A 56,658-nucleotide genomic window follows, 5' to 3' on the forward strand; every position below is an offset into this window, starting at 1 on the left:
GTTCCAGGTGCTCACCGGCCTCTTCGCCGCGGACGAGGGCGAGGTCGAGGTGGCCGGGCATTCAATGGCCCGGTCAGGCACGGCGGCGCTGCGCCACATCGGCGTGGTGTTCCAGCAGATCTCGCTGGACCTGGACCTGAGCGTGCGGCGCAACCTGCTGTTCCAGGCCGACCTGCACGGGCTGCCACGCCGGCTCGCGGCGCAGCGCATCCAGGCCGGCTGCGAGCGGCTGGGAATCGCCGCCGACCTGGACCGCCGCACGCGCGAGCTGTCCGGCGGCAACCGGCGCAAGGTGGAACTGGTGCGCGCTGGCCTGCACCAGCCGTCGGTGCTGCTGATGGACGAGGCCACGGTGGGGCTGGACCCCAAGTCGCGGCAGGACCTGCTGCGCGCCATCCACACGGACGTGCAGGAGCGCGGCGTCTGCGTGCTGTGGGCCACGCATCAGGTAGAAGAAACGAGCCGCGCCGACCGCGTGCTGGTGTTGCACAAGGGAGCACTGCTCGCCGATGGAACACCCGCGCAGGTGACGCAGGCACTGGGCGGGCCGACGCTGGAGGCCGGCTTCATCGCCCGAACGAGTTGAAAGCAAAACGAAATCCGAGACAAAAGAAGGAGACAGCAAAGATGAGCGCAAGAACCCGAATCGCGACACGCACGGCCCGATGGATGCTCGGGATGACGGCGGGCCTGTGCCTGGCCGGCGCCGCGCTGGCGCAGGGCACCGCCTACGTGTCCAGCGAGAAGGACCAGGCGCTCACGCTCATCGACCTCGCCACGCTCAGCGTCAAGGGCACCATCCCCACCTGCAAGCGCGGCCGGCACATCCAGATGACGGCGCAGGGCCAGATCATGCTGGCCTGCACCGATTCGAATGCGGCCGACGTGATCGACCCGGCCACGGGCAAGTCGGTGCGCCGCATTCCGCTGGGCGACGAGCCGGAGGCCTTCGACATCTCGCCGGACGGCAAGACCCTCTACGTGTCCAACGAGGACGAGGGCGCGGTGAGCTTCATCGATGCGGCCAACGGCAAGGTGCTGAACACCATCAAGGTCGGCAAGGAGCCCGAGGGCGTCAAGGTCAGCGCCGACGGCAAGACGCTGTACGTCACCTCCGAGGTGGCCAGCCTCGTGCATGCCATCGACGTGGCCAGCGCCAAGGTGGTGAAGAACATCAAGGTGGGCAAGCGGCCGCGCCGCATGGCCTTCACGCCCGACGGCAAGGAGCTGTGGGTGACCAACGAACTGGATGCCAGCGTGAGCATCGTCGCCACCGACACGGGCACCGTGAAGGACACGATCAAGTTCGAGGTCAAAGGCGCGCGCAGCGAGGACATCACGCCGGTGGGCATCCAGATCTCGCGCGACGGCAAGCGGGCCTTCGTGGCGCTGGGCCGGGCCAACCACGTGGCCTTCGTCGACGTGCCGGCGCGCAAGGTCACCCACCTCGTGCTGGTGGGCAAGCGGGCCTGGAACGTCACGCTGGACAAGGCCGAGGCGCGGCTGTACGTGGTCAACGGGCTGAGCGACGACGTCACGGTGGTCGACGTGGCGGCCGCCAAGCCGATCAAGAGCATTCCGGTGGGGCGCGTGCCTTACGGACTGGTGGTGGTCGAATGAAGTGGCCGGGCGCCTGGGCGGCGGTGCTGCTGGCCGTGAGCGGGCAGGCGGCGATGGCCGCCACCCCGCTCAAGGCCACGCTGCTGTCGCCCGAGCCCGATGCGCGCATGGACCGCTCGCGCCTGGAGCGGCAGTACCTGGGCCATCCCGGCGGCCCGGTGAGCGACGGGTTGAAGGTGGCGCTGGAGGAGGGCGAGTTCGAGCTACAGGCGGTCGACGGCGCGGTGCAACTGGCCACGCAGACCCCCGATTCGGCGGCCGCCGCGCGCAGCGCCGCGCAGGCGGCGGAGAAGGCGGGGGCGGCGGTGCTGATCACCGACCTGCCGGCCGACTGGACGCTGGCCGTGGCCGATGCGGTGAAGCTGCCGGTGATCAACATCGGCGAGGCCGCCGACCGGCTGCGCGAGCAGGACTGCCGCGCGCGCCTGTTCCACATCCTGCCGAGCGAGCGCATGCGAGCCGATGCGCTGGCGCAGACGCTGGTGTCCCGCAAGTGGAGCAAGCTGCTCCTGCTGGTGGGACCGAGCCCGCAGGACCAGCTGCGCGCCGCGACGGCGCAGGCCTCCATCAAGCGCTACGGGCTGCAGGTGGTGGGCACCAAGTCCTTCAAGCTCTCGGGAGATCCACGCGAGCGCGACCTGGCCAACCCGCTGCTGCTGACGGCGGGCAGCAGCTACGACGCCGTCTGGGTGGTGGACAGCGATGGCGAGTTCGCGCGCGGCCTGCCCTACCGAACGGTGCTGCCGCGCCCGGTGGTGGGCGACGCGGGGCTGGTCGCGCTGGCCTGGCATGCGCAGTTCGAGCGCTACGGCGCGCCGCAGGTGTCGCGCCGCTTCGCCAAGGCCACCGGCCGCCCGATGACGGCGAGCGACTGGGCCGCGTGGATGGCGGGCAAGGCGCTGGTGGCCATTGCCACTGCCGTTCCCAAGGGGCCCGCCGCGGCGTGGGCCAAGGCGCTGGCTGCCACGCCGCTGGACGGCTCCAAGGGCACGCAGCTGAGCTTTCGCGCCTGGGACGGCCAGCTGCGCCAGACCCTGTTGCTCACCGATGGACAGGGCGTGATCTCGCAGGCGCCCATCGAAGGCCTGCTGCACCCCAGCAACGTGCTGGACACCCTGGGTGCCGATGCGCCGGAGAAGAAATGCAGGACGACGCCGTGATCGAGCAGCCGCCCGCCCGGGCCGAGCCTGCACGGCACGGCACGGTCATGCACGCGCTGCAGGGCCTGCGGGCCATCGTCGTGCGCGAGCTGTTCAAGTTTTCGCAGCAGACCGGCCGGCTGGTGTCGGCGCTGGTGCGGCCGCTGTTGTGGCTGGCGGTGTTCGCGGCGGGCTTTCGCAACGTGTTCGGCGTGGCCATCGTGGAGCCCTACGACACCTACATTCCCTACGACGTCTACATCGCGCCGGGCCTGGTGGGCATGGTGCTGCTGTTCAACGGCATGCAGTCCTCGCTGGCCATGGTGTATGACCGCGAGATGGGCCTGATGCGCCTCCTGCTCACCGCGCCCTTGCCGCGCTGGTGGCTGCTGTTCTCCAAGCTGTGCGCGACCGCGCTGCTCTCGGTGCTGCAGGCGCTGGCCTTCGTGGCGGTGGCGGCGCTGCTGGGCACCGACCTGCCGGTGCTGTCGCTGGGCGGCCTGCACGCGCTGGTGGCGCTGTGCTGCGGCGCGCTGATGCTGGGCGCGCTGGGCCTGCTGCTGTCGGTCTACATCAAGCAGCTGGAGAACTTCGCGGGCACGATGAACTTCGTCATCTTCCCCATGTACTTCATGTCCACCGCGCTCTATCCGCTGTGGAAGCTGCAGGAGTCGGGCGCCGAGTGGGTCTACCAGCTGGCGCGCTTCAACCCCTTCACCCATGCGGTGGAATGGATCCGCTTCGCGCTGTACGGCAAGGATCCCGGCATGGCGCCGTGGATCGTGCTGGGCTGCCTGGCGGTGTTCTTCCTGCTGGCCTGCTGGGGCTACGACCCGCAGCGCGGCTTCGGCGGCCTCACCAAGCGGGGCGGGCCGCCATGAGCGTCGGTCGCCGCCGCTGGCTGGCCGGTGCGGCAGCGCTGGCACTGGGCGGGGTACAGCTCTCGCCGCTGGGGAACGCGCGGGCCGCCGACGGCTTTCCCGCGCGGCCCATCAACATGTGGGTGCCCTGGACGCCCGGCGGCGCGACCGACCTCTCGCTGCGCCTGCTGGCCGAACTCGCAACGCCTGCGCTGGGCCAGCCGGTGATCGTGCAGAACCGCGCGGGCGCCGGCGGCACGCTGGCCATGCCGGTGCTGACGCAGGCCGAGCCCAACGGCTACACCATCGCCCAGATGCCGCAGCCGGTGTTCCGTGCGCCCTTCGTCACCAAGGTGCTGTGGGACCCGGTGCGCGACGTCACGCCCATCATCCAGATCTCGGGCGTGACCTTCGGGGTGCTGGTGCGCGCCGGAAGCCCCTTGCGCGGGCTGGACCAGCTCTTCGCCTTCGCCCGCGCCCGGCCGGGCGAGCTGACCATCGCCACCAACGGCGTGGGCACCACGCCGCACCTGGTGCTGGAGACGCTGTTCACCGAACGCGGGCTGCGCTACATCCACGTGCCCTACAAGGGGACCTCGGAGCTGACGCTGGCGGTGGAGTCGGGCCAGGTGATGGTGGGCGTCAATTCCACCGGCTTCGCACCCGAGGTGGACGCCGGGCGGCTGCGTTTGCTGGCGACCATGGGCGACAAGCGGACCAGGCGCTGGCCGCAGGTGCCCACGCTGCGCGACCTGGGCTTCGACATCGTGGCGATGTCGCCCTACGGGCTGTCCGGCCCGCGCGGCCTGCCGGACGACATCGTGAAGGTGCTGCACGACGGCTTCAGGAAGGCGTTGTTCGACCCGCGCTTCGCCGAGGACCTGGCCAGGTACGACCAGGAGATCGCCTACCTCGGCCCGCAGGATTACGCACAGGCCTGCCGCGAGGAATACGCCAAGGAACGCGCGGCGGCCGAGCGGATGAAGGCCCGCAGCAGCACAGGCAGTTGAGAACTCCGGAGGTTTTCCGATGGACCGTGACGATGCAGTGATGAGCGACTGGCGCCAGCGGGCCCTGCGGCTGGAAGCCGAGGTCGCCAAGGCCGTGATCGGCCAGGCGCGCACCGTGCGACAGATCAACACGGCCGTCTTCGCGCGCGGCCACGTGCTGCTGCAGGGCGACGTGGGCGTGGGCAAGACCACGCTGCTGCGCGCTTTCGCGCAGGTGCTGGGCGGAGACTTCGCGCGCGTCGAAGGGACCATCGACCTGATGCCCGGCGACCTCATCTACTACACGCACATCAGCGCCGAAGGCCGGCCGGCGGTGGAGCCCGGCCCGCTGGTGCGCTACGGCGAGAACCTGGCGATCTTCTTCTTCAACGAGATCAACCGGGCGCGCCCGCAGGTGCATTCGCTGCTGCTGCGGGTGATGGCCGAGCGCAGCGTGTCGGCCTTCAGCCGCGAGTTCCACTTCCCGCACCTGCTGGTCTTTGCCGACCGCAACCGCGTGGAGCGCGAGGAGACCTTCGAGATCTCCGCCGCCGCCCGCGACCGCTTCATGCTGGAGGTGACCATGGACACGCCGGCGGACGAGGCGCAGCGGCGACAGCTGATGATCGAGCCGCGCTTCCACGACACCGACCGGCTCATCGGCGAGCTGGACAGCGCGCTGGTCGCCTACCAGGAACTGAACCAGGTGGCGGAGCTGATCCAGCGCGGCGTGCAGGCCTCGGACGCCCTGCAGACCTACGCGCTGGACCTGTGGCGCGCCACCGCCGCGCCTGCCGACTACGGCGTGCGCCTGCCGGACCTGGACGCCTCGCAGCTCATGCTGGCCGGCGCCAGCCCGCGCGGCATGAGCCTCTTGATGCGTGCCGCCCGGGTCACGGCCTGGCTGGACGGGCGCGGCCATGTCACGCCGGAGGACGTGCAGGCGGTGTTCGCGCCGGCCATCGCGCACCGGCTGTGCTACCAGCCGGTGTACGAGATGCGCCGCCAGGACATCTCGGGGCGGCTGATGAACGCGATCCTCTCCAGCGTGGCGGCGCCCTGAGCGCAACGGCGTCATGGCACAGTCGCCCGCCGTTCAAGAACTGCACTACCGCATCGGAGCGCCGGCGCTCGGCCACTTCCCTGGCTCGCACCGCAGCACGCGCGGCGACGGCGGCTTCGAGTTCCGCGGCCACGCGCCGCTGCTGGACGCGCCCGACGCGCGCCGGCTCGACCTGCATGCCAGCCTGCGCGATCCCTTCGGCAACTGGATCGTGCGCGTCTACAGCCAGCGCAAGGCGATCCCGGTGGTGATGGTGGCCGACCTGTCGGCCTCGATGGGTTTCAGTGCCACGCGCCGCAAGCTGGACGTGCTGGCCGACTTCGCGGGCAGCCTGTCCTGGTCGGCCTGGCGCAGCGGCGATGCCTTCGGCTTCGTGGGCTGCGACAGCGAGGTGCGCCAAGACCTGCTGCAGCCGCCGACGCGCGCACGCGGCGTCGGCACGGCCTTGGCGGAAAAGCTCCGCACGCTGGCGCTGCAGGGCCGCTCGGCGAAGGGGCTGGGCCGGGCCGCGCTGTACCTGGGGCGGCAGCGCTCGCTGGTGTTCCTGGTGTCCGACTTCCACCTGCCGCTGCCGGAGCTCGAGGCCGTGCTGGCCTCCATGGCCCACCATGAGTTGGTGCCGGTGGTGCTGTGGGACCCGCTGGAATTTGCCTTGAGCAACCGGCGCGGCCTGCTGCGCGCCTACGACCCGGAAGGTGGCGGCCCGAAGCTGCTGTGGTGGCGCCCGGCGCTGCGCGACAAGTGGCTGGCCGCGCAGCAGTCGCGACGCGCCGCGCTGCGGCAGGCCTTCGACAGGCATCGGCTCAAGCCCCTGTTCATCGAAGGCGCCTTCGATGCCGATGCGGTCACGCGTCACTTCCATTCCTAGGCGCACATGAAAGCGAGCGCGCGCGCATGCTGCATGGCCCTCGCGGGATGGGTGGCCGCAGGGGCGGGCGCGGCTCAACTGGAAGCGCAGACGCATGATCCGCGCGCCTTCGGCTGGCAGGTGGGCGACATGGTGTCGCGCACCGTGACCGTCGAGGTGCCCGAAGGCCTGGCGCTGGACGATGCCAGCGTGCCCCAGCCTGGCGCGCGTGGCCGCGCCCTGGAGCTGCGCAGCGTCACGAGGCGCGACGGCAGCGCGGACGGCGGCAGGCGCCATGAGCTCACACTGGCCTACCAGATCTTCCTCTCGCCGCGCGAGCCGCGCACGCTGGAGATGCCCAGCTTCCGCCTGCGCTTCCAGGGCCAGCCGCGTGTGCAGGAACTGCTCATCGAAGCGTGGCCGGTGACCGTGTCGCCGCTGGCGCCGGTGGAGGTGTCGTACCGGCACGGGCTGGGCGAGTTGCAGCCCGACACGGCGCCGCCGATGCTGGACACCGCCCCGGCGCGGCATCGCCTCGTCGCCTATGGCGCCGTCGCGCTGCTGCTGCTGGCCTACCTTGCCCATGTGTACATCGGCCTGCCATGGTGGACGCGCAGGCACCGGCCCTTCACCCTGGCATGGCGCCAGCTGCAGGGGCTGACGCCATCGAGCTCGCCCGAGCAGCGGCGCGATGCGTACAGGCAGGTGCACCGCGCGCTGAACAAGACCATGGGCGAGGTCCTGTTCGAGCAGGACATCGATCGCTTCATGGAGATGCGGCCACGCTTCGCCCACCTGCGCGCCGACTTCGCCATCTTCCTGCAGCAGTCGCGCCACGAGTTCTTCGGCGAGGGACAGGGCAGGGCGGATGCGCAGTGGCTGCTGGACTTCTGCAGGCGCTGCCGCGATGCGGAGAGGGGCTCGGCATGAGCTTTGAAGACCCCTGGCTTCTGTGGCTGCTGCCGCTGGCGCTGCTGCCGCTGCTGCGGGAGCCCGGCGGCGCGCTCGGCAACGCCTGGGTGGCCCTGGCGCCGCGGGACCGGGTGTCGGACCTGCTCGACTGGCTGTTGCGCGTCCTCGGCGTGATCGCGTTCTGCGCACTCGTCGTCGGGCTGGCGGGACCCTACCTGCCGGAGTACGAGGTCGAGCGCATCGGCAAGGGCGCGGAGATCGTGCTGGCGCTGGACCGCAGCCGCAGCATGGACCAGGGCTTCGCTGGCCGGCCGCCGCCCAACATGAAGGGCACCGGCCCCGAGGTGATCGACTACTACATGGGCCGCTGGCCCGGCCGCTTGACGGAGTCCAAGGGCAAGGTCGCGCGGCGCCTGCTGTCCGAGTTCGCGACCAAGCGGCAGGACGACCGCTTCGGCGTGATCGTCTTCAGCGGCCTGCCGATCCGCGTGCTGGAGTTCACCCAGAAGAGCGAGGCGGTGCATGCCGCCATCGTGGCCGGCGACGTGGGCCGGGGCCTGTCGGAAACCAACATCGGCCTCGCGCTGGAAGAGGCGCTGTCCTCCTTCGAGGAGCGGCCCTACAACGGCTCGCGCATCGTCCTGCTGGTGTCCGACGGCGGCGACCGGCTGGACCCGGACGCCCGCACCCGCATCGCCTACCTCGTGCGCAAGCACCGCGTCTCGATCTACTGGATCTACCTGCGCTCGGCCAACAGCCCGGGGCTGGTGCTGGAAAAGGGCGAGGCGGCCTCCAACGTCGACTCGGTGCCCGAGTACGCGCTGCACCGCTTCTTCGAATCGCTGGACACCTCCTACCGCGCCTACGAGGCCAGCGACCCGGAGGCGTTGAAGCAGGCCATCGACGCGGTGGACCGGCTGGAGAAGCTGCCCATCACCTACATGGACACCATGCCCCGGCGCGACCTGTCCGCGCCCATGTTCGGCCTGGCCTTCGGCTGCGTGCTGGTGCTGCTGGCGGCCAGCCTGTTGGAGATCCGGCGATGGGCCTGAGCTCGCGGCGGCTTACGCGTTGGGTCCTGGCCGTGCTGGCACTGCTGGCGCTGGCGGCGGCGGTCGACGGCGCGCGCCTGTGGCGGCAGCAGCGCTGGAACGAAGCCATCACGACCGCTGCCTGGCCGGCCGACGGGCAGGCGGTGCCGGTGCAGGTGAGGTTCGCGCAGGCCCATGCGCTGGCCGAGGCCGGTGGCGCCAGCGACGAGGGCGCGCTGCGCATCTACCGCGGCCTGGAGAACGATTCGCCCCTGGGCCAGGCGGCACGCTACAACAGCGCCAACCTGCTGATGCGCCAGGCGGTGCTGGTGCAGGCCGGCACCGAGCCGGGCAAGGCCATCGCGCTGATCGAGCTGGCCAAGGAGGGCTACCGCAACGTGCTGCGCACCGACCCGCAGCACTGGGACGCCCGCTACAACCTGGAGCGCGCGCAGCGCCTGCTGCCCGACCCCGAGGAACTGGACGCCGAGCCGCCCGATACCCAGCGCAACGCCGAGCGCGCGGCCACCACCATGCGCGGCTATTCGCCCGGCCTGCCATGACGACGTCGAGCGAAGCTGCGGGCGGCTGGTGGCGGCTGGGCCCCGAGCGCTGGCTGCTGGCGCTGGCGGCACTGCTGCTGGTGGTTGCGCTGGTCGACCCGGGTGTGTCGCTGGATCGCGGGCGCTTCGACCACGTGGTGGTGCTGGACGTGACCCAGAGCATGAACGTGACCGACGAGCTGATCGCCGGGCAGCCCGCCTCGCGCCTGGACTTCGCCAAGCAGGCGTTGCGTGGAGCGCTGCTGAAGCTGCCCTGCGGCTCCAAGGTGGGCTGGGCGATCTTCACCGAGTACCGCGCGCTGCTGCTGTTTGCGCCCATCGAGGTCTGCGCCAACCTGGACGAGTTGCGCTCGACGCTGGCGCGCATCGACTCGCGCATGGCCTGGTCGGGCAACAGCGAGATCGCCAAGGGGCTGCACAGCGCCATCGTCATCGCCCGCGAACTGCCCGAGAAGCCTTCGCTGGTCTTCGTCACCGACGGGCAGGAAGCGCCGCCGATCAACCCACGCTACCGCCCCGCCTTCGACGACAAGCCGGGCGAGGTGCCGGGGCTGATCGTGGGCGTGGGTGACATGCTGCCGTCGCCCATTCCCAAGCGCGACCCGCAGGGCCGGCCGCTGGGCTTCTGGCGCGCCGACGAGGTGATGCAGACCGATCCGCGCAGCCAGGGCCGTGCCACCAGCGTGCCGGGCGAGAAGATGGTCGACGGCCCTGCCGACGGCGTGGCGGCGCCCATGCTCGGCGCTACGCCGGGGCGGGAGCACCTGTCGGCCCTGCGGGAAGGCTACCTGCAGATGCTGGCGCAGGAGCAGGGCCTGTCCTTCCTGCGGCTGCAGACGCCGCAGGGGCTGGAGGCGGCGCTGATGGCGCCCGCGCTGGCCAAGCCCTTGCCGGTTCGCACGGGCGGAAGGACCGCGCTGGCGGCCGTGGCGCTGGGCGTGCTGCTGCTGCGCTACCTGTTGCCGTGGTTGCACCGGCGGCCGCGACCGAACTGAAGTCGGCGGCTGCCTGCCGCGACCCGGGGTCAGGGCCGGCTGTCGGGCGGGTCTTCGCGAAGCGGCTTCGCCGAGTGCGCGCGCCTGGACTTGATCAGCGAGTACACGCCGAAGGACGCGGCGATCAAGGCGAAGGCGAGGGCCTCGAAATGTTCCAGGTCGCCCAGCATGCGCTCCAGCGCATGGCCGAAGAAATAGCCGGCGCCTGCCACCAGAGGCGCCCAGATCGCGGCGCCCAGCAGGTTGAAGGCGATGAAGCGGGCGGGCGCGACGCGGCTGGCCCCGATGATGATCGGCCCCAGGATGCGCACCCCGTACATGAAGCGCACGCCCACGATGAGCTTGGCGTCGTGGCGCTGGAGCAGGCCCGCCACCTTGCCGGCGCGCTTGTGCAGGCGCGGATGGCGGGCAATGAGCAGCGGACCCCAGGCGCGGCCGATCCAGTAGAACAGCTGGTCGCCCAGCGCACCCGCGGCAAACGCGATGGCGATGATCGCCGCCAGCGACAGATGGCCCTGCTGGGCGGCGAAGCCCGCCATGACCAGCAGCGTCTCGCCCTCCAGCAGGCAACCGATGAAGACGGCCAGGTAGCCGTAGTCGACGATCAGCTGGGTGATGTGCGGCATGGGCCCCGGGCAGATGGAAAGTGGAGGGTGGCCCTCAATGTCGCGCGATTTCCGGCTTCCATCAAGCGCGGTAGCCCGGGCCTCAGGGCACGTTCGCGCTGGTGATGAAGAAGGGCCGTCCCGGCAGCGTCATGTCGCCGCCGTACTCGAAGGGGTACTGTGCGGGCGGCAGGTTGTTCGGCCCCAGGCCGCAGCCTGCCTTGGGCTGGCAGGCCATGCCCGGCCCCTGGTTGGTCCAGAAGATGACCGGGCCATAGCGGTAGTTGCGTACCGCCTTGCCGCCGAAGTCGGCCAGCGACAGCACCCAGCCTTCGGTGCCGTGGTTCTCGTTGTCCTCGATCATCACCGGGTCGACCAGGCGCGAGTCGGTCAGGACGGCGCGGCGCACGGTGCCGCTGTCGAGGCTGGGCGAGAAGTCCACCCAGCGGACCGCGCGCTCGGCGCGCGACAGCACCATCACCGTCTCGTTGATCCGGGTTCCGGTGTCGTTGGCGCTGCCGCGGAAGTAGGCGATGCTGGTCGGGTTGGCGCCCACCGCGACGCTGCCCACCTGCTTGAGCGAGCCCGTGCCGCTGCCGTTGCCCCAGCCGCCCAGGTCGAAGATGCGCAGCGCGCCTTCTTCCGTGGCGATCCAGCCGCGCAGCCTGCTGCCCCACAGCGTGGCCTTGACGGCCGTCGGCCTGGCGCCCAGGTCGATGGTCTGGACGACCTTCGGCTTGTCGCTGTCGGCCATCTGCGAGAAGGCGTAGGGCCACTGCTTGTCGGCCATGCCGACGGTGGTGGTCTTGTCGAAGTCGGCGCGCGTGCCGAAGTACATGCGGCGGTAGTAGTCGAACAGCGGCTTCAGGTCGATGAAGGCCGCGCGCTTCTCCGACTTGGACACCACGATGGCCATGCCGCCTCTTGCATTCGAGCCGCTGTTGCGGCCGGCGCCGGCGAAGCTCTGCCGGTGGCTCTCGTTCGAGAGCGCCATCTCGTACTCGGTGGTCATGCGGCCCGCGCCGTCCATGGGGCGGCCCGTCCAGGGATTCCAGCCGGTGGTGGCGGCGATCTCGGTGGGTGCGCGCATGCCTTCGGGCAGGTCGACGTAGCCCAGCACCTTCATGAAGCCGATGTTGCCGCGGTTGGCCAGGCCGGGGTTCACGGAGTTGCGTTCGCCCCAGCCCACGTCGCCCAGGTTGGGCTTGTCGACGGTGCAGCCGTTGCAAAGGCCCGCCAGCGCCACGACGGCGACCTGGCCCTTGAGCGCGACGGTGTCCCAGACGGTGACCAGCGCGAACTCGGCGCTGTTGGTCTGCGCGATGCCGGTGGGCACCTTGTTGGGTGCGAGTTGCACGCTGGCCATGTTGGCGGAGGTGTTGCTGCCCACGGCGGTCGACAGCCGGCCGTCCTGGTACGCCACGACCGACTCCAGGCACCAGCCGGGGCGGCCGTAGCAGCGCGCCGCGGCCACCGGGTTGTGCGCTCCGATGCTGTGGCCGTGGTTGTCGTCCAGGCCTTCGAAGTTGTTCAGGTCCGGGTTCCTGCCGGCCCACAGCGGCGCGGGTTGCGGGCGCTGCGTGAAGGTGTTGAAGGACTGCAGCAGGGTCTGGATGTCCGCCACGCCCACGCGCGCGCCCGGCGCGTCGGCCACGTACAGCACGTTCGCGAAGTTGGCGAAGTAGTCGCCGGGGTACGAGACGTCCGGACCGCCGACCTGCCAGTCGCCACCATCGGCGGCGTGCCTGCGAGGCGAGTTGGGACGCGCGTGCCAGGTGGTGCCGGACCGGGGCGCGGTGGACGCGGGGCCGTAGCGGTAGGCGACGCCATCGGCGCTGCTCATCTTGCCGGCCATGGCGACGTAGGCAGCCGGGTCGATGCGGCCGCTGGCGTCGACGATGTCGCCGCCCGACGCGCTGCCATCGGCGGCCAAGGCCACCTTGGAAGGCGAGGGCGCCGGTGGGCGGGCGGGTGAAGCCGCGGATGGCGTCGATGGGGCGGGCGTTGCAGCATGCGCGCCGGACACCCCCGCGCACAGGACACACAAGGCGATGGACAGGCGAAGGCGAGCGAAGTCTTTCATGGTCTTCAGGGTGGCGGCAGTCGGAACACCAGGGTGTCGAAGAAATGGAACTCCGCTTCCAGCGCCCACCGGATGTTGCGGGCCTGGCGGAAGCCGTGCTGCTCGCCGGCGAAGAGCAGGTACTGCGCGGTGATGTTCTTTTCGCGCAGCGCGGCGACCATCTGCTCGGTCTGGCTGGGCGGCACGATCCTGTCCTCCGCGCCCTGGAAGAAAGTGACCGGCGCCGACAGCCGGTCGGCATGCCGCACCGGCGAGCGGGCGGCCCAGTCCTGCGGTGCGATGAGCCAGTCGAGGTAGCGCGACTCGAACTTGTGCGTGTCGCAGGCCAGCGCCTGCACGTCGCTCACGCCGTAGTGGCTGCCGCCCGCCTTGAACGACTGGCGCAGTTTCTCGTCGGTGCTGGTCAGGCAACTCAGCACGGTGAAGCCGCCGGCACTGCCGCCACTGATGACCGTTCGCCCGGGGTCGACCAGTCCACGTTCAGCCAGGTGGCGCACGGCGGCGCCGCAGTCCTCCACATCGACGATGCCCCAGGCCAGGTGCAGGCGCTCGCGGTAGGCGCGGCCGTAGCCGGCGCTGCCCCGGTAGTCGACGTCGACCACCGCGATGCCGCGGCTGGTCCAGAACTGCACGCGCAGGTCCAGGGCGCGCGTGGCCGAGGAGGTGGGGCCGCCGTGGCAGCGCACCAGCAGCGGCGGCAGCTCGCCTTCGGGGGCCTGGAAGTCCGCGTTGGTCGGCGGGTAGTACAGCGCGAAGGCGGTCTGCGCGTTCGAGGTCGGGAACTCGATGGGCTGCGGCGCGCTGAGGTGCCGCGCAATCGCCGGATCGTCGGTGACGCCCGTGGCCTGGCGGACCAAGGTCGCGACCCCCGTGCGCGGGTCCAGCAGCACCACGGCGCTGGATGCCACGGCCGTGCCGCCGATGAAAGCCACCCTGCCGTCCTGCGCGCGCACCGAGGCGAAGTCGGTGTAGGGAAGGTCGTAGGGTTTCAATACGCCGCTGTGCAGGTCGAGCAGGGCCAACTTGCCCAGGCCGTTCTCGATGTACGCGCACACGGCTTCCTGCGCCGACAGGAAGGCGTAGGTCGACATGCCCAGCTTCCATTGCGCCCGGCCGAACTCCGCGGGCCGGGGGCAGACGTTGACGGCCGCGCCGTTCGCGTCGAGCCGATGCAGGTTCCACCAGCCCGAGCGGTCGGAGACGAAATGCAGCACGCCGTCCGGCGACCACTCTGGCTGGAACACCGATTCGCCCGCGCCGCCCGCCACCTGCCGCGCGTCGTGCACTGCGTTGCCGTCGAAGTCGCCGACCCACAACTGCGTCTGCACCCAGGGCATGTGCGGATGCCGCCACGAGAGCCAGGCGAGGTGCCTGCCATCCGGGCTCAGGCGCGGCGATGCGTAGAAGTCATCGCCCTGGACCAACACGGTGCCGGGGCCGGGTGCATCGAGCGACAGCAGGGCGATGGTGTTGACGGCTTCCCGGTCGGAGGCCATGTGGTCTTCGCGCACGCCGATCCAGAGCCTGCGCGCAAGATCGATGCGGCCGTCGGCAAAACGGAAGCCAGGTGGAGTCAGGGGATCGGGCTTGCCATCCGCGACCTGGCAATAGAGGCGCTGGTCCTGGAAGTGGCTGAAGCAGACCGTGTCGCCGGCGACCGCGACCGCCCCGCCGCCGTATTCGTGGACCCGCGTGCGCGCATTCATGTCCGCAGGCAGCACGTCGGCGATGCGGCCGTCGTCCTGCCGGCAAACCAGCACATGCCGCCCGGCCTCCTGCGGCCGGGCCTCGATCCAGTACAGCCGCCCGCCGTCGAGCTGCACGTCGAGCAGGTCGACCATCGAGCCGGCCACCAGCCCGGGGGTGATGGGCGATTCCCAGCTGCCAAAGGGAGCGGTCTTCATCGGCGGTCCTTCATCTGGACCGGATGATGGCACGGCCCCTTTGTCAGCCGCCCTTGAAGGTGTAGCGCAAGCCCACCCACGCGGTGCGCGGGGCGCCGGGCGTGTACAGCGTGGCCTGCGGCACCGGGTAGTCGCCGTTGGCATTGGCCGGCAGCGGCCGCGCGACATAGCTGCCATTGGGGGTGAAGCCATTGGCCCCCAGTTGGCCGGCGGTGGCGTAGTGCCGGTCGAACAGGTTGGTGACCTGCAGGAAGACCTTCCACCCCGGCTGCGGCTTGTAGTCCACGCCCAGGTTGAACACCGCGTAGCCGCCGGTGCGGCCCGAGCCCGTGTAGTAGAGGCCGTCCGGCGCCTGCTGGCCGTTCTCGTTGCCGCGCACGGCGGTTCCGCTGGCAGCGGTCATGTCCAGCCCGACGCGCCAGGACGTGGTGGGCTCCCAATCCACGTACACCTTGAGCAGCTGCCGGGGCAGCAGCGGAATGCGGTCGCCCGGCTGGATCTGGATGCTGCCCTCGGTGCCCGGAAAGCCGTCGGCCGCCGAGCTGTTGCTGCTGTTGCCGGTGCCGCCCACGGTCTCGGCACTGCGGTAGGTCGCGTCGAGGAAGCTCAGGTTGCCGCCCACCGTCCACGCCGCCGCGGGCTTCACATGCAGGCCCATCTCGACGCCCTGGCGCCGCGTCTTGCCGAAGTTCTTGAAGTAGCCGAAGCCGCTGGAGTCGTCGGCCACGAAGAGAAGGTCGTCCTTGTTGTCGGAGCGGAACACGCCGAAGTTCCAGACCACCTGCTTGGCCACCGTGCCGCGCAGCCCGGCCTCGAAGGTGGTGGTGACCACCTGCTTGAGCGGCGGGTCGCCCGCGAAGGCATTGGGCAGCTTGCAGGGGCTGGCCGGGTCGGCACAGCCCAGCTCGATGGCGGTGGGCGCGCGGCTGCCCTGGTTGGCGCCGGCGTAGACAGTGAGCGAATCGCTGGGCGCCCAGGTCAGGCCGACGGCAGGGTTGAAGCGGCTGAAGGTGTAGTCGCCATCCAGCGAGCCGGGGCCGCCGCCGGGCGTGAGGCCATCGGTGTTGCGCACCGAGGTGCGGTTGTAGCGCCCGGCCAGCGTGAGGTGCGTGTTGGCGCCCAGCGCCATGGTGTCGGCCAGGTAGAAGCTGCCGGTGTGCGAACGGCTCGACAGGTCCACGCGCGCATCGAAGGCGTCTTCCGATTCCTGGCTGCCGTCGGCGAAGGCACCGGGGCCGGCCACCGAGGCGATGCTGCGGTCGGGGTTGATGTAGCCGAACTGCGAGCTCTGGTTGAAGCTCACCCGGCTGGCGTCCCAGGCTGCGCCGGCCACCAGCTTGTGGGTGATGCTGCCGGTGGCGGCATCCAGCGAGAACTGGCCGGCCAGGCCGTAGTTCTTCTGCCGCGTCTCGGTCTGGTTGATGAGGCCGTTGCACTTCTCGTTGGGCTCGTCGTTGAGCAGGATGTTGGCGATGCAGCGCCATTTCGGGAAAGGCGTGTTGGCCGCGTTCTCGCCGCTGGTCGGGAAGCCGCTGTAGCCGGCCTGCGCCAGCGCGGCGCGTTCGGCGGCGTTGGGCTGGTAGACGGCCTGGTCCAGCGACTCGTCGTTCAGGTCGCCGTTGTAGGTGCTGGTCCTGATGTCGCGGTAGTAGGCGTTGCCCGAGAAGCTGAGCCTGTCGTTGAGCGCCTGGGTGGTGGCGAGGTTGAGGAACAGGGACTTGTTCTTCGTCTCGTCGGGAATGGTTCGCACGCTGCCCCAGTCGCGCTGCAATGCGCCGGCTTCCTGCGCGCCGTTGCCGGTCAGGTCGTTGTCCGCCAGCGCCAGGGTCAGCGAGACATCGCCGTTCTTGGTGGTACGGCCCACCTTGGCGAAGAGCTGGCGCAGGTCGGAGGGCGAGGACGGGCGCCAGCCGTCCTCGTGGTAGGCATTGGCGCTCAGGTACCAGTGCATGCCGTTGGTGGGGTCGTGGCCGCCGGTCTCGAACTGGGCGCCCACGCGGCCGTACTGGCCCGCCAGCACTTCCACCATCGTGCCCCGGTTGCTGATGCCGTCCTTGGTGTGGATCGACAGCGCCCCGCCCAGCGTGTTCAGCCCGAACAGGGGGTTGCTGCCCGGCACCAGCGTGATCGAGGAGATGGCGTTGCGCGGGAACAGGTCCCAGCTGACCACGTCGCCGAAGGGCTGGTTCAGCCGCACGCCGTCGAGGAACACCGAGAGGCCCTGCGGCGTGCCCAAGAGCGGCGAGGCGGTGAAGCCGCGGTAGTTCACGTCGGGCTGGAAGGGGTTGCCCTGCGTCTCGGTGACCGTCACGCTGCCCAGGGCGCGGGACATGAAGTTGGTGATGTCGGGCGCATGCATGCGCTCCATGTCGGCGGCGGTGCCCGTCTGCACGTTGCCCGGGATCTGGTCGAGCGGCAGGTCCAGGCCGGGCAGCGGCGCCGCCTCGATGACCTCGATGGTGGGGAGTTCGCCGGCGTTGGCGGGCGGGCCGGCCGGCGCCTGTGCCCGCGCCGCCAGGGCGTGGCACAACAGCAGGGTGGCGGTGGCGACCTGCGCCAGTCGCGGCATGACGGCTGGCCGGATGCCCCGGATTGCATGAATGGACTGTTTGAAGCGCGGCACGGCATTCCCCTGGTTGTCGTGGAAGCACGCGCGACTGGCGGCCTCGGCGCAAGTTACACGCGCGGTGCTGTGGTCGAACAGGGAAAACTTCCCGGCGTCGCCACCTGAGCGAGCGTGCGTGCGCCACGACCGCGGTCAACACACCGCCGAAGTCCGCGCGCAGCTCACTGTCATGTCCTTGTGACACTTGCCGCCGCCACGATGCGCGTGCCAGGCGGGCGCGCACTTTGCGGCTATCCCGTTTGATGGATGTTCAACGCCTGCCTGCGGAGGATGATGCGTCCCGATCGTGATGACTCACTCCTGCCGTCGGAATGCGCACCAACAGTTCTTCCTGCCCGCGGCCCGCAGCCTTTGCGGAGATGACCGACGGCATTCGTGAAAGTGCGACGCTGGCACAGAATCTCGTCGGCCGCAGCGCGCTCTTTCGCGAAGCGATGGAACTCGTCCAGCTGTACGCCGCCTGGCAGGCGCCCGTGCTCATCACCGGCGAAACCGGCACCGGCAAGGAGCTGGTCGCGCGCGCCGTGCACTACCAGAGCCGGCGCAGGCACCGGCCCTTCATTCCCGTCAACTGCGCGACGCTGCCCGACAGCCTGGTCGAGAGCGAACTCTTCGGCCACACGCGCGGTGCCTTCACCGATGCCAGCCAGGCGCGCGAGGGACTGGTTCGACTCGCCGAGGGCGGGACGCTGTTCCTGGATGAGATGGAAGCTCTGTCGCCGCGCGGCCAGGGTGCGCTGCTGCGCTTTCTGCAGGACTCGAGGTACCGGGCATTGGGTGGCAACCAACTGCACCATGCGGACGTGCGGGTCGTCGCGGCTTCCAACATCGACCTGCATGAACGGGTGGCGGCGCACGCGTTTCGCGACGACCTGCTGTATCGGCTGGACGCGTTCCGCGTGAACCTGCCGCCACTGCGCGAGCGCCTGGACGATCTGGAACTGCTCGTTGCGCATCTGCTGGCCAAGGCCGCACACCAAACCGATGGCCTTGCGCGATGCATCGACGATGCAGGCGTGGCACTGCTTCGCGCCTACGACTGGCCCGGCAACGTGCGCCAGCTGGAAAACGTGCTGCTCAAGGCGCACGTGGTCTGCCCGGGAGCCGTGGTCGGGGTGGCCGAACTGCAGAGGTGCGCGCCTGAACTGTTCCAGGCCGGCGCGTCGGCACACGCTTCACTCACGCACTCGCATTCGCTGCGCGAAGCCAAGCGCGCGGCCGTGGACCAGGCCGAGCGCCGCTTCGTCGAGGATTGCCTGTCGCGCACGGCCGGCAACATCAGCGCGGCCGCGCGGCTGGCCGGCATGGAGCGGGCATCGCTGAGCCGCCTGGCCAAGAAGTACGGCCTCAACGTGCGTGCACTCAGCAGCGTCTAGCGCGCCTCCTGCTTCCCGGGTCTCCTTCTCTTGAATCTGCCGCGCCACCGGCGCGGCACGATCAGCGCGCTGCGGCGCCGTGTCACCGCATGCACACCCCGTGTCCGCGGCGACACACAGGCGCCGCAACCCCGTCCGCCTTCGCGATCCGCCCAGCGCAACCTGCTGACCGATCGGCTCGACCGTGTTCCCGGCCACACGCCGCACTTTCGCGCGTCTTCATGAAACCCAATCGAATCAAGCACTTGCGCCCATGCAGGTCATGGCACGCGAACTGCAAGACGTAACGCTCGTGACTTCGTGGGTGTCCGCAATGCCCGGCACGTCTACAGATGCGGTGACAGAAGTGGCAGCCGCCTTGCGCCGCTACCTGCGCGCACATCCGCAGGCCTGCGACACCTCGGAAGGCATCGCCGCCTGGTGGCGGCCCTTGCCCCCGGTCGCGGGGAATGCGCCGGATGTGGTTGCCCAGGCGCTGGCTGCGCTGGTGGCCAGCGGCGAGATGGAGTGCGCCCTGGGCCCCGACGGCCAGGCGGTTTACCGCGCTGCGCGGCCCGCAGCGCGCAAGGGAATGCAGGTGGAGCCGCCAGGTTCCTGATCGTCAACCGAAAAGTGGGGGATGTATGCCCAGTGCCCTGAGTTACCCAGGCGTCTACGTGGAAGAAGTGCCCAGCGGCGTTCGCACCCTCACCGGTGTGGCGACCTCGATCACGGCCTTCGTCGGGCGGGCCGCCTCCGGCCCCACCAACAACCCCGTGATGCTGACGAGCTTCGCGGACTACGAGCGGCAGTTCGGTGGCCTGGCAGTGGACTGTCCCATGGCCTATGCCGTGCGTGATTTCTACCTGAACGGGGGCGCCCTGGCACTGGTCGTTCGGCTGGTCGGCACGGCGGCGGACCCCGACGCTGCCGACGCACCGGATCCCGCGTCGGCCGCCACCCTCACGCTGCCCGCCGGGCTGGTGCTCACGGCTGCCAGCCTGGGTGCGTGGGGCGGACGCCTGTCTGCCGCGGTGGACTACGACACCGACAACGGCCTGCCCGCGGCCGACACCACGCGCTTCAACCTGCGGCTGCGCTACCGCGTACGGCCGGGGCGCGACGACTTCGTCTTCGAGACCATCGGCTCGGTGTGCACCACGGCGACGGACCCGCGCTACCTGCCGCTGGTGCTGGAGCGCGAGTCGGCGCTGGTGCGCGCGCTCGGCGCGGTGCCCGCGGCGCGGCCCACCGCCACCGTGACGCCCACCACCATCACCTGGATCGACGCGGTCGGCGGCAACGACGGTCCGGCCCTGCGCGGCGACGACCTGCTTGGCAACGCGGCGGGCCGCACCGGCATCCATGCGCTGGCGCATGCGGACCTGTTCAATCTGCTGGTCATTCCGCCGCTGGCGCGCAACACCGCCAGCCTGCCATCGACCTACACCCCGGTACCGGCCAACGTGTGGCAGGCCGCGTTGGCGATGTGCGTGGAGCGCCGTGCGATGCTGGTGGTCGATCCCGATCCCGCCTGGGCCACTCCCGCGGCCAGTGCAGTCAGCAACGCGCAGACCGGCCGCACCGGCCTGAACCTGAGCGGCCCCGGCGCCCGCAATGCGGCGCTGTACTTCCCCTGCCTTCGCATGGTCGATCCGCTGCGCGACAGCCGCGTCGACACCTTCATGCCCGGCGGCGCGGTGGCCGGCATCATGGCCCGCACCGACGTGGCCCGCGGCGTGTGGAAGGCGCCGGCCGGGCTGGACGCCGCGCTCAACGGCGTGCAGGACCTGCAGATCAACCTCAACGACCTGCAGAACGGCCAGCTCAACCCGCTGGGCATCAACTGCCTGCGCTCCATGGGGGTGAACGGCCGCGTGGTGTGGGGCGCGCGCACGCTGCGCGGTGCCGACGCCAGCGCCGACGAATACAAGTACGTGCCGGTGCGCCGCCTTGCCCTGTTCCTCGAGGAAAGCCTTTACCGCGGCACGCAGTGGGTGGTGTTCGAGCCCAACGACGAGCCGCTGTGGGCGCAGGTCCGCCTGAACCTCGGGGCCTTCATGCAGGGCCTTTTCCGCCAGGGCGCATTCCAGGGCGCCTCGGCGCGCGATGCCTACTTCGTCAAGTGCGACAGCCAGACCACCACGCAGGCCGACATCAACCTGGGCGTGCTGAACGTGGTGGTGGGCTTTGCGCCGCTCAAGCCCGCCGAGTTCGTCGTCATCAAGATCCAGCAGATGGCCGGCCAGATCCCAACCTGATCGAGGAAGAACGACATGGCACAGTTCAGCGTCAACGCCACCCGGTTCGATCCGTACAAGAACTTCAAATTCCGCGTGAAGTGGGACGGCCGCTACGTGGCCGGCATCTCCAAGGTGGGCGCGCTCAAGCGCAGCACCGAGCCTGTGGAGCATCGCGAGGGTGGAGACCCCTCGTCCACCCGCAAGTCGCCGGGGCGCACCAAGTTCGAGGCCATCACGCTGGAGCGCGGCGTGACCCACGACGTGGAGTTCGAGCGCTGGGCCAACAAGGTGTGGAACTTCGGCTCGGGCCTGGGCGCCGAGGTGTCGCTGTCGAGCTTTCGCAAGGACCTGATCATCGAGGTCTACAACGAAGCCGGCCAGCTGGCCATCGCCTACAAGGTGTTTCGCTGCTGGGTGTCCGAATACCAGGCGCTGCCGGACCTGGACGCCAACGCCAACGCCGTTGCCATCCAGACCCTGAAGCTCGAGAACGAGGGCTGGGAGCGCGACTACGACGTGGTCGAACCCGCCGAGCCGACCTTCAACGAGCCGGCCTGACGGGCGCTGCATAGCAAGAGGAGGGGAGAGCGATGCGTGCGCTGGCCGGCTCCGAACTGCTGATGCTGTGGGAGCGTGGCGCCAGCCGCCACGCGCTCGACCGCGGCGCGCTGCTGGCGGCGGCGGCCCGGCCCGACTGGCCGGTCGACGCCATCGCCGACCTGCCGCTCGGAGCGGTCAACAAGAGCCTTCTGGAATTGCGCGCGGCCTGCTTCGGCTCGCGAATCGACGGTCATGCAGACTGCCCGCGATGCGGCCAACGCCTGGCGTTTGCGGTGGATGCGCACGAGTTGCTCGCATCCGCGCCCGATGATGATTCCCCGACCAGGCGCGAGGCCGATGTCGCCGGCCTGCGCGTGCGCGCGCCCAGCCTGCGCGACCTCGCCGCAGTTTCGGCCGAAGCCGATGCGGAACACGCCGCACGCCAGTTGCTTGCGCGCTGCACACTCGCCGGCGATGCAGCCCGACTGGATGACGCTGCGCGCGTGGCCGTCGAGGAAAAGCTGGATGCGCTCGACCCGCACGCCGATCTGGCCCTGGCGCTGCAATGCGTGGCGTGCGGGCACGCCGACCTGGTGCAACTGGACGCGGGCCAACTGCTGTGGGACGAGATCGAGGCACGCGCGCAGGCGCTGCTGCACGAGGTGCATAGATTGGCCAGTGCCTACGGCTGGAACGAGTCGCACATCCTGGCGCTGACGCCGGCCCGGCGCGCCAGCTACCTGGCGATGCTGGGGGCCGCATGACCGGGTTGCTGCACCGCCTGGCCGCGCGCGCCACCGGCACGGGCTGGACGGTGCGATCGGACTTGCGCCTGCCATGGGATGCGGCTGGCCTGGCGTCGACGCACGACGACGCGCCGCCGATCGAATCGGCTTTGCCCGGGGTGCGCGCGCCAGTGCGAGACCGGCAGGATTCGCCCGCTGCCCATTCGCACGAATCACCGCGCGCCGTCTCGCGACGCGCGCAGGAGCCAGTCGTTGCAGACGAGCCCGTGGCGCCGCTATCGACGCTCGAACAGTCCGCACCTGCCAAGGAATTGCCGAAGCCACGGATGCCAGCGGCGCGGCAGCCACCTGCGGCATCCCATGCATCGGCGAAGGACGCAGGCGTACAGGCGAGGGCAACTGCGCAAACTTCCGAGCGGCCGCAGCCGTCGCCCAGGCAGCGCCAGGGCGAGCCGGCGCCGCTCTTGCCAGCCCGGCCAGCCACCGCAAGCCACGCAGCGCTGTCGCCCCGCGCGGGGCAGGGCCTTGCCGCCTTCCAGGTCGCGTCGCACACGCAGGCCGCCGCCGGCCAGGAGACCGAGGTCCACATCCACATCGGCCGGATCGACGTCACGGCCCTGCACGAATCGCCTCGCCCCAAGGCCCGGCCTCGTGAGCGCACGCAGGCAGTGTCGCTGGATGCGTACCTCGCCGCGAGGAGCAAGCAATGAGCACCGCCCTCGCCATCGCGGGCGTCAGCGCCGTGCTGCGCGACCTGCTCAACGACGGCCTGGTCAACCGCAACGTGAGTGGCGTGCTGGGTTCCAGCGTCACCGTCAGCCTGCTGGCGCCCGACCGCGTGGTGCCCACGGGCGGCACCGAGTCCTCGCAGCTCAACCTGTTCCTCTACGGCGTGACGCCCAACGCCGGCTGGCGCAACGAGGCCTTGCCTTCGCGCGACAACGCAGGCCGTGCTCGCCTGAGCAATCCGCCGCTGGCACTGGACCTGCACTACCTGCTCTCGGCCTACAGCGCCGGCGATCTGCATGCCGAGATCCTGCTGGGCTATGCCATGCAGCTGCTGCACGAGATGCCGGTGCTCACGCGCGAGGCCATCCGCACAGCGCTCAACCCGTCGCCCGCCACCGGCGCCACCTTGCCGCCTGCCTTGCGTGCGCTGTCCGACTCCGGGCTGGCCGAGCAGGTGGAACTGATCAAGATCACGCCGCAGCAACTCAACAGCGAGGAGATGTCCAAGCTGTGGACCGCCACGCAAAGCCACCTGCGCCCCAGCATGGCCTACAACGCCTCGGTGGTGCTGATCCAGGCGCTGCGCCCGGCCCGCACGCCTTTGCCGGTGCTCACGCGCGGCCGCATCGACGAAGACACCGGCCGTGAGACCGGCATCGCGGTGCAGCCCGGCCTGCTGCCCGCCGTGCCGATGCTGGTGCGCGCCGTGCCACCCCTGCGCCAGCCGGTGGCGGCCATCGGCGACACCGTGGCCCTGGCGGGCAGCCTGCTCGACGGCACCGGCCGCGAGGCATGGCTGCGCAACGACCGCTTCGACATCACCCAGATGCTGCCGGTGCTGGCCCCAGCGGCCGACCGCCCCGCCGCCAGCGTGGCGGCCTTCTCCCTGGCCGGCCAGCAGGCCACGCTGCCGGCCGGCACCTACCGCGTCAGCGTGCGCCTGACGCGGCCCGACGCACAGGGCGAAGACCGCCTGCACGAGAGCAACGCGCTGCTGCTCACGCTGGCACCGCGCATCACCAACCTGCCGCAGACCGTGGCGCGCGCGGGCAACGGCTCGGCCACGGTCACGCTCCAGTTCACGCCGGAGTTGCGCGAAGGCCAGCGTGCCGTGCTGGTGCTGGGCGCAGCGGAGGTGCTGCCGCAGACGGCCGGGGCCACGCCAGCATCGCTGGTCTTCGTGATTCCCGATGCACCCGTTGGCGTGCACCTGGCGCGCCTGCGCATCGACGACATCGACAGTCCCATCATCGACATGGACTTCGAGGCGCCCGAGCTGCCGCGCTTCCTCGACCGCACGGTGGAGATCACATGAACGCACCGGACCGCCTGCTGGCCTGGAGCGACGCCAACCAGCGCCTGCTGGCAGCGGAGTTCGCCTGGCTCGCCGCCCTGCTGGGGGACGGGACGCGGGACGCGTCGGCGGCGCAAGCCGAGGCCGCCGCACTGCGCGCCGCCATGCCCGCGCCCGCCGCCATCGACACGCTGGCGGCGCTGTTCTCGCTCAGCGCCTTCGAGCGCGACCTGCTGCTGCTGGCGGCCGGCGTGGAGATGGACGCGCGCATCGCCGGCCTGTGCGCGCAGGCCGGTGGCCAGGCGCATCGGCCCTGGGCCAGCTTCGGGTTGGCGCTGTCGGTGCTGCCCGAGCCGCACTGGAGCGCCATCGCGCCGGTCGAGCCGCTGCGCCGCTGGCGCCTGCTGGATGTCGACGACAGCGCCGGCATCGCCAGCGGCAGGCTGCGCGTGGAAGAGCGCGTGCTGCACTTCGTCGCCGGGCTGAACGCCCTGGACCATCGGCTGCAGCCCTTGCTGCGGCTGCAGCCGCCCGCTGGCGCCATGGGTTCGGACCAGCAGGCCGCGGTGGCGCAATTGCTTGGCCGCCTGCGCGGCGCCACCTCTGCGCTGCCCGCCATCGTGCTGGATGGCGACGATCCGGCCGGCCAGCGGGACGTGGCCGCCGCGGTCGCGCACGGGCTGGGCGCCGGCCTGTATCGCCTCGATGCGGCCGACGTGCCCACCGGCGCCGTCGAGCAGGCTCCCTTTGCAGCGCTGTGGCGGCGCGAAGCCGCGCTGCTGGGCTGCGGCCTGCTCATCGATTGCGAGGAGCGCGAGTCACAACGCGTCGTGGCGCGTCTGATGGAGCGCCTGGGCGGCCTGGTCTTCGTGAGCGGACACGAACTGGCGCTGGGTCACACGCCGCAACTGCGGCAGCGCATCGCACGCCCCGAGGCGCCGGAGCGCCTGCAACTCTGGCAAGCCGCGCTCGGCGGCAAGGCAGCGGCGCTGGGCCCGGTGGTCGAGGCCCTTGCCACGCAGTACCGCCTCGGCGCACACCGCATCAATCAGATCGCCGCACAGGCGCAGGGTCACGACGAAGCTGCAGACGCAGCGGCGCTGCACGAGGCCAGCCGCGGCACCGCGCACGGCATGCCCGGCCTGGCCCAGCGCATCGACACGCGCGCGGGCTGGTCCGACCTGGTGCTGCCCGAGGCCCAGCTCGCCGTGCTGCGGCAGATCGCGGCGCACGCGCGCCATCGCCTCAAGGTGCACCACGAATGGGGTTTTGCCGACCAGGGCGCGCGCGGGCTGGGCATTGCGACACTTTTCTGGGGCGACAGCGGCACGGGCAAGACGCTCGCCGCCGAAGTCATCGCCTCGTGGCTGGGGCTGGCGCTGTACCGCATCGACCTCTCGGCCGTGGTCAGCAAGTACATCGGCGAGACCGAGAAGAACCTGCGCAAGGTCTTCGACGCGGCGGAGGAGGCCGGCGCCATCCTGCTCTTCGACGAGGCCGATGCACTCTTCGGCAAGCGCAGCGAGGTCAAGGACAGCCACGACCGCTACGCCAACATCGAGGTCAGCTACCTGCTGCAGCGCATGGAGTCCTACGGCGGCCTGGCGATCCTGACGACCAACCACAAGGCCGCGCTCGATTCCGCCTTCCAGCGCCGGCTGCGCTTCGTCGTGCACTTCCCGTTCCCGGACCAGGTGCAGCGCGAAGCGATCTGGCGCACCGTGTTCCCTGCCGGCGTGCCGCTGGATGCGGGCATCGACCACGCCCGGCTGGCCCGGCTGAACGTAGCCGGCGGCACCATCCGCAACATCGCCCTGGGCGCTGCCTTCCTGGCCGCTGAAGCCGACACGCCCATCGGCATGGCCACGCTGCTGCAGGCCGCGCAGCTGGATGCGGCCAAGCGCGACAAGCCCTGCTCGGATGCGGAAACGCGGGGCTGGGTCTGAGGTCCGCCATGCCACGCCTCGTCCTGCACATCGACCGGCTCGTGCTGCATGGCGTGGAGCGCGCTGATGCGGCCGGCGTGGCCGACGCGCTGCAGGAGCAGCTGGGCGCGCTGCTCGCAGCCGGCGGCAGCCCGCTGGCCGCGCAGGGCAACACGCATGCCCTGCAGGCCGGACGGATCCGGCTTCCGCATGACGCAGGCGCCGCGGCCCTGGGCCACGCCGTGGCCACGCGCATCGCGGGCGATCCGGCTGCCGGTACCGGCACCACGAAAGGGGCGCCGCCATGACACGCGTGCACAGCACCCGTCTCCCGGCCGCCGCTGCGCCCAAGACCGAGACTGCGAAAGCAAGGGCGCCTGCCGCTGCCTGGCTGCAGCCCAAGCTGGCCATCGGCGCACCCGGCGACGCCCATGAGCAGGAAGCCGACGCGGCCGCCGACCGCGTGCTGCAGGGCGGCGGCCGGCCCGCGCTGACGCCGCTGCGCGCGCCCGCGATACAGCGCCAGGACGACGAGGCGAAGAAGAAAGAGCCGGACCCGATTGGCGATGGCCTGGGGGTGGTGGCCGCCAACCTGGGCGAGAGCAACCCGGCCTTCGGCGTCTTCACCGAGAAGCTGGCATCGGACTTCATGGCCCACCCGCCGGCGCTGAGCGTCGGCGTGCCGGTGTTCATGGGCGCCAACTACGCCTTCCTGTGGAGCATGGCCATGGTCAACCCGGCCATGCGTCGCAACTTCGACGACTTCAACCTCGCGATGCTGCCCGGCCTGGTGCCGCAGTTCCCGGTCAAGACCTTCACCTATCGCATCCTGGACGGCCAGCAGACGCGCTTCGAATTCGACTTCGGCCTGGACGCCAGCGCCTTGCTCAAGGCCTTCAACAACGGCGTACTGAACACCCGCCTCTCCAGCCTGAAGTTCGACAGCAGCGGCCGCTTCGGCACCGCCCCGGGCGCCGCACCGCTTTCGCTGTCGGCGATGCAGGTGCGGCTCGGGCTGTTCAGCGACGGCATCAACCTGTCGGGTGGCTTCAGGAACGGCATCTCGCCCTATCCGCTCATCGAACCCGGCGGCAGCGTGATGGCCCAGACGCCAGCCATGCCCGACCTCCAGGCCGGCCGGCAGGACGTGCGCTTCGCGCTCAACCTGGACCTGGTGCGGCTCTACCAGCACTTCAATCCGGGCAAGCCCAACCCGCTGGGTCCGCAGATCGACGTGTCGCGCGAAGCGCGGCAACCCGCGCAGGCGCCCGGCGCGCGCGAAAGCAGCCCGGCCGCAGCCGCCGCGGTGCAGTCCACGCTGGCCGGAAGCGGAACGCCGCTGGAGCCTTCGACGCGGCAGTTCATGGAATCGCGCTTCGGCCACGACTTCGGCCGGGTCCGCGTCCATGCCGATGCGCAGGCCGCGGGCTCGGCGCAGTCGGTGGGCGCGCGTGCCTACACCGTGGGCAGCGACCTGGTCTTCGACCGCGGCCAGTACGCGCCGGCCACGCCAACCGGCCGCCACCTCCTGGCGCACGAGCTGGCCCACGTGGTGCAGCAGGGCGGCGGCGCCGGCCTGCTGCAGCGCCAGCTCACGGCCAAGGAGCTGGACGACTTCGACACCGACGACTTCGCCGTCAAGACACTGGAGACCTACCTGGCCACCCACGGCCCGGGCAAGATCGAGGACAACAACGACAGCGACGACAAGGCGCGGCGAATCGTGCGCCTGTGGAAGAACAAGCAGGCGCCTTTCGTCGAACTGAGCGCGCAGCAGAAGATCCTGCTGATCCAGGAGATGCAGTCCGGCTACACCGGCAACGACGACGAGCGCGGCATCCTGGCGCTGCTGCTGAACAGCCCGCCGGGCGATCTCACGGCCATCTTCGCGGCGATCAACCCGGAGGAGCTCGACAGCGATTTCCAGGGCGCCGAGGAAACCGTGCTGCGCGATTTCTACGACCAGCAGTTCACCGGCGGGCGCAAGGCGGCGCTGGCCGGTTCGCGCACCCTGCGCCGGGCCAAGGCCGACGAGCCGGCCGTGAAGGCACCACCGGCGGACGAACCCGCGCAGGCCCCCGGCCCACCGCGCCAGGACTATGTGTTCATCATGGGCGTCGACAAGCGGGGCGAGCCTTTCTACAGCGACGCGGAGCGCTTCTTCAGGGCGCACCGGCCGAAGGCGGTGTTCGTGACCGACAAGCGCAGCCTGGCCGAGGTGCTTCGCTACGTCGCCGACAAGATCAAGGCGCCCATCGGCAACCTGTACCTGGTCTCGCATGCCAACGAGGACGGCACGCTGATGTTCGGCCTGGACCCACGCGATCCGGACCACAAGCTCAACGCCACCGAACTTCGAAAGGCCCTGCACCCCACCGAGGGCAACTCCGCGCTGGCGAAGATCGGGCCACAGGTGGATGCCTACACGGTGGTGCGCATCAAGGGCTGCGATCTCGGTCGCAACGGCGAGATGCTGGATCTGCTGGACGAGGCGTTCGGCGGGCGCGGAACCGTCATCGCCCCCACGCACGAGCAGACCTACGGCACCGACCCGGATCTCGGCGATCGGGCGGGTGCGCAGTTCGCGCGCGGCGATGCCGCCTTCAATGCGAAGCTCGATGCCGATCATCCGGAGCCTCCGGCGGTCGACAAGACGCTCAAGGGCAAGGCCCTGCTGGAGGCCCAGAAGGCCCGCAGGGACGCGGTGGCCAAGCGCAAGGCCGACATCGCGGCGGCGCGCAAGCAGCACGAAGCGGAACGCAGCGCCGCCACCGCCAAGGGGCTCACTTTCGAAGGCTTCTCGGGGCCCATGTTCCAGCACACGGGCGATGCGAAGTTCGGTGTGGACGAGTTGTTGCCCAAGCTCAAGGTCCTGTATCCCCACCTGTCCCCCGACCAGCGCAAGTCGCTGGCCGACCGGCTCGTCAAGGACGATCCGCGCCCCGAAGCCGAAGCCAGGGTCAACACCACCTATGGCCAGCAGGGCCAGCGCCTGTATCGCCATGAGTTCACGGAGGAAGGATTCGAGCCGGCCGATGCCAGCGAATTCCTGGCCGCCCAGCGCACGATGCGCGGCGGCGTCGCGACCGGCTTCAAGGCCGGCCCGCTCACGTCGACCCTCGTCGAGCCCAAGGGGAAGGGCGGCTCGCCCAAGCGCCTGTATACGGTGACCGGCAGCCTTCCCGACGGGGGCACGATGACCTACGACATCGACTCCAGGGTGCTGCCCACGCTGGCCGAGCTGGCCGCCACGGCACGCGCCTCGCTCAACAACCCGGCCAAGTACGAGTGGACGCAGGAGCGCAAGCACGATGCCGCCGGCAACACCAAGTTGCTGGTCACCGCCAAGCGCGTGATCGCCTACCTGCACCACGTCAGCCTGGATGCCTCGCCGCACGAGCACTTCACGCGGCCAGAGTCCGATCCCGCCTTCCACGCGAAATCGACATTCGCCCCACCAGAGGCGCCCGCCCCATGAGCACCACCCCCAACTCCCCGAAGCTGATCAAGGGCGGACTGGTGCTGGTCGACCCTGAATCCGCCCAGGTCAAGCGCGTGATCTCGCTGCAGTACAACGCCGATTCACTCACGCGCAAGCTGCAGGCTCAATCGGTCGGCGGCGAGGGCACGGACCGCACCGAGCCCATGCGCTTCAAGGGGCCGGCGGTGGAGACCATCAGCTTCGAGGCCGACATCGACGCCACCGACCAGCTGGAGTTTCCACAGCAGAACGCCACGGCCACGGCGCACGGCATCGCGCCGCAGCTGGCGGTGCTGGAGGCCCTGCTGTACCCCGGCGCCGCGCAGCTGCAGCGCGTGGACAGCCAGGCCAGTTCCGGCACGCTGGAGATCGCGCCCATGCTCGCGCCGCTGCTGCTGTTCGTCTGGGGCAAGAGCCGCATCGTGCCGGTGAAGCTGGCCGACTTCTCGATCACCGAGGAGGCCTTCGACCCCGCGCTCAACCCGATCCGCGCCAAGGTTTCCTTCAGCCTGCGCGTGCTGTCGGTGGACGACCTGGGCTTCTCGTCCAAGGGTGGGGCCTTGTTCATGACCTATCTGCAGGGCAAGGAGAAACTGGCCGCGAAGGTGCAGCCGGTGAGCTTCTCCGCGCTGGGCATCGGGGGCATCTCATGACAGTCGATCCGATCCAGGCCTTCATGCAGGCCAACGGCCTGGCGCAGCCGGCCTTCGCGCCCACCAGCCGCTACCACGGCCTGCCGCTGGCGCAGACCACCTTGCCCGATGGGCGAGAGGTGGTGTTCGTCACGCGGCGCTTCCTGCCGCCGCCGGAGAACTTCGCGCGCCTGGCCACCGCTACCGTCGTCGCAGGCGACCGGCTCGACAACCTCGCGGCGGAGCACCTGGGCGCGGCCGAGCAGAACTGGCGCCTGTCCGACGCCAACGGCGCGATGCTGCCCGAGGCGCTGGTGGCGCAGGTCGGGCGGCAGCTGGCCATCACGCTTCCCGAAGGCGTGCCGGCGCCTGGAGGGCCCGACGCATGAAGCGCTCGCAACGCCGCGGCTGCACCGGGCTGCCCGCGTTCTAGCAAGGCGCAGGACCATGTTCGCCAAAGGCATCCAGCTCAGCCTGATGATCGGCCCCATCGTGCCGATCCCGGTGCCGCGCGTGGTGATCGATGCGCTGCAGAGCGTGGAGGTGCGCACCGCCACCGGCAGCGCCAGCGGCTTCCAGCTGAAGTTCGCCATCTCCGCGCGCTCGGAGCTCAACACCATCTTCCTCCTGGCCGGCGTCAACTCCACGCCCTTCACGCCGGCGCTGCGCGTGCTGCTGGTGGTCACGCTCAACGGCCAGCCGCAACCGCTGTTCGATGGCGTGATGACCAACGTGCAGGTGCAGCCCGGCGGCCAGGGCCAGCCCGGCAGCCTGGTGGTCACCGGCGAGGACGTGACCAAGGCCATGGACAAGCAGGACTGGAGCGGCCTGCCTTTTCCGGCCGTGCCGGTGGAAGGCCGCGTGGCGCTGCTGTGCGCCAAGTACGCGCCCTTCGGCCTCATCCCGATGATCATCCCGGTGCTGTTCCCGGATGTGCAGATTCCCATCGACAAGATCCCGGCGCAGCAGGGCACCGACCTGGCCTACATCCAGGAACTGGCCAGCCAGGTGGGCTACGTGTTCTACGTCGAGCCGGGGCCGGCGCCGGGCACCAACATCGCCTACTTCGGGCCCGAGCTGAAGGTCGGCGTGCCGCAGCCGGCGCTGAACGTGGACATGGACGCGCTGACCAACGTCGAGTCGCTCAGCTTCAGCTTCGACCCCGAGAAGGGCGTGCTGCCGGTGGTGTTCATCCAGAACCAGCTCACGCGCGTCCCGATCCCCATTCCCATTCCCAACCTGAACCCGCTGCAGCCGCCGCTGGGCGCGCTGCCCACGCCGCTGTCCAACATCAAGTTCATGAAGAACACGGCCAAGATGAGCCCGATGCGCGCCATCTCGGCCGGCCTGGCCGAAGCGGCGAAGTCGCAGGACGCGGTGACCGGCAGCGGCTCGCTGGACGTGCTGCGCTACGGCCGCCCGCTGAAGGCGCGCGGCCTGGTGGGCGTGCGTGGCGTGGGCATCGCCTACGACGGGCTGTACTACGTGAACAGCGTCACCAGCACGCTCAAGCGCGGCGAGTTCAAGCAGAGCTTCGAGCTCACCCGCAACGGCCTGGTGTCGATCACGCCCAAGGTCCCGGTCTGAAAGAGAGATGCACGTGAGCGAGAAGTTCTACGGCAAGTACCGCGGCATGGTGCTCAACAACATCGACCCGATGCAGATGGGCCGGCTGATGGTGCAGGTGCCCGATGTCGGCGGACCGATGCCTTCGACCTGGGCCATGCCCTGCGTGCCGGTGGCCGGCATCCAGAACGGCATGTTCGCGCTGCCCATGATCGGCTCGGGGGTATGGGTCGAGTACGAGCAGGGCGACGCCGACCATCCGATCTGGGTGGGCTGCTTCTGGGGCAGCGCGGCCGAGGTGCCGGCGCTGGCGCGGCTCACGCCGCCCGCGGTGCAGGCCATCACCTTGCAGACCCCGCTGCAGAACGGCCTGACCATCAGCGACCTGCCCGGGCCCACGGGCGGGATCATGCTCAAGAGCGCCACCGGCGCGACGCTGATCGTCAACGACACCGGCATCTACATCCAGAACGGCAAGGGCGCCTCCATCGTCATGACCGGCCCCACGGTCACGGTGAATGCCGGCGCGCTCACCATCGTCTAGGAGCGCCCAGCATGCCCGGCCCCCTCCTGCACCTTGGCGCCACCGTGCTGTGCGCGCACGGCGGCCAGGCGACGCCCAGCGCGCCGATGCCGCGCGTGCTGGTCTCGGGCCAGCCGGTGGCCACGCAGGCGGCGCCCTACCTGGTGGCCGGCTGCGCCTTCTCGCCACCGCAGGGCAACGGCCCCTGCGTCACGGCGCAATGGATCGTGGCGGCCACGCGCGTGTTCGCCGCCGGCCAGCCGGTGCTGCTGATGAGCGGCCAGGCCATCTGCGCACCCACCGGCACGCCGTTGATGCCGGTGGCCGCGCAGACGCGGGTCATCGGCACCTGAGAGGGAGACGAGCACCATGGACACCGACATCGCCTTTCCCCTGCGCATCGACGGGCGAGGACGCAGCGCGTCGGCCTCGCGCGATGCGCACCTGCGCGACCTCATCGAGCAGTTGCTGTTCACCGTGCCGGGCGAACGCGTCAACCGGCCGGACTTCGGCTGCGGCCTGATGCAGCTGGTCTTCGCGCCCAACAGCCCCGAGCTGGCGGCCACCGTGCAGGCGCTGGTGCATGGCTCGCTGCAGCAATGGCTGGGACACCTGATGCGCATCGACGAGGTCAGCGCCGAGAGCGAGGACGCCACGCTGTCGGTGACGGTGAGCTACACCGTGCTGGAAACGCAGCAGAGCGGCCAGGCGCAGTTCAGGCGGGAGATGACATGAACAGCCAGTACCTGTGCAGCAACCCCGGCCGCATCGCCGCCGTGCGGCAGGCGGCGCTGGCCGACCCGCCACGGGTCTTCAACGGCATCGAGTACCTGGAGGTGGTGCACGGGCAGCCGCGGCTGATGCTGCACTTCGTACACGACCTCGCTTTCGCGCCGGCCGCACCGCTGGTGCCCGGCAACATCGAGATCCGCGGCGGCGTGCGCTTGCGCGATCCGCAGGCCATCGGCGTGTCGGCCAGCGGCGACGTGCTGACCGTGGAGCTGGACGGCATCGGCGACTTCTCGCGCTACCAGTTGCGGCTGGTGGCCTCGGCAGGCTCCGACGCGCCGCCCGATGGCATCGACCCGGCCCTGGCGCAGATCGCCTTCGGCTTCAAGGTCGATTGCCCCAGCGACTTCGACTGCCGCGTGGACGACGACTGCGCGCCGCTCGCGCAGCGCGCGCCCGACATCGACTACCTGGCGCGCGACTACCTGAGCTTCAGGCGGCTGGTGCTGGACCGGCTCTCGACCTTGATGCCCGATTGGAAGGAGCGCAGCCCGGCCGACCTCATGGTCACGCTGTCCGAGGCGCTGGCTTTCCGGGCGGACGAGATCGCCTATTTCCAGGATGCGGTCGCCACCGAGGCCTACCTGGGCACCGCACGCCAGCGCGTGTCGGTGCGCCGGCATGCGCGCCTGCTGGACTATGCGGTGCACGAAGGCTGCAACGCGCGCAGCTTCGTGGCCTTCGAGGTCGATGCCGCCGCCGACGGCCTGTCGCTCCCCGCATGCGACAGCGACACCGGCCTGGACGGCACGCTGCTGCTGACGCGCGCCCAGGGCACGCCCACGCGGCTGGCATCGCCCGACAGCGCGCAGGCACTGATCGCCGCCGGCGCCCAGCCCTTCGAGTTGCTGACGGACCTGCGGCTGTACAGCGCGCACAACGACCTGCGCTTCTACACCTGGAGCGACGAGGCCTGCTGCCTGCCGCGCGGCGCCACCCGAGCCTTCCTGCGCGACGATCTGGCCAATCGGCGGCGCCTGCGCGTGGGCGACCTGCTGCTGCTGGAGGCGCGCGCCGGCACCACCAACGGCCTGCCGCAGGACGCCGATTCGCAGCAGCGGCACGTGGTGCGCCTCACGCGCGTGGACCCGGAGGCCAGCCCCGGCCGCGCGCCGTCGCCCGTGGCCCGGCTGGACCCGGTCACCGGGCAACCGCTGGTCGAGGTCCAGTGGGCCGCGGAAGACGCGCTGCCCTTCGACCTGTGCCTGTCCAAGGTCATCGATGGCGTGCTGGTGCAGGACATGGCCGGGGCCTGCGCGAACGTCGCGCTGGCCGACCACGGCTTCAGCGCGCCGCGCTTCGAATCGCTGGTGCAGTTGCCCGGCGGCCGCGTGCCGCGCTATCGGCTGGCCCAGCCTCCGCTGCTGCCGTGGACACGCCAGGCCCTGGTGCGCGATGCGGGCGGCCAGCCGCTGCTGGTGGACGCGGCGGCCAGTGCCACCTCGTCCCTGCGGCGCGACCTGACCGACACGCGCGAGGCCCTGCTGCTCACCAGCGACGGCGACCACCGCCGCTGGAGCGCGCGCCGCGACCTGTTGCAAAGCGGCGCGCAGGCGGCGGAGTTCGTGGTGGAGACCGAGAGCGACGGCCAGGTGCTGCTGCGCTTCGGCGACGGCGTGAACGGCCTGCGCCCCGGCGCGGCCGAAGCCCTGTCGGCGCGCGTTCGCGTGGGCAACGGCAGTGCCGGCAACGTGGGCGCCGATGCCATCGCCCATGTGCTGTGCGGCTTCGATGGCATCACGCGGGTACGCAACCCGCTGCCCGCCTCCGGCGGCGTGGACCCGCTCGGCCTGACCCGCGCGCGCATGGACGCGCCGCAGGCCTTCCGGCGCCAGGAGCGTGCAGTGACGGCCGCGGACTATGCCGAGGTCGCGATGCGCGATGCGCGCGTGCAGCGCGCCGTGGCCACCCGGCGCTGGACCGGCAGCTGGCACACCCTGTTCATCACCGTGGACCGCCGCGGCGTCGAAGGCGTGGACCCGGCCTTCGAGGACAGCCTGTGCAGCTTCATCGACCGCTACCGGCTGGCGGGGCACGACGTGGAGATCGATGCGCCGTCGTACGTGGCCCTGGACCTCGGGCTGCACGTGTGCACCCGGCCCGGCTACTTTCCGGCCGACGTGCAGCGGCGCCTGCTGCAGGTGTTCTCCACCGGGCCCGGCGGCTTCTTCCACCCCGACCGCTTCAGCTTCGGCGACCCGGTCTACCTGAGCGCCGTGGTGGCCGCAGCGATGGCGGTGCAGGGCGTCTCGCACGTGGAGCCGCTGCGCTTCCAGCGCCTGGGGCGCCCGCCGCAAGGCGAGCTCGATGCCGGCCGCATCGCCATGGCGCGGCTGGAGATTGCGCGGCTGGACAACGACCCCAACGCGCCCGAGCACGGCCGCATCCGCTTCGAGGTGCATGCGGCGGAGGAAATGCGATGAGCAGCGAAGACAACTCGCTGGACGGCTGCCACTGCTGCGAAGGCCAGGCCCAGGCCGGCGTGATCTACAACGCGCCCGGGTTGTCCGCGCTGGCCTGGCGCATCGACACGCAGCCCGGCTTCAACCAGCGCATGCTGGCGCGGCTGCCGCTGTGGCACGTGCCCGGCGTGCCGGCCAGCGCGCCCCGGCCGCTGGCCGCGCTGCGCACGCGCGAGCCCGACGACGCGGCCATCGCGCTGGTGGACGCCTCCGCCTGCGTGGCCGATGTGCTGACCTTCTACCAGGAGCGCATCGCCAACGAAGGCTTCTTGCGCACCGCCACCGAACGCCGCTCGGTCCTTGAGTTGGCGCGAGCCGTCGGCTACGAGCTGCGGCCCGGCGTGGCCGCCAGCGTGCACTTGGTCTTCACCGTGGAAGATGCGGTCGGCGCGCCGGGCGTGTGCACCATCGCGGCCGGTGCGCCGGTGCAGAGCGTGCCGCCGCAGGGCAAGCTGCCGCAGGTGTTCGAGACCGGCGACGCCATCGTCGCGCGGGCCGAATGGAATGCGCTGCGCCCGCGGCAGACGCGCCCGGCCGACCTGGCGCTGCTCGACGTGGCCGGCGTGCGGCGCCTGGCCATGCTCTACCCCGAAGGCAGCCTGGCCAGCGAGACCGCCGGGCTGCATCCGGCGCTGAGCAGCGGTGACCTGTACCGGCTCGATCCCGGCCTGGCGGTGGAATCCACGGTCGACGCGCTGGACGTGGCCCGCATCTACCTCTCGGACCAGGCCAGCGGCATCCAGGCCGGCGAGCTGCTGCTTTTCGTCGGCAAGAACGGCAGCCAGCTGCGCCACCTGGTGATGCGCGCGCTGGAGGTGGAGGACGAGCCCGCGCTGCGCCGCGTGCGCATCGAGCTGGAGCCGCTGCCCGACCCGGTGACGCCCGCCGCGCCGCCGCTGCTGCACTGGGCGGTGCCCATCCTGTCCTTCTCCTTCGGCGGCTATGCGCAGGCGCAGGTGGAAAGCGTGCCCTTCACCAGCAGCGCGCTGGGCAGCACCATCGCCAGCCAGAGCTGGAAGGAGAACGAGCTGCAAGCCATGATCGCCATCCAGGGCTGGAGCAGCCAGCAGCTGGTGCGGGCCATCACCGGCAGCCTCAAGCCATCGGCCAAGCCGGTGGCGCCCGAGGCGGGTGCCTTCAGCTTCTCGCAGCGGCTGGGCTTCTTCGGCCACAACGCGCCCAAGTGGGGCTCGCTGCCGGCCAGCAACACCAAGGAGCCGGTCTACACCAGCGGGTGGGACGACGGCGACCCGCTCTCGGGCAGCGGCACGCTGGGCAGCAGCCGCAGCATCTGGACCGATTCGCAAGGCACCAGCAACCTGACGAGCACGGTGCTGCCACCCTGCCATGCGCTGCTGGAGCGGCCGGTGCCCAAGCTTGCGCCCGGCAGCTGGATGGTGTTCGATGCGCCCAGCGAGAAGGCCACCGCCTATCCGCTCTTCGATGCGCGCGAGATCTCGCGCGCCGACTACGGCCTGTCGGGCCGCGCCACCGCGCTGCGGCTGGCCGACGGCAGCGGCCAGCCCCGCAGCGCCGCGCCGTCCGAGGCCTTCCTTTTTCGCGACACCACCGCCCATGTGGCCAGCCGCCGCCACCCCATGGCCGAGCTGCCGATCGAAGCGCCGGTGGCCGCGGGCAGTAAGCGCATCGAGCTGTCGACCATGGTGCTGGGCCTCACGCGTGGCCAGCCGCTGGCCTTCGTGGGTCCGCGGGACGACCTGCCTGGCGTGGACGCGGCCGAGATCGCCTTGCTGGAGGACGTGGAGCACGGCGCCGGCCGCAGCGTGCTGGTGCTGCAGAAGGCGCTGGGCTACAGCTACCTGCGCGACGCCCTGGTGATCCATGCCAACGTGGTGCGCGCCACGCATGGCGAGAGCGTGCAGGAGGTGCTGGGCAACGGCGATGCGAAGGAGCGCTTCCAGCGCTTCACGCTGCGCAAGCCGCCCACCACGCACCTGAGCGCCGCCTCGGCCAGCGGCGTGAAGAGCACGCTGGAGCTGCGGGTGAACGGCCTGCTGTGGCTGGAAAAGCCATCGCTGTACGGCGCCGCGCCCGACGAGCACGTCTTCACCACGCGCATCGACAACGAGGCCCGCATGGAAGTGCAGTTCGGCGACGGCCGCAGCGGCGCGCGCCTGCCCAGCGGGCAGATGAACGTGCAGGCGCGCTACCGCAGCGGCATCGGCCCCGACGGCGAGGTGGCCGCGCGGACGTTGACCATGCTGCGCGCCATGCCGCTGGGCCTTCGCGGCGTGAGCAACCCCTTGCCGGCCAGCGGTGCGCAGGGGCCCGAGCGACTGGCCGACGCGCGCCGCAACGCGCCGCTGACCCTGCTGGCCTTCGAGCGCGTGGTCTCGCTGTCGGACTACCAGGACTTCGCGCGTGCCTTCCCCGGCATCGGCAAGGCGCGCGCCGACCTGGCCTGGGTGGACGGCAGCTCGCGTGTGCTGCTGTCGGTGGCCGGCGCCACCGGCGGCGCGCCGGGGGCCGAGGTGGTGGACAACCTGCGCCAGGCCATCGCCGATCTGTCGGACCCGTCGCAGCCCTTCGTGCTGGGCGCCTCGGTGCTGCGCTATTTCCGTTGCACCGCGCGCGTCGCCATCGATGCGGCCTACGAAGCCGAGGCGGTGCTGGCCGCCTGCAGGACGCGGCTGCAAGCGGCCTTCGGCTTCGACGCGCGTGACCTGGCGCAATCCGTCACCGCCGCCGAACTGCTGGCCTTGATGCACCAGGTGCCCGGCGTGGTGGCAGTGGACCTGGACGTGCTGCAGCCCTACGGCGAAGCCGCGGCGGCGGCCGGTGACCAGCTGGTCGTGCCGGCCTTCGGCGCGCGCTGGGACAGCGCCGCCAGGGCGATGAAGCCGGCCGAGCTGATGCTGCTGAACCCCGCGGCCCTCGAACTGACGGAGGCAACGCTATGAGCCTGCTGACCCCCGAACGGCTCTACCAGCTGCTGCCGGTCATCCACCGCCTGCGCGACGGCGAGCAGGGCGCACCGCTGCGGGCGCTGCTGGCCGTCATCGAAAGCGAACTCGAGGCGGTGGAAGCCGACACCGCGCGCCTGTACGACAACTGGTTCATCGAGACCTGCGACGAATGGACCGTGCCCTACATCGGCGACCTGCTGGGTGCGCGGCCGATCCGCCCCGTGCCCTCGGCGGGGGTCAGCACCCGCGCGTGGGTGGCCAACACCATCGCCTACCGGCGCCGCAAGGGCACGGCCCTGGTGCTGGAGCAACTGGCGCGCGACGTCACCGGCTGGCCGGCTGCTGCGGTGGAGTTCTTCCAGCGCCTGGGCACCACGCAGCACATGAACCACGTGCGCATGCGCCCCAGCGCCACGGCCAGCGTGCGCGATGCCGCCACCGCCGAGCTGGCACAGGTCTCGGCCGGCGCCTTCGACCCCTTCGCGCACACGCTGGAGGTGCGCAACGCCGCCACGCGCGGAGGGCGCTTCAACATCCCCAACGTGGGGCTGTACCTCTGGCGGCTGCGCTCGCAGCAGCTGGGCATCGGCGACCCCGGCGCGCCCGCCGACATGGCGACGGCCGACTTCATCAGCGCGCGCCTGAACGCCGAGGGAATCTGGCACATGCACCCGGCCGGCGTGGATGCGCCGCTGTTCAATACGCCGCGCACCGAGACCGGCAGCAGCGCCATCACGCAGGCCGCGCGCGAGGAGAACACCAGCGCGCCGCTGCGCGAACTGGCCCTGCATGAAGAGCTGGAGCGGCTGCGAGCCGGCCAGCCCGAGCCGGCGCCGCGCTTCATGACCGAGCGCGATCCGGTGCTGCGCTGTTTCGTGCAACTGGCCGGCGAGACGCTGCCGGTGGAAGTGCCGCGCGAGGACATCTGCATCTGCGAGATTCCCGACACGGTGGAGCTGGCCATTCCCACGCCGCGCGTGTTGGCGCTGGACCTGCGGCGCGGGCGCATCGGCTTTCCCGCCGCGCTGGACGTGCAGCGCGTGTGGCTGCATGCGGCGCACGGCAGCGTGGCCGACATCGGCGGCGGCGCCTATGACCGCGGCACTGCCGTGCGCGCGGCCAACCTCGCGGCGGAAGGCAGCACGATCGAGGAAGACCTGGGCGGCTTCCACGATGCGCAGGTCTGGCAGGTGGGCGTGTCGCACTTGATGCCCGGCAACGGCAGCACGCTGTTCCCTTCGCTGCGCGCGGCCGTCCAGGCGTGGAACGCGCAACCCGCAGGACAGACCGGCGTCATCGTCGTCATGGACAGCCTGTCGGACATCGACGATGCATCCGCGCTGGAGATCGAGATCCCCGAAGCCTCGCAGCTGCTGGTCGTCGCAGGCCAGTGGCCGCTGCAGCCCATCCCCGGCGCGCCGCCCGGCAGCGTGGAGCGCGTGCCCGGCCGCTTCGAGGCGCGGCAGGCGCGCGCGCACTGGCAAGGCCGGCTGCAGGTGCGCGGCACCGCGACGGCCGGCGCCGCCGACCCCGGCGCGCTGTTCCTCAACGGCCTGCTGCTGCAGGGGCCGTTGCTGGCGTCGGGCAACCTGGGGCAGCTCGAACTCGCGCATTGCACCCTGCTGCCCGATACGGTGCTGGGCGCGCAGCACCTGCAGGTGGGCGCGCAGAGCCCGCGGTTGGAACTGCGCTTGCTGCAGAGCCTTTGCGCCCCCGTCGCGGTGGCCGGCCCGGTGCGCCGCGTTCAAGCGGCCGACAGCATCGTCGGCCTGGGCCTGGAAAGCGGCGCCGCGGACCCGGCGCTGGATGCGCCCGAGGCCGCGCTCGACCTGCAGCGCTGCAGCTTCTTCGGCGTCGTCAACGCGCTCTCGCTCAATGCCAGCGACTGCATCTTCGACGCACCGGTGCAAGCGCAGCGGCGCCAGGTCGGCTGCGTGCGTTTCAGCTACGTGCCGCCCGCTTCACAGGTGCCGCGGCGCTACCGCTGCCAGCCGCAGCTCGAAACCGAGGTGCGCATCGCCGCGCTGCCCGCCACCGCCTCGGCCGCCGAGAAGGATGCCGTGCGCGCCGATGTCGAGGCGACGGTGCGCCCGCTCTTCGTCTCGCGCACCTATGGCGACCCGGCGCTGGGGCAGCTGGAATTGCGCTGCGCGCTGCAGATCCGCACCGGCGCGGCCAGCGGTGCCGAGATGGGCGCCTGCGAGCACCTGCAGCAGCCGCAGCGCGAGGCCAACCTGCGCGACGCACTGAACGAATACCTGCGCCTGGGCCTGGCGGCCAGCGTGCATTTCGCCAATTGAGGAGGACACCATGAAAGCCGATCTCTCCCGCGAGACCTTCGAGCCTGGTGCGCACTACACCGCCGTGCGCATGCAGCAAGGCCGCGTGATCACCGATGCGGATTTCAACGAGGAAGGCGACATCACTCGCCACCGCGCCCAGACGCTGGCCGGGGACGTGATCGGCGCCAGTGGCGCGCCGGCCGACAGCGCCGGCTTTGCGCTGAGCGCAGGCATGGGCGCGCTCGCGGTGCATGCCGCGGACGCCAACAGCGTGTGGGTGGCGGGCGAAGACGGCGTGCTGCTGGTCAGCACCAACGGTGGTGCAGCGTGGACCGTGGCCACCACCGGCACGACGCGGCATCTGCGTGCCATTGCGCGGGCGGCGAACACCGGCTGGGCGGTCGGGGATGGCGGCACCGTGCTGCGCACCAGCAATGCGGGCAGCACCTGGACCGTGCAGGACGCCGGCGGCCTGCAGTTGCTGCGCGGCGTGGCGGTCTTCGATGCCCAGCGCGCCTGGGCCGTGGGCGACGGCGGCCTGGTGCTGCGCACCGTGGATGGCGGCGCGACCTGGACGCAGCACGCCAGCGGCGTCGATCGCCTCTACGCCGTGGCCTTCGCCAGCGCACAGGACGGACTGGCCGTGGGGCCGGGCGGCGCCATCGTGCGCACCGCCGATGGCGGCGCAGCCTGGACTCGCGTAGACAGCGGTAGCAGCGCCACCTTGCGCGCCGTGTCGCTGGCCGGTGCGCAGGCCTGGGCGGTGGGCGATGGCGGCACCGCGCTGCGCAGCAACGATGGCGGCGCCACCTGGACGGCGGCCGCCAGTGGCAGCACCGCCCGACTGCGCGCGGTGCGCTTTCGCGATGCCAGCAACGGCTGGATCGCCGGCGACAACGGCACGCTGCTGACCACCATCAATGGCGGCAACGCCTGGAGCGCTCAGCCCGTGGCCGGCAGCCCAGCGTTGGCGGGACTGTCGGTGGCAGGCGCCGAGGCGCCCTGGCTGGTCGGTGGCCGCCGGGCCTGGCGGGTAGCGGCCACCGGCGCCGGCGCGCCGGCCGCACTGCCGGCGGCGAGCCTGGGCATCGGCGCGGGCCGCTACTACGTGCAGGGGCAGCTGTGCGAATGGGAAGAGGCGGCATCGCTGGCCAACCAGCCCGACGGCGGCGTGCCGGCCCGGCTGCCGCCCGGCACGCACCTGGTGTACCTGCGCGCCTGGCAACGGCACATCAGCGCGCTGGAAGCGCCGGCCATCCGCGAAGTGGCGCTGGGCGGGCCGGACACGGCCACGCGCGCCCGGCAGGTGGCCCAGGTGCGCACGCTCGCGCTGCCGGCTGCCCCGGACAACGCTGCCTGGCATTGCGGCGCCGACGTGGCCGCATGGAACGCACTGACCGCAGCATCCACGGCCCGCATCGCCGCGCGCGCCGAGCCCGAGCTGGCAGCCACGGGCGTCTGCGAGATGGCGGCCACCGCCGGCTATCGCAGGCTGGAGAACCAGCTCTACCGCGTCGAGATCCACGCCGTCGACAGCACGGGCGCCGCCAGCTTCAAGTGGTCGCGCGAGAACGGCTCGGTCGTGTATGCGGTGGAGGCCGTCAGCATCGACACGGCAGCGAACCGCACCACCGTGCGCCTGGCGGCGCGCGGCCGCGACGCCAACCTGGACCTGGCCCTGCACGACCGCGTGGAGCTGGTCGACGACGAGGCCGAGCTGCAGGGCCGCGCGGGCCAGCTCTTCGAATACCTCAACGATGGCGACGATGCGCTCGAACTGGTGCTGGCCGGCGTACCCGCCGGAACGCTGGGCCAGGACCCGGCCCGCCATCCGGTCCTGCGGCGCTGGGACCACACGCCGGCGGCGGCCGGCGAGAACGCATTGGCGGTGGAGGAGGGCGACTGGATCACGCTGGAGGACGGCGTGCAGATCCGCTTCGCCCCCGGCGGCAGCTACCGGCCCGGCGACTACTGGCAGATTCCCGCGCGCACCGTGACGGCCGACGTGGAGTGGCCGCGCGACGGGGACGGCCAGCCGGCGGACGAGCCACCGGCCGGCGTGCAGGACGCCTGGGCGCGCCTCGGCCTGGTGACGGTGGATGCCAACGGCCTGGTCTCGGCCATCGTCGACTGCCGCGACCTGTTCCCGCCCCTGACCAGGATGACGCAGCTGCTCTACGTGGGCGGCGACGGCCAGGACACCACGCCGGGCGGCGCGCTGCCCGAGCCGCTGCGCGTGCGCGTGATGCGCGGTGCGCTGCCGGTGCCCGGTGCGCGCGTGCGCTTCGCGGTGGAAGCGGGGGGCGGTGCCGTGGGCAACCCGCCGGCCAACGGCTTCGATGCCACCTGCAACGCCCAGGGCCTGGCCGAATGCCCCTGGCGCCTGGGCACGCCGCAGAACCAGCGCGTGCGCGCCAACCTGCTGACCACGGGCGGCGCGGCCGTGCCCGAGCAGGTGCTGGTGTTCGCGGCCACCGCCAGCACGCCCGCCAGCGGCGGCGGTGGGTGCGAGATCACGATCGGCGAAGGCGGCAACTTCCCCGAGCTGAGCAGCGAGCTGCTGGAGAAGCTGCTGGCCGAACGGCCTTCGCTGTGCATCTGCTTCCTGCCCGGAACGCACCAGCTCAAGACCGGCCTGCAGCTGGATGCGACCCCCACGCGCCTCGTGCGGCGGCTGTCCCTGCATGGCTGTGGCCCCACGGCGGTGATCCAGTCCGCGTTGCCGATCTCGCTCTCCGGCCTGGCCGCGCTGGAACTGCGCGACCTGCAGCTGCAGCTCACCGAGCGCGGGTTGATCGCGCTGACCAACAACACCCAGGTCGAGATCGACGGCGTGAATGTGGCCGGGCGCAGCGACAGCCAGCTGCCCTGGCTCGCCGTGGGCAGCACGCGCACGCTGCGCATGCACGGCTGCACGCTGCCGGCCGCCTTGCGGGCCGCGGCCGTGTTCCAGGACATCACGGCCGTGTGCGAGATCACGCACTGCGTGTTCGCCGGCGACGTGGCCTTCTACGGTATTCCCGATCCGGACGTGCCGCGCGATGCACTCATCCGCGCGCTGCAGCCCGGCGACTTCGAGGTGCAGCCCGGTGCCGGCCAGCTGGTGTTCGCGAACAACCTCCTCACGCGCATGTCGCTGGGCATCGAGACCGTCAAGCTGTTCACTGCCAGGCAGGTGCGTGGCCTGTTCCAGACCGTGGTGCTGCAGGGAAACACCTTCACCGCCGACATGGTGATGTGCGCCGGCAACTTCATGAGCGTCAGCGGCAACCACTTCACCGCGGCGCAACCGCGCTTCAGCACCTACGGCATGCTCGTCGGGCGCCGAGCCGCCGCGAGCAGCAACATCGGCGAGCTGGTCGGCGACAACGCGACGCTGTGGTTCCTGGTGACCAAGGGCGAGTTCCGCGGCGCGGCGAACATGGTGTTCACGATTCCGCAGTCGCTGACGTAGTTGGCGAGCCTGGGAGGCAGGCCGATGCCACCCCATTGGTGTCTGGTGCGCACCGCCGTGGTTCCGCCTTGCCACCTACCGTCGCGGCCCCGGCGTCCCTAGGATTGATCCGTCTCTTCAATCCCTCAAGGAACCGCAATGACCCAGCGTCTGAACTACATGGAACAATCTCCGGAACTCACCAAGAAGTTCCTGGCCTTCTCCCAACAGCTCACCACGGGGGCGATCGAGCAATCGATCATCGACCTGGTGGTGCTGCGTGCATCGCAGATGAACGGCTGCACCTTCTGCATCGACATGCACGTGAAGGAAGCAAAGATCCACGGCGAGCGCGAACTGCGCCTGCACCACGTGGCGGGCTGGCGCGAGTCCACGCTCTTCATCCCGCGCGAGCGTGCGGCGCTGGCCTGGACGGAGGTCCTCACCCGGCTGCCCGAGAACGGCGTACCCGACGAGCTCTACGAGCGCGTGCGCACGCAGCTGTCGGAAAAGGAACTGTCGGACCTGACCTTCGCCATCATGTCCATCAACGGATGGAACCGTGCAAACGTGGCCTTCAAGGCGGTGCCCGGCGCATACGACAAGGCCTGGGGCCTGGACAAGGCCAACCTGAACTAGCGCCCCTGGTCCAGGCGCTGCATGCCGAACAGGGTCAGGTAGGGACAGCCGCTCGGATCCGTGGCCACCAGGCCATGGGATGTCAGGCGGCCTATCGCCGTCACCTGCGCACTCGGACCCGGATTGCCGATGCCCTCGGCCAGGGCCTGCAGCGTCTGCCACTGCTCGGCATTGAGCCGGAGCTTCCTGGGTTGCACGATTTCGTTGTGTGGCGGGCTCGAATTCAAACTCATCGCGGTCCGGCTAGGGAATCAGACCGACGAGCCGAAGCAGCGACAAGCCGAAAACAACCATGATGGTCACGATGACTGCGGCCTTCAACCATACCGGTTCCTGCCGCTCGTTCAGGGGGCCGCTCATGGGCGCGAAGGAGGTGTCGCGGTCTTCGCGCTCGGGCTTGTCGGTCCACCATCCGAGGTTCGTGTCATGCTCTTTTTCCATGCCCGCATTCTTCGGCGGGAACTAATACTTTGGTATGTCATTTGACATGCGGCGCGCCAGGGCGCCATTGCGTTGTGAACTATTTCACGGAGAAGCCCGTGACGGAGGGAGACGGCGCTAGACATCGATCTCGAGGTTGTCGATGAGCCGGGTGGCGCCGAGCCGCGCTGCGGCCAGCACCACCAGAGAATCGCCGCTCGTGGGCAGCTGCAGGTCGCTTCGGCGGCGCAGCGCGATGTAGTCCGGCTTCCAGCCGCGTGCGGCCAGGGCGGTCGTTGCGCGCGCCTCGATGGCCTTGAAGTCGCGATCGCCGTCACGCACGGCCTGCGCCACCGAGCGCAGGGTGGCCGACAACTGGCCCGCCTGGATGCGTTCCTGCTTGTCCAGGTAGCCGTTGCGCGAGGACAAGGCCAGGCCATCATCGGCGCGCTCCGTCTCTGCACCCACGACTTCGATTGGCAGCGCGAACTGCCGCACCATGTGGCGGATCACCATGAGCTGCTGGTAGTCCTTCTTGCCGAAGACCGCGGCGCGCGGCTGCACGCACGCGAAGAGCTTCATCACCACGGTACACACGCCGGTGAAGAAGCCGGGCCGGAACTCGCCTTCCAGCGTGTCCGCGAGCAGCGGGTCCGGATGCACCTTGCAGGTCTGGGGCTCGGGATAGAGTGCCTTCTCGTCAGGCGCGAAGAGCAGGTCGCAACCGGCCGAGCGCAGCTTTTCGCAGTCGCTCTCCCAAGTGCGCGGATAGGTGTCGAAGTCCTCGTGCGGCAGGAACTGGAGCCGATTGACGAAGATGCTCGCGACGCTGACCTCGCCCAGCGAGCGGGCTTTCCTGACAAGCGTCAGGTGGCCTTCGTGGAGATTGCCCATCGTGGGCACGAATGCGGCCTGGCGACTGTCACCGAGGAACTCGCGCAGTTCGGGGATGGTTCTTGCGATGTGCATGGAGATTCCTTGCCTTTGCGGATGCAGGATGCGTGGCTACCAGGCGTGAACGTCGTCGTCGGGGAAGCTGCCGTCCTTCACTGCATGGACGTAGGCCCGCAGCGCCTCTTCGATGCCGCCGGAGCCGGCCATGAAGTTGCGCACGAATTTCGGCGGCCGGCCCAGGTGGATGCCCAGCATGTCGTGCATGACCAGCACCTGCCCCGAGGTGGCGCGGCCCGCACCGATGCCGATCGTGGCGCATCGCGAGAGTTCTGCCGTCACGGCCCGGGCGAGCGGAGCCGGCACCATCTCGAGCACCAGCATGGCCGCTCCCGCATCCTGAAGGGCGCGTGCGTCCTGCGACAGGCGCGCAGCGGAGGCTTCGTCGCGCCCCTGCACCCTGTAGCCACCGAGGGCGTACACGGTCTGCGGGGTCAGCCCCAGGTGTGCGCAGACGGGAATGCCCCGCTCGGACATGAAGCGCACGGTGTCGACCGTCCAGCCGCCGCCTTCGAGCTTGACCATCCGGGCGCCGGCCTGCATCAGCGCCGTTGCGCTTCGCAGGGCCTGCTCGCGCGATTCCTGGTAGCTGCCGAAGGGCAGGTCGGCAATGAGCCAGGCTGCGCCCTGCACACGCTGCAAGCCGCGCGCGACGCTCCCGGTGTAATGGCACATCGTGTCCAGCGAGACGCCGATGGTGCTGTCCAGGCCCTGGCAGACCATGCCGAGCGAGTCGCCCACCAGCAGGCAGTCCACGCCTGCGCCATCGGCCACCGCGGCGAAAGTGGCGTCGTAGGCGGTCAGCATGGCGATCTTCTCGCCGCGTGCGTGCATGTCCGCCAGGCGCGCGAGAGTCATGGCCTTGCGGGACGCGGGCGCGGGCGCGGCGCCGTAGGGCGCGGCGGTGTCGGGGCTCGACATGGCGGATCAGGCCGGCAGCGGCTGTGTTTCTGCGGTCTGGACAGGCACCTGCGAATGCACGTCCTTGACCCGGTTGGCCGCGTCGACGAACACCAGCCGGGGCTGGTGCGCGGCGACGCGCTCCTCCGCGACCAGGCCGAAGGCCGCGATGATGAGCAGGTCGCCCACGCAGGCACGGCGGGCTGCCGAGCCATTGACCGAGATGATCCGCGAGCCGCGTTGCGCGCGAATCGCGTAGGTCACGAAGCGCTCGCCGTTGGTGACGTTCCAGATGTGGATCTGTTCGTTGTCGGCCAGGCCGGCGGCATCCAGCAGGTCTTCATCGATGGCGCAGGAGCCTTCGTAGTGCAGCTCGCAATCGGTCACCGACGCGCGATGGATCTTAGACTTCAGCAGGGTACGGAACATGGGGCAAGGTCCTCGAAGATGGAAACCGGGTCATTCGGCAAGGGGTGCGAGCAGGGTGGGGGTGGCGCGGGCCGCGCTGTCCGGGTGGTCCAGCCTGAAGTGCAGGCCCCTGCTTTCGAGCCGTGAGCGCGCGGAGCGCACCACCAGCTGCGCGATCTGCACCAGGTTGCGCAGCTCGACGAGATCCCGCGTGAGCCTGGCGTCCGCAAAAAGGGCCTCGGTCTCGCGCCGCTGTGCGTCGATGCGCTCTGCCGCGCGCTCGAGCGCGTCGCCGCTGCGCACGATGCCCGCGTGCTCCCACATCAGGCGCCGCAGGCCCTCGACGCGGCGCGCGATCTCGCCGGGATCGGCCTCATGCGCCGAATGCGCCCGCCAGGGCAGTGCGGCGGCTGCAGCCGGGTCGGGCGCATCCGTGATCTGCTGCGCCGCTGCGCGCGCGAACACCATGCATTCGACCAGCGAGTTGCTGGCCAGCCGGTTGGCGCCATGCAGCCCCGTGCAGGCGGTCTCGCCGATCGCGTAGAGGCCCGCCAGGTCGGTGCGGCCCTGCAGGTCGGTGACCACACCGCCGCAGGTGTAGTGCGCGGCCGGCACCACCGGAATCGGCTCGCGGGTGATGTCGATGCCATGCGTGGCGCAGCGCGCGAGGATGTTCGGGAAGTGGTGCTGAAGGAACGCCGGGCTCTGGTGCGAGATGTCCAGGTGCACGCAGTCGAGCCCGTGCTTCTTCATCTCCGCATCGATGGCGCGGGCCACAACGTCGCGCGGCGCGAGTTCGGCGCGCGCGTCGTGCATGGGCATGAAGCGATGGCCGCCCGCAGACGCGGGCAGCCGCAGCACGCCGCCTTCGCCGCGCACCGCCTCGCTGATGAGGAAGGACTGCGCGTCCGGATGGAACAGCGAGGTCGGGTGGAACTGGATGAACTCCATGTTCGACACGCGGCAGCCGGCGCGCCACGCCGCCGCGATGCCGTCGCCGGTCGCCGTGGCCGGGTTCGTCGTGTGCAGGTAGACCTGGCCCGCACCGCCGGTGGCCAGCACGGTCTGTGGCGCGTTGAAGGCCACCACCTCGCCGGTCGATTCGTCCAGCGCATACACGCCCGCACAGGCCGGGGCGCCGTGCGCGATGCCGCTGCCGGGAATGAGGTCGACCAGCGCGTGATGCTCGAAGAAATGGATGTTCGGCGTGCGTCGCGCCAATTCGATGAGCGTGCGCTGAACCGCGGCGCCCGTGGCATCGGCCGCATGCACGATGCGCCGCTGGCTGTGGCCGCCTTCGCGGGTGAGGTGCAGCTCGCCCTCCTCGAGCGAGAAGGGAACGCCCAGCTCGCGCAGCCAGGCGATGCAGGCCGGTGCGCCTTCGACCACCAGGCGCGTGGCCGGCAGGTCGCACAGGCCGGCGCCGGCCACCAGCGTGTCGTCGATGTGCGAGGCCATGCTGTCCTTCGCGTCGAGCACGGCTGCGATTCCGCCTTGCGCCCATTGGCTCGCGCCATCGGACACGCTGCGCTTGGTGAGCACCGCGACGCGCCGCGTGGGCGCCAGGTGCAAGGCCGTGGTGAGGCCCGCCAGGCCGCTGCCGACGACCAGCACGTCGAACTGGAGCGATGCCATCACGCCGCCCCGATGCCGGGCGTGATGCCCACCGCCGGCGCGCCGTTCCTGAGCGCCGCGGTGAAATCCAGCATGCGATCGATCGGCAGGCGCGCGCGCTGTGCGATGGCGCTGTCGACGAGCACCTCGTTGGCGCCGGTTTCCAGCACGCGGATGACGCCCGCCAGGTCGTTCATCGCCATCCAGGGGCAATGCGCGCAGCTCTTGCAGGTGGCGCTGTTGCCGGCGGTCGGCGCCTCGATGAAGGTCTTGCTGGGGTTGAGCGTGCGCAGCTTGTGCAGCAGCCCGGTGTCGGTCGCGACGATGAAATGCCGGGCGTCCATGCGCTGTGCCGCCGCGAGGATGCCTGCGGTCGAACCCACCGCATCGGCCAGCGCGATCACGTCGGCGGGCGACTCCGGATGCACCAGCACCTTGGCGTCGGGATGCTGCTCCTTGAGCAGCTCCAGCTCCAGCGCCTTGAACTCGTCGTGCACGATGCACGCGCCTTCCCAGCTCAGCAGGTCGGCGTGGGTCTCGCGCCGGATGTAGTCGCCCAGGTGCCGGTCCGGCGCCCAGAGGATCTTGCGGCCCTGCGCCGTGAGGGCGCGCACCACGTCGAGCGCGCAGCCCGAGGTCACCATCCAGTCGGCGCGCGCCTTCACGGCCGCGCTGGTGTTCGCATAGACGAGGACGGTGCGGTCCGGATGCTGGTCGCAGAAAGCGGCGAACTCTTCTGCAGGGCAACCCAGGTCGAGCGAGCAGGTCGCGTCCAGGTCGGGCATCAGCACGCGCTTGCCGGGCGAGAGGATCTTGGCCGTCTCGCCCATGAAGCGTACGCCCGCGACCACCAGCGTGTGCGCCGGATGGTCGCGGCCGAAGCGCGCCATCTCCAGCGAATCCGCGACCAGGCCGCCGGTCTCCTCGGCCAGGTCCTGCAGGTCGGGGTGCACGTAGTAGTGGGCCACCAGCACGGCCTGCTGCTCCCGCAGCAACTGCCGGATGCGCTCCTTGAGCAGCCCGCGTTCGGCGCGCGAAGGCTCGGGCGGCACCCGCGCCCACGCGTGGCTCGTGCTGCATGCCGCGCCCGAAGGCCGGTAGGCCGGTTGCTCGAAGGCGATGCTGACCAGTTCGCTCATGACTCAGGCTCCCTCTTCGAAGCGCATCGAGAAATCGATCGCCTTCACGTCCTTGGTGAGGGACCCCACCGAGATGCGGTCGACGCCGGTCTCGGCCAGCGCGCGCACCGACTCGAGCGTGACGCCGCCCGAGATCTCGAGGATGGCGCGGGCATCGCCGGCCGCATCGTTCATCGCCACGGCCTGACGCAGTGTCGGCAGGTCCATGTTGTCCAGCAGCACCATGCGTGCGCCGTGGGCCAGCGCCTCGTCCAGTTGCCCCAGGGCCTCGACCTCGATCTCGATGAACCTTGCATTGCCCCGAGAACGGTTGGCCGCTGCCAGGGCCTGCGCGATGCCGCCGGCGGCCGCGATGTGGTTCTCCTTGATCAGGATGGCGTCGTACAGGCCGATGCGGTGGTTGGTGCCGCCGCCGGTGCGCACGGCGTACTTCTGCGCGAGTCGGAGGCCGGGCAATGTCTTGCGTGTGTCGACGATGCTGGCGCGCGTGCCTTTGACCGCATCGACGTAGGTGGCCGTGCGCGTCGCAACCGCGCTGAGAAGCTGCAGGAAGTTCAGTGCCGTGCGCTCGCCGGTGAGCAGTGCCTGTGCGCGGCCCTGCAATTCCAGCACGGTTTCGCCTGCCTGGCAGCGCTCGCCTTCGCGGCGGATCCAGTGGATGACGGCCTGCGGGTCCAGTCGGCGGATGACCGCCTCGACCCAGGGTGCGCCGCACAGCGTTGCGTCTTCACGCAGCAGCACGCGGGCACGTGCGTGCGCTTCGTGCGGCACGAGTGCCGCGGTCAGGTCTCCGCTGCCTGTGTCTTCCTGGAGTGCACGCTGCGCATCCTGATGGGCCAGTTCGGCGATGCTGATTTGCAGGGAGTCGGGAGAGGGAGAGTTGGAAAGGCTGGACATCGAGGCGAAGCGGGAACCGGCGGGCAGGGAGCGTCTCGCGCCGTGCGACACGCGGGCGAGCCAAAAAAGTTGGCGGACTCTATTCGCTCTGCGGCCCCTGCCCAAAGACCGATTCGTTATGTGCGTTATGCGTATTCCCGTGAAAGCGATTTCTTTTTCAAGGAACCGTTTTCATGGCGCGAAGCGCTTGCAACGTGGGCGAACTTGCACGGCGACAATCGCGGATCGTTACAAATTTGCGTCCATCGATTCAGGTCCTGCTGTGCGCGCCCAATCTGGCCCCACGCGATAGCGCGAGGGAAGGGCTTCTTTTACGGTAGCGTCCCGGTAAATGCGACCGTGCCTGTTTGGTGGGCAAGTCGTTGAAAGGCACTCCTGGAGCCGCTTCGCAAGGTTTTGCAGGCGGTTGTCCACAACGATGTCCACGCCGGCCGTGGACAATGCCGCGCGCAATGGCCGATGCGCATTGCCAACGAAAAAAGCCCGCACGCGGCGAGCTTCCTTGTTCAGATTGGTCGTGGGCACTTACGCGGCCCACGTTACGGCACATTCACATGCAGGAGTCACCTATAGTTTTTCTCGTCGTGGTGGCTCTTGTCCGACGTGCCGCCGTGAGATTCGGCGTTGCCTGCGCAGGCACCTCGATGGCTTGCAACGCATCGGGGAACCCGGCATTGTAGCAGAGCGGCGCATCGCCGCATTCTTACGGAGCTCCGCCACCGTACGGGCCGCCGCAGGGCTCTGACAATCTTGTCGTCGATCTCCAGCGGCAGTTACAAATTTGCCACTTCCATGCACCCTTAAGTGTTCATTTGCCCCATCGGCGACAGGCGATGCGGGCGGGTACGCGAGTTGCTGTCCAGTTCGCATGATTTGACGTCCTGTACTTCAAGTCTTCTGAACGCGGCCCCAAAGGTTCGTGCCCTTGTGCATCGGCTCGCGCCGACCGGGGGAGATGGCTGGCTCCTCCTTTCGGATGAGCGACGCCGAATATCTTGGGATTTGCCATCAATAGTCATAAGAATGGCCGTCGGTCGCTCGATGGAGCGCGGCGTGGATAAGACATTGCAGGTAATGAAGACAACGGAACTGCTCGACATAGAGCAAGCGCTACAACTCATTGAACATGTTCTGCTCAGGAGTGGTGACGACGGGGAATACCTGGTGCCCCGTCCAGGCAAGGGCCATGCCGCTGCAGCAGGGCAAAGTCTCGTGCAACAGCGCCTTGCGACGCGCAAGTCGCTGATGGCTGCCAGGACCCTGTTGAGCGTCGCCGTCACGCTCATGGATGAACCCGGCCAGTTGTCCGGCAAGGAGACGACTCTCCAGATGAAGGCTGGGATCGAGAAGCTGAAAGTCGCTGCGCGAGGGGCGTACGAGGCTGGGCATCTGCTCGTTGGCGTGAAGAGGGAATCCACGTGATCACAAGTCGGCGGATCGACCTGCTGCGCCGCAGGCGACTCCTGGGTTGGGGCGCGTCTTCGCTGGTGGCGGCCGGTCTTGCGGCGTGCGGTGGAGGTGGCGGGGGGCAGTCCTCCGATCCGGCGGCCGGCGCAGCACCTCCCTCGGCCGACAACCCCACGGGCGGCCCCGTGAAGGAGGACCCGGTGCCCGGTGCGAAGAGTGCCAAGCGCGGCATCGCCTACGACCTGGCCACCCCGGAAGACCTGGCCGTGCTCGCGCCGGGCGTCAGCTGGTGGTATGCCTGGGGCCTGCGCCCCAATGCCGGCGTGCCTGCCGACTTCCGCACGCGCTACGGCATGGATTTCCATCCGATGCTCTGGAACGGCAACTTCGATACCGCCGAGGTCGTGGCCTACCTGCAGGCCCATCCGGACATCAGGCACCTGCTGCTGCTCAACGAACCCAATCTCACGGACCAGGCCAATCTCACGCCCGCGCAAGCGGCGGCGCTGTGGCCGCGCTACGAGGCCATCGCCGATCGCACCGGCGTGAAGCTGGTCGGGCCGGCCATCACCTGGGGCACCATGCCGGGCTTCGCCGATCCGGTGGTGTGGCTCGATGCCTTCCATGCCGAGTACCGCGCGGCGAACGGCAACCGCGATCCGCGGATCGACCACCTGGCCTTCCACTGGTACGACTACGGGCTGGGCGCGCAGCTCGATCGCCTGAAGAAGTACGGCAAGCCGGTCTGGGTCACCGAGTTCGCCAACTGGCACAGCCAGGCGGACGGCGCGCAGATCGACACGGTGGCCAGGCAGAAGGCGCAGATGAGCGACATGGTCGCCACCTGCGAAGGGCGCAGCGACGTGTTCCGCTATGCCTGGTTCACCGGCCGCTGGGCCTCGGACCCGCATCACACGAGCCTGCTCGCTGCCCGCGGCGAGTTGACGGAGCTCGGCCGTCACTACCTGACGTTGCCCTTTGCAGGCTAGCCGCCTGCGGATCGCTTCTGCGGTCCGCACGCTGGCACGCACATCGACATATCTGTGCGCGGCGAGCGCTGCCAAGCATCAAGTTTGTTGGGTGATCTGACAAATCTGTCGCACTTCGGCGTCTTGCGGCCCGTTTCCAGCATGGCACGAAGGCTGCACCAGGGCATGCCACGCGCGACACCGTCGCCGCAGGACAAAAGAAAGAAGGAAATCCCATCGTGAACATGAAGAACATGGACGCCGCCCTGGCGGCCGCCCTGGTGGTCGCTGCGGCCGCGCTGAGTGCCTGCGGCGGCGGCTCGGGCAGTTCGACAGGCGGCGGCGCGGGGCCCTCGCAAGGTACGCCGCCGGCGACGACGCCCGTGGACGAGGAGCCGCGCAACATCGGCACCGACGTCGACGCACCCAACCCCGTGCCGCCGTCGCCCCCGCTGCCACCCACGCAGTCCACGTCGCCGAACCCCAACCTGGGCATCACGACCTACTACCCGCTGTATGCGCCAGCCACACCGGTGACCGAGCAGATCCAGTACCGCGAAGCGGACGGCACGCTGGTCACGCTGATGGGCATGCGCCCGACCGAGCGGCATGCGCGCGAGCGCGGCGAGGACTGGACGGCCGCCGACCAGGGGCCGGGGCGCTATCTCACCTTTCCCTCGGCCTACTTCCAGAACCGCACCTACGGCATCGAGATCCGCGACCACGTGCCGGCGGGCAAGCAGCTCATCGAGATGGTGCTGATCGTCAACGACGGCACCTTCGACGGCACCACCTTCAGCCTGTTTCGCAACAGCAACGACGAAGGCGTGCGCGACTACGGCTGGTCGCTCAACACCGGCTTCAACAACCCCAAGCTGGGCGGCAAGCCGGTGTGCATGGCGGGCAGCCGCGATTGCAAGATCGACTTCGATTCCTACTGGGACGTGCCCAAGGGCCAGCCGCACCGCGCGCTCAAGATGGGCGACGTGATCGAGCTGTCGCCCGCCCAGCGCCTGGAGCGCTACGGCGACGGCATGCATGCCGGCGAGCCGGTTTCCGACAGCCTGCGTGGCAAGGCGGTGGTGGACGGCGCCGGCAGCCGCTACTACTCCTTCGAGCAGCTCTACATCGTGGGGCAGGGCCTGGCGCCCTGGTATGGCGTCGCGCCGCGGCTCAACTCCGCGCCGCTGCCCGACGCGACACTGCTCGGCGGCCTCACCAGCCTGTCGTACAACTACTCGGAAGAGCCGATGCGGGTGTTCCAGCAGATGGCCAACAACATCGGCATCGTGAACTCCAAGCGCTTCGTGCAGGGCCGGCGGCTGTTCCACACCTCCTTCCTGAACGGCAAGCACTCCGAGCATCCGGACGACAACCCGGTGTTCTCGGCGCACGTGAACCAGCTGGGCCCGCGCTACAACCAGGAGCGCTGCATCGCCTGCCACACGCTCAATGGCCGAAGCGTCTTCCCGGGCATCGGCGCGCGCCTGGACTCGATGGCCGTGCTGACTGCAGCGGCTTCTTCCACCGGTGCCATTCCCGTGCCCGACTCGACCTACGGCCTGAACGTGCAGCAGCGCAGCCGCGACGCCGGCGCCACCGACCTGTCGGTGAGCGTGCAGTCCTTCGACACCACGGTCTACACCCTGCCCGACGGCGAGAAGGTCGAGCTGCAGAAGCCCGTGTACGGCTTCAAGGGCCCGGTGCCCGCCAGGTACTCAGTGCGCCAGGCGGCGCAGATCGTCGGCATGGGCCTGATCGAGGCCATCGACGAGACCACCATCCTCGACCTCGCCGATCCGACCGACAGGAATGGGGATGGCGTGCGAGGCGTGCCGAACTGGGTCAGCAACCCGGAGAACGGCAAGATGCACCTCGGCCGCTACGGCTGGAAGGCCGCCAAGGCCACGCTGCGCCAGCAGATCGGCGATGCGCTCCTCAAGGACATGAGCGTGACCAGCCCGGTGTTCCCCAGCCGCGGCTGCCAGCGCCTGGACCCGGACTGCCACAACACCGTCGGCGGCACATCGATCTCCGAGTCGGAACTGGAGCGGCTGTCGGACTACCTGTCGCTGCTGGCCGTGCCGGCGCAGCGCAGCCTGCGCAGCGGCTTCCCGGCCGACACGCGCGTCTCGCCCGAGCACAACTTGAACCCGGACCAGATCAACCGCGGCAGCGCGCTGTTCGCACAGGCGCAATGCGTGGCCTGCCACACGCCGCAGATGAAGACGGGCACCAAGCATCCCTTCGCGGAACTGCGCAACCAGACCATCCGGCCCTATTCCAACTTCCTGCTGCACGACATGGGCGCGGGCCTGAGCGACACGCTGGCCGAAGGCAAGGCCACCGAGAGCATGTGGCGCACGGCGCCGCTGTGGGGCCTGGGTTCGCTGAAGTACGTGCAGGGCAGCGATCAGAACGTGCGTTATCTGCACGACGGCCGGGCTCGCACGCTGAAGGAAGCCATCCTGTGGCACGGCGGCGAGGCCACGACCAGCCGCGTCAGCTTCGGCGCGATGTCGAAGGAGGACCGCGAAGCCATGATCGCGTTCCTGAGTTCGCTGTGAGCCGCTGCGGACGGTCGGCCTAGACGATCAGCTTCGGGTCGACCATCCGCACCCGGTGGTCCATGTAGTAGCCGCCGTATTCGGTGTAGCGCAGGAACACGCTGTGGCAGCGGCTGCAGGCATGCACGTCGCTGCGGTTGAAGGGGAACCAGCCCAGCGCGATGGGCGCGTCGGGCGATGCGTAGCGCGTGCCCTTCGGGTGGAACTCCTCGAAGGTGGGCTCGTATTCCTCTTCGTCGCGCAGGGTGCCGGCCAGGCGGACGCTTTCGTGCCAGCGCTCGTCGGTGATGCTTTCCCAGGAAGGCACCTGCAGCGGGGCGCAGGTGCAGCCCGCCACCAGGGAGGGGTCCTGGCGGGCGCAAAGTTCACGCAGCTGCTCGGCGTTCAGTCGGGCCATGGGATCGCGAAGGATACAGGCCCTCCCGACTCACTGGATCGGATCGAACTTCAGGTCTGCCAGCGGCACGACCTTCTCGTCGCGCACGATCTTGTACTCGGTGGACGGGCCCAGCCACTTGTCCCACAGCTTGTTGATCTCGCCGGACTTGTCCAGCGCGACCAGGGCGTCGTTGACCTTGCCCAGC

General features: G+C 70.1%; 49 protein-coding genes (2 of these 49 only partly in view). 35 read left to right on the forward strand and 14 right to left on the reverse strand.

Translation table 11 applies throughout. The features are described 5' to 3' along the window. The 11 genes from BM345_RS02345 to BM345_RS02395 all read left to right on the forward strand — a co-directional run. A protein-coding gene (locus BM345_RS02345; RefSeq protein ID WP_093375079.1) for an ABC transporter ATP-binding protein crosses the window boundary here: on the forward strand, positions 1 to 586 show its 3' portion. It extends 128 nt beyond the left edge of the window; the window shows 586 of its 714 coding nt (coding positions 129–714); its start codon lies off the left edge, out of view; it ends in the stop codon at positions 584 to 586. 83 nt (positions 587 to 669) lie between these two features. Continuing rightward, positions 670 to 1,620, forward strand: a complete 951-nt coding sequence (locus BM345_RS02350) for a PQQ-dependent catabolism-associated beta-propeller protein (protein ID WP_254789482.1) — start codon at positions 670 to 672, stop codon at positions 1,618 to 1,620. Then, the gene (locus BM345_RS02355; protein WP_093375083.1) at positions 1,617 to 2,780 is read left to right on the forward strand and encodes a type 1 periplasmic-binding domain-containing protein; all 1,164 of its coding nucleotides are present in this window, start codon (positions 1,617 to 1,619) and stop codon (positions 2,778 to 2,780) included. The genes BM345_RS02350 and BM345_RS02355 overlap by 4 nt, the downstream gene beginning before the upstream one ends. Positions 2,781 to 2,827: 47 nt before the next feature. Further along, positions 2,828 to 3,640 carry an ABC transporter permease gene (locus BM345_RS02360; protein WP_093375306.1) on the forward strand — a complete coding sequence of 271 codons (813 nt, stop codon included), beginning with the start codon at positions 2,828 to 2,830 and terminating at the stop codon, positions 3,638 to 3,640. After that, on the forward strand, positions 3,637 to 4,629 hold the full coding sequence (locus BM345_RS02365) for a tripartite tricarboxylate transporter substrate binding protein (RefSeq protein WP_093375085.1): 993 nt from the start codon (positions 3,637 to 3,639) through the stop codon (positions 4,627 to 4,629). The genes BM345_RS02360 and BM345_RS02365 overlap by 4 nt, the downstream gene beginning before the upstream one ends. A 19-nt stretch (positions 4,630 to 4,648) precedes the next feature. Then, entirely contained in the window at positions 4,649 to 5,671 is a 1,023-nt protein-coding gene (locus tag BM345_RS02370) for an AAA family ATPase (RefSeq protein WP_093375087.1), read from the forward strand. A 13-nt stretch (positions 5,672 to 5,684) separates the two neighbouring features. Next, positions 5,685 to 6,539, forward strand: a complete 855-nt coding sequence (locus tag BM345_RS02375) for a DUF58 domain-containing protein (RefSeq protein WP_093375089.1) — start codon at positions 5,685 to 5,687, stop codon at positions 6,537 to 6,539. 33 nt (positions 6,540 to 6,572) lie between these two features. Continuing rightward, on the forward strand, positions 6,573 to 7,448 hold the full coding sequence (locus BM345_RS30035) for a hypothetical protein (protein ID WP_175544870.1): 876 nt from the start codon (positions 6,573 to 6,575) through the stop codon (positions 7,446 to 7,448). Next, positions 7,445 to 8,482, forward strand: a complete 1,038-nt coding sequence (locus BM345_RS02385) for a vWA domain-containing protein (protein ID WP_175544871.1) — start codon at positions 7,445 to 7,447, stop codon at positions 8,480 to 8,482. The genes BM345_RS30035 and BM345_RS02385 overlap by 4 nt, the downstream gene beginning before the upstream one ends. After that, positions 8,473 to 9,024: a tetratricopeptide repeat protein gene (locus BM345_RS02390; RefSeq protein WP_175544872.1), complete on the forward strand. Its 552-nt coding sequence runs from the start codon at positions 8,473 to 8,475 to the stop codon at positions 9,022 to 9,024. Before BM345_RS02385 ends, BM345_RS02390 begins: the two co-directional genes overlap by 10 nt. Then, positions 9,021 to 10,019, forward strand: a complete 999-nt coding sequence (locus BM345_RS02395; RefSeq protein ID WP_093375095.1) for a vWA domain-containing protein — start codon at positions 9,021 to 9,023, stop codon at positions 10,017 to 10,019. Before BM345_RS02390 ends, BM345_RS02395 begins: the two co-directional genes overlap by 4 nt. A 29-nt stretch (positions 10,020 to 10,048) precedes the next feature. Here BM345_RS02395 and BM345_RS02400 read toward each other — a convergent pair whose 3' ends face one another. The 4 genes from BM345_RS02400 to BM345_RS02415 form a co-directional block, all read right to left on the reverse strand. Then, a complete protein-coding gene (locus BM345_RS02400; protein WP_093375097.1) occupies positions 10,049 to 10,645 on the reverse strand; it encodes a DedA family protein in 597 nt (198 codons plus the stop codon). 82 nt (positions 10,646 to 10,727) lie between these two features. Beyond that, a complete protein-coding gene (locus BM345_RS02405) occupies positions 10,728 to 12,707 on the reverse strand; it encodes a hypothetical protein (RefSeq protein WP_139237449.1) in 1,980 nt (659 codons plus the stop codon). A 5-nt stretch (positions 12,708 to 12,712) separates the two neighbouring features. Further along, positions 12,713 to 14,611, reverse strand: a complete 1,899-nt coding sequence (locus BM345_RS02410) for a prolyl oligopeptidase family serine peptidase (protein ID WP_093375101.1) — start codon at positions 14,609 to 14,611, stop codon at positions 12,713 to 12,715. 43 nt (positions 14,612 to 14,654) lie between these two features. Then, positions 14,655 to 17,180, reverse strand: coding sequence for a TonB-dependent receptor (locus tag BM345_RS02415; protein ID WP_093375103.1), 2,526 nt, complete (start codon positions 17,178 to 17,180; stop codon positions 14,655 to 14,657). Between the two features lie 416 nt (positions 17,181 to 17,596). Between BM345_RS02415 and BM345_RS02420 the strand changes: the two genes are divergently transcribed. The 21 genes from BM345_RS02420 (at position 17,597) to BM345_RS02520 (ending at position 44,803) form a co-directional block, all read left to right on the forward strand. Continuing rightward, complete coding sequence (locus tag BM345_RS02420) at positions 17,597 to 18,613, forward strand: sigma-54 interaction domain-containing protein (protein WP_175544873.1); 1,017 nt, start codon at positions 17,597 to 17,599, stop codon at positions 18,611 to 18,613. Positions 18,614 to 18,950: 337 nt separating this feature from the next. After that, positions 18,951 to 19,211 (forward strand): hypothetical protein, encoded by a 261-nt coding sequence (locus tag BM345_RS02425; protein ID WP_139237450.1) that lies wholly within the window; start codon positions 18,951 to 18,953, stop codon positions 19,209 to 19,211. A gap of 25 nt (positions 19,212 to 19,236) precedes the next feature. Continuing rightward, a complete protein-coding gene (locus BM345_RS02430) occupies positions 19,237 to 20,853 on the forward strand; it encodes a phage tail sheath family protein (protein ID WP_093375109.1) in 1,617 nt (538 codons plus the stop codon). Between the two features lie 15 nt (positions 20,854 to 20,868). Then, positions 20,869 to 21,393 carry a phage tail protein gene (locus BM345_RS02435; RefSeq protein WP_093375111.1) on the forward strand — a complete coding sequence of 175 codons (525 nt, stop codon included), beginning with the start codon at positions 20,869 to 20,871 and terminating at the stop codon, positions 21,391 to 21,393. 32 nt (positions 21,394 to 21,425) lie between these two features. Then, positions 21,426 to 22,139: a hypothetical protein gene (locus BM345_RS02440; RefSeq protein ID WP_093375113.1), complete on the forward strand. Its 714-nt coding sequence runs from the start codon at positions 21,426 to 21,428 to the stop codon at positions 22,137 to 22,139. Beyond that, positions 22,136 to 22,831 carry a hypothetical protein gene (locus tag BM345_RS29595; protein ID WP_139237451.1) on the forward strand — a complete coding sequence of 232 codons (696 nt, stop codon included), beginning with the start codon at positions 22,136 to 22,138 and terminating at the stop codon, positions 22,829 to 22,831. The genes BM345_RS02440 and BM345_RS29595 overlap by 4 nt, the downstream gene beginning before the upstream one ends. Continuing rightward, on the forward strand, positions 22,828 to 24,165 hold the full coding sequence (locus BM345_RS02450) for a Pvc16 family protein (RefSeq protein ID WP_093375116.1): 1,338 nt from the start codon (positions 22,828 to 22,830) through the stop codon (positions 24,163 to 24,165). The genes BM345_RS29595 and BM345_RS02450 overlap by 4 nt, the downstream gene beginning before the upstream one ends. Next, positions 24,162 to 26,090, forward strand: a complete 1,929-nt coding sequence (locus BM345_RS02455; RefSeq protein WP_093375118.1) for an AAA family ATPase — start codon at positions 24,162 to 24,164, stop codon at positions 26,088 to 26,090. The genes BM345_RS02450 and BM345_RS02455 overlap by 4 nt, the downstream gene beginning before the upstream one ends. Positions 26,091 to 26,098: 8 nt before the next feature. Further along, positions 26,099 to 26,377 carry an alpha/beta hydrolase family protein gene (locus tag BM345_RS02460; protein WP_093375120.1) on the forward strand — a complete coding sequence of 93 codons (279 nt, stop codon included), beginning with the start codon at positions 26,099 to 26,101 and terminating at the stop codon, positions 26,375 to 26,377. Continuing rightward, complete coding sequence (locus BM345_RS02465; RefSeq protein ID WP_254789450.1) at positions 26,374 to 29,547, forward strand: eCIS core domain-containing protein; 3,174 nt, start codon at positions 26,374 to 26,376, stop codon at positions 29,545 to 29,547. Before BM345_RS02460 ends, BM345_RS02465 begins: the two co-directional genes overlap by 4 nt. Further along, positions 29,544 to 30,203, forward strand: coding sequence for a CIS tube protein (locus tag BM345_RS02470; protein WP_093375122.1), 660 nt, complete (start codon positions 29,544 to 29,546; stop codon positions 30,201 to 30,203). Before BM345_RS02465 ends, BM345_RS02470 begins: the two co-directional genes overlap by 4 nt. Next, positions 30,200 to 30,571, forward strand: coding sequence for a hypothetical protein (locus BM345_RS02475; RefSeq protein WP_093375124.1), 372 nt, complete (start codon positions 30,200 to 30,202; stop codon positions 30,569 to 30,571). Before BM345_RS02470 ends, BM345_RS02475 begins: the two co-directional genes overlap by 4 nt. Positions 30,572 to 30,629: 58 nt before the next feature. Next, entirely contained in the window at positions 30,630 to 31,769 is a 1,140-nt protein-coding gene (locus BM345_RS02480) for a hypothetical protein (protein ID WP_093375126.1), read from the forward strand. A 7-nt stretch (positions 31,770 to 31,776) separates the two neighbouring features. Beyond that, positions 31,777 to 32,292: a phage baseplate assembly protein V gene (locus tag BM345_RS02485; RefSeq protein WP_175544874.1), complete on the forward strand. Its 516-nt coding sequence runs from the start codon at positions 31,777 to 31,779 to the stop codon at positions 32,290 to 32,292. 11 nt (positions 32,293 to 32,303) lie between these two features. Next, positions 32,304 to 32,624, forward strand: a complete 321-nt coding sequence (locus tag BM345_RS02490; protein ID WP_093375128.1) for a hypothetical protein — start codon at positions 32,304 to 32,306, stop codon at positions 32,622 to 32,624. 16 nt (positions 32,625 to 32,640) lie between these two features. Then, entirely contained in the window at positions 32,641 to 33,006 is a 366-nt protein-coding gene (locus BM345_RS02495; protein ID WP_093375130.1) for a GPW/gp25 family protein, read from the forward strand. Continuing rightward, complete coding sequence (locus BM345_RS02500) at positions 33,003 to 35,483, forward strand: putative baseplate assembly protein (RefSeq protein ID WP_093375132.1); 2,481 nt, start codon at positions 33,003 to 33,005, stop codon at positions 35,481 to 35,483. The genes BM345_RS02495 and BM345_RS02500 overlap by 4 nt, the downstream gene beginning before the upstream one ends. Then, positions 35,480 to 38,443 (forward strand): putative baseplate assembly protein, encoded by a 2,964-nt coding sequence (locus tag BM345_RS02505; RefSeq protein WP_093375134.1) that lies wholly within the window; start codon positions 35,480 to 35,482, stop codon positions 38,441 to 38,443. Before BM345_RS02500 ends, BM345_RS02505 begins: the two co-directional genes overlap by 4 nt. After that, complete coding sequence (locus BM345_RS02510) at positions 38,440 to 40,749, forward strand: hypothetical protein (RefSeq protein ID WP_093375136.1); 2,310 nt, start codon at positions 38,440 to 38,442, stop codon at positions 40,747 to 40,749. The genes BM345_RS02505 and BM345_RS02510 overlap by 4 nt, the downstream gene beginning before the upstream one ends. A gap of 10 nt (positions 40,750 to 40,759) precedes the next feature. After that, positions 40,760 to 44,185 (forward strand): DUF6519 domain-containing protein, encoded by a 3,426-nt coding sequence (locus tag BM345_RS02515; protein ID WP_093375138.1) that lies wholly within the window; start codon positions 40,760 to 40,762, stop codon positions 44,183 to 44,185. Positions 44,186 to 44,323: 138 nt separating this feature from the next. Then, positions 44,324 to 44,803, forward strand: a complete 480-nt coding sequence (locus BM345_RS02520; protein WP_093375140.1) for a carboxymuconolactone decarboxylase family protein — start codon at positions 44,324 to 44,326, stop codon at positions 44,801 to 44,803. Here BM345_RS02520 and BM345_RS02525 read toward each other — a convergent pair. From BM345_RS02525 to nadC, 8 genes are all read right to left on the reverse strand, one after another. After that, positions 44,800 to 45,036, reverse strand: a complete 237-nt coding sequence (locus BM345_RS02525; protein ID WP_139237452.1) for a hypothetical protein — start codon at positions 45,034 to 45,036, stop codon at positions 44,800 to 44,802. The genes BM345_RS02520 and BM345_RS02525 overlap by 4 nt on opposite strands. A gap of 10 nt (positions 45,037 to 45,046) precedes the next feature. After that, a complete protein-coding gene (locus BM345_RS02530) occupies positions 45,047 to 45,244 on the reverse strand; it encodes a hypothetical protein (RefSeq protein WP_093375145.1) in 198 nt (65 codons plus the stop codon). 117 nt (positions 45,245 to 45,361) lie between these two features. Beyond that, positions 45,362 to 46,192 (reverse strand): pantoate--beta-alanine ligase, encoded by an 831-nt coding sequence (panC, locus tag BM345_RS02535; RefSeq protein ID WP_093375147.1) that lies wholly within the window; start codon positions 46,190 to 46,192, stop codon positions 45,362 to 45,364. A gap of 36 nt (positions 46,193 to 46,228) precedes the next feature. Then, positions 46,229 to 47,095 (reverse strand): 3-methyl-2-oxobutanoate hydroxymethyltransferase, encoded by an 867-nt coding sequence (gene panB, locus BM345_RS02540; RefSeq protein ID WP_093375149.1) that lies wholly within the window; start codon positions 47,093 to 47,095, stop codon positions 46,229 to 46,231. Between the two features lie 6 nt (positions 47,096 to 47,101). Beyond that, positions 47,102 to 47,503: an aspartate 1-decarboxylase gene (gene panD / locus BM345_RS02545; RefSeq protein ID WP_093375152.1), complete on the reverse strand. Its 402-nt coding sequence runs from the start codon at positions 47,501 to 47,503 to the stop codon at positions 47,102 to 47,104. A gap of 30 nt (positions 47,504 to 47,533) precedes the next feature. Then, the gene (gene nadB, locus BM345_RS02550; protein WP_093375154.1) at positions 47,534 to 49,117 is read right to left on the reverse strand and encodes an L-aspartate oxidase; all 1,584 of its coding nucleotides are present in this window, start codon (positions 49,115 to 49,117) and stop codon (positions 47,534 to 47,536) included. Continuing rightward, entirely contained in the window at positions 49,117 to 50,235 is a 1,119-nt protein-coding gene (gene nadA, locus BM345_RS02555; protein ID WP_093375156.1) for a quinolinate synthase NadA, read from the reverse strand. The genes nadB and nadA overlap by 1 nt, the downstream gene beginning before the upstream one ends. 3 nt (positions 50,236 to 50,238) lie before the next feature. Next, positions 50,239 to 51,132, reverse strand: coding sequence for a carboxylating nicotinate-nucleotide diphosphorylase (nadC, locus tag BM345_RS02560; protein WP_093375158.1), 894 nt, complete (start codon positions 51,130 to 51,132; stop codon positions 50,239 to 50,241). Between the two features lie 1,023 nt (positions 51,133 to 52,155). Between nadC and BM345_RS02565 the strand changes: the two genes are divergently transcribed. From BM345_RS02565 to BM345_RS02575, 3 genes are all read left to right on the forward strand, one after another. Beyond that, a complete protein-coding gene (locus BM345_RS02565; protein ID WP_093375160.1) occupies positions 52,156 to 52,554 on the forward strand; it encodes a hypothetical protein in 399 nt (132 codons plus the stop codon). Then, on the forward strand, positions 52,551 to 53,528 hold the full coding sequence (locus BM345_RS02570; RefSeq protein ID WP_254789453.1) for a glycosyl hydrolase: 978 nt from the start codon (positions 52,551 to 52,553) through the stop codon (positions 53,526 to 53,528). Before BM345_RS02565 ends, BM345_RS02570 begins: the two co-directional genes overlap by 4 nt. Before the next feature lie 224 nt (positions 53,529 to 53,752). Then, on the forward strand, positions 53,753 to 56,074 hold the full coding sequence (locus BM345_RS02575; RefSeq protein WP_093375314.1) for a di-heme oxidoreductase family protein: 2,322 nt from the start codon (positions 53,753 to 53,755) through the stop codon (positions 56,072 to 56,074). Between the two features lie 19 nt (positions 56,075 to 56,093). On the opposite strand, the gene BM345_RS02580 is transcribed toward BM345_RS02575, so the two are convergent. Together BM345_RS02580 and BM345_RS02585 are read right to left on the reverse strand one after the other, a co-directional pair. Beyond that, positions 56,094 to 56,471: a hypothetical protein gene (locus tag BM345_RS02580; RefSeq protein ID WP_093375162.1), complete on the reverse strand. Its 378-nt coding sequence runs from the start codon at positions 56,469 to 56,471 to the stop codon at positions 56,094 to 56,096. A gap of 30 nt (positions 56,472 to 56,501) precedes the next feature. After that, positions 56,502 to 56,658, reverse strand: the end of a protein-coding gene (locus tag BM345_RS02585) for an ABC transporter substrate-binding protein (RefSeq protein ID WP_093375164.1). Its footprint extends 689 nt past the window's final position; only the last 157 of its 846 coding nucleotides appear in the window; the start codon falls outside the window, past its right edge; the stop codon is at positions 56,502 to 56,504.

It is taken from the genome of Variovorax sp. OV329 (assembly GCF_900114785.1).
In the GTDB taxonomy this organism is placed as follows: Bacteria; Pseudomonadota; Gammaproteobacteria; order Burkholderiales; family Burkholderiaceae_C; genus Variovorax.

What these genes read in the sequence shown, in the direction of transcription:
- BM345_RS02350 (WP_254789482.1), top strand. Translation starts at nt 670, where the DNA reads ATGCTCGGGATGACGGCGGGCCTGTGCCTGGCCGGCGCCGCGCTGGCG.
- BM345_RS02355 (WP_093375083.1), top strand. Translation starts at nt 1,617, where the DNA reads ATGAAGTGGCCGGGCGCCTGGGCGGCGGTGCTGCTGGCCGTGAGCGGG.
- BM345_RS02360 (WP_093375306.1), top strand. Translation starts at nt 2,828, where the DNA reads ATGCACGCGCTGCAGGGCCTGCGGGCCATCGTCGTGCGCGAGCTGTTC.
- BM345_RS02365 (WP_093375085.1), top strand. Translation starts at nt 3,637, where the DNA reads ATGAGCGTCGGTCGCCGCCGCTGGCTGGCCGGTGCGGCAGCGCTGGCA.
- BM345_RS02370 (WP_093375087.1), top strand. Translation starts at nt 4,649, where the DNA reads ATGGACCGTGACGATGCAGTGATGAGCGACTGGCGCCAGCGGGCCCTG.
- BM345_RS02375 (WP_093375089.1), top strand. Translation starts at nt 5,685, where the DNA reads ATGGCACAGTCGCCCGCCGTTCAAGAACTGCACTACCGCATCGGAGCG.
- BM345_RS30035 (WP_175544870.1), top strand. Translation starts at nt 6,573, where the DNA reads ATGGCCCTCGCGGGATGGGTGGCCGCAGGGGCGGGCGCGGCTCAACTG.
- BM345_RS02385 (WP_175544871.1), top strand. Translation starts at nt 7,445, where the DNA reads ATGAGCTTTGAAGACCCCTGGCTTCTGTGGCTGCTGCCGCTGGCGCTG.
- BM345_RS02390 (WP_175544872.1), top strand. Translation starts at nt 8,473, where the DNA reads ATGGGCCTGAGCTCGCGGCGGCTTACGCGTTGGGTCCTGGCCGTGCTG.
- BM345_RS02395 (WP_093375095.1), top strand. Translation starts at nt 9,021, where the DNA reads ATGACGACGTCGAGCGAAGCTGCGGGCGGCTGGTGGCGGCTGGGCCCC.
- BM345_RS02400 (WP_093375097.1), bottom strand. Translation starts at nt 10,645, where the DNA reads ATGCCGCACATCACCCAGCTGATCGTCGACTACGGCTACCTGGCCGTC.
- BM345_RS02405 (WP_139237449.1), bottom strand. Translation starts at nt 12,707, where the DNA reads ATGAAAGACTTCGCTCGCCTTCGCCTGTCCATCGCCTTGTGTGTCCTG.
- BM345_RS02410 (WP_093375101.1), bottom strand. Translation starts at nt 14,611, where the DNA reads ATGAAGACCGCTCCCTTTGGCAGCTGGGAATCGCCCATCACCCCCGGG.
- BM345_RS02415 (WP_093375103.1), bottom strand. Translation starts at nt 17,180, where the DNA reads ATGCCGCGACTGGCGCAGGTCGCCACCGCCACCCTGCTGTTGTGCCAC.
- BM345_RS02420 (WP_175544873.1), top strand. Translation starts at nt 17,597, where the DNA reads ATGACCGACGGCATTCGTGAAAGTGCGACGCTGGCACAGAATCTCGTC.
- BM345_RS02430 (WP_093375109.1), top strand. Translation starts at nt 19,237, where the DNA reads ATGCCCAGTGCCCTGAGTTACCCAGGCGTCTACGTGGAAGAAGTGCCC.
- BM345_RS02435 (WP_093375111.1), top strand. Translation starts at nt 20,869, where the DNA reads ATGGCACAGTTCAGCGTCAACGCCACCCGGTTCGATCCGTACAAGAAC.
- BM345_RS02440 (WP_093375113.1), top strand. Translation starts at nt 21,426, where the DNA reads ATGCGTGCGCTGGCCGGCTCCGAACTGCTGATGCTGTGGGAGCGTGGC.
- BM345_RS29595 (WP_139237451.1), top strand. Translation starts at nt 22,136, where the DNA reads ATGACCGGGTTGCTGCACCGCCTGGCCGCGCGCGCCACCGGCACGGGC.
- BM345_RS02450 (WP_093375116.1), top strand. Translation starts at nt 22,828, where the DNA reads ATGAGCACCGCCCTCGCCATCGCGGGCGTCAGCGCCGTGCTGCGCGAC.
- BM345_RS02455 (WP_093375118.1), top strand. Translation starts at nt 24,162, where the DNA reads ATGAACGCACCGGACCGCCTGCTGGCCTGGAGCGACGCCAACCAGCGC.
- BM345_RS02460 (WP_093375120.1), top strand. Translation starts at nt 26,099, where the DNA reads ATGCCACGCCTCGTCCTGCACATCGACCGGCTCGTGCTGCATGGCGTG.
- BM345_RS02465 (WP_254789450.1), top strand. Translation starts at nt 26,374, where the DNA reads ATGACACGCGTGCACAGCACCCGTCTCCCGGCCGCCGCTGCGCCCAAG.
- BM345_RS02470 (WP_093375122.1), top strand. Translation starts at nt 29,544, where the DNA reads ATGAGCACCACCCCCAACTCCCCGAAGCTGATCAAGGGCGGACTGGTG.
- BM345_RS02475 (WP_093375124.1), top strand. Translation starts at nt 30,200, where the DNA reads ATGACAGTCGATCCGATCCAGGCCTTCATGCAGGCCAACGGCCTGGCG.
- BM345_RS02480 (WP_093375126.1), top strand. Translation starts at nt 30,630, where the DNA reads ATGTTCGCCAAAGGCATCCAGCTCAGCCTGATGATCGGCCCCATCGTG.
- BM345_RS02485 (WP_175544874.1), top strand. Translation starts at nt 31,777, where the DNA reads ATGCACGTGAGCGAGAAGTTCTACGGCAAGTACCGCGGCATGGTGCTC.
- BM345_RS02490 (WP_093375128.1), top strand. Translation starts at nt 32,304, where the DNA reads ATGCCCGGCCCCCTCCTGCACCTTGGCGCCACCGTGCTGTGCGCGCAC.
- BM345_RS02495 (WP_093375130.1), top strand. Translation starts at nt 32,641, where the DNA reads ATGGACACCGACATCGCCTTTCCCCTGCGCATCGACGGGCGAGGACGC.
- BM345_RS02500 (WP_093375132.1), top strand. Translation starts at nt 33,003, where the DNA reads ATGAACAGCCAGTACCTGTGCAGCAACCCCGGCCGCATCGCCGCCGTG.
- BM345_RS02505 (WP_093375134.1), top strand. Translation starts at nt 35,480, where the DNA reads ATGAGCAGCGAAGACAACTCGCTGGACGGCTGCCACTGCTGCGAAGGC.
- BM345_RS02510 (WP_093375136.1), top strand. Translation starts at nt 38,440, where the DNA reads ATGAGCCTGCTGACCCCCGAACGGCTCTACCAGCTGCTGCCGGTCATC.
- BM345_RS02515 (WP_093375138.1), top strand. Translation starts at nt 40,760, where the DNA reads ATGAAAGCCGATCTCTCCCGCGAGACCTTCGAGCCTGGTGCGCACTAC.
- BM345_RS02520 (WP_093375140.1), top strand. Translation starts at nt 44,324, where the DNA reads ATGACCCAGCGTCTGAACTACATGGAACAATCTCCGGAACTCACCAAG.
- BM345_RS02525 (WP_139237452.1), bottom strand. Translation starts at nt 45,036, where the DNA reads ATGAGTTTGAATTCGAGCCCGCCACACAACGAAATCGTGCAACCCAGG.
- BM345_RS02530 (WP_093375145.1), bottom strand. Translation starts at nt 45,244, where the DNA reads ATGGAAAAAGAGCATGACACGAACCTCGGATGGTGGACCGACAAGCCC.
- panC (WP_093375147.1), bottom strand. Translation starts at nt 46,192, where the DNA reads ATGCACATCGCAAGAACCATCCCCGAACTGCGCGAGTTCCTCGGTGAC.
- panB (WP_093375149.1), bottom strand. Translation starts at nt 47,095, where the DNA reads ATGTCGAGCCCCGACACCGCCGCGCCCTACGGCGCCGCGCCCGCGCCC.
- panD (WP_093375152.1), bottom strand. Translation starts at nt 47,503, where the DNA reads ATGTTCCGTACCCTGCTGAAGTCTAAGATCCATCGCGCGTCGGTGACC.
- nadB (WP_093375154.1), bottom strand. Translation starts at nt 49,117, where the DNA reads ATGGCATCGCTCCAGTTCGACGTGCTGGTCGTCGGCAGCGGCCTGGCG.
- nadA (WP_093375156.1), bottom strand. Translation starts at nt 50,235, where the DNA reads ATGAGCGAACTGGTCAGCATCGCCTTCGAGCAACCGGCCTACCGGCCT.
- nadC (WP_093375158.1), bottom strand. Translation starts at nt 51,132, where the DNA reads ATGTCCAGCCTTTCCAACTCTCCCTCTCCCGACTCCCTGCAAATCAGC.
- BM345_RS02565 (WP_093375160.1), top strand. Translation starts at nt 52,156, where the DNA reads ATGGCCGTCGGTCGCTCGATGGAGCGCGGCGTGGATAAGACATTGCAG.
- BM345_RS02575 (WP_093375314.1), top strand. Translation starts at nt 53,753, where the DNA reads ATGAAGAACATGGACGCCGCCCTGGCGGCCGCCCTGGTGGTCGCTGCG.
- BM345_RS02580 (WP_093375162.1), bottom strand. Translation starts at nt 56,471, where the DNA reads ATGGCCCGACTGAACGCCGAGCAGCTGCGTGAACTTTGCGCCCGCCAG.